56 protein-coding genes and 5 tRNA genes (2 of these 61 cut by a window edge) are annotated in these 54,623 nt (G+C 69.8%); 44 read left to right on the top strand and 17 right to left on the bottom strand.

The window, feature by feature from the left end:
• Nucleotides 1–546, top strand: partial view of an ATP-binding cassette domain-containing protein gene (locus J8G10_RS03455; RefSeq protein ID WP_251439295.1) — the 3' portion only. It extends 252 nt beyond the left edge of the window; only the last 546 of its 798 coding nucleotides appear in the window; the start codon falls outside the window, past its left edge; it ends in the stop codon at nucleotides 544–546.
• Between the two features lie 11 nt (nucleotides 547–557).
• Entirely contained in the window at nucleotides 558–1,781 is a 1,224-nt protein-coding gene (locus J8G10_RS03450) for an amidohydrolase family protein (RefSeq protein ID WP_251439293.1), read from the top strand.
• Here the strand turns inward: J8G10_RS03450 and J8G10_RS03445 are convergent.
• On the bottom strand, nucleotides 1,760–2,491 hold the full coding sequence (locus tag J8G10_RS03445; protein ID WP_251439291.1) for a response regulator: 732 nt from the start codon (nucleotides 2,489–2,491) through the stop codon (nucleotides 1,760–1,762). The two genes, J8G10_RS03450 and J8G10_RS03445, sit on opposite strands and share 22 nt — an antisense overlap.
• Nucleotides 2,488–4,107 carry a sensor histidine kinase gene (locus tag J8G10_RS03440; RefSeq protein ID WP_251439387.1) on the bottom strand — a complete coding sequence of 540 codons (1,620 nt, stop codon included), beginning with the start codon at nucleotides 4,105–4,107 and terminating at the stop codon, nucleotides 2,488–2,490. Before J8G10_RS03440 ends, J8G10_RS03445 begins: the two co-directional genes overlap by 4 nt.
• 188 nt (nucleotides 4,108–4,295) lie before the next feature.
• On the opposite strand from J8G10_RS03440, the gene J8G10_RS03435 reads away from it, so the two are divergent.
• The 3 genes from J8G10_RS03435 to J8G10_RS03425 all read left to right on the top strand — a co-directional run bounded on the left by J8G10_RS03435 (nucleotide 4,296) and on the right by J8G10_RS03425 (nucleotide 7,234).
• Nucleotides 4,296–5,153 (top strand): ABC transporter ATP-binding protein, encoded by an 858-nt coding sequence (locus J8G10_RS03435; RefSeq protein WP_251439289.1) that lies wholly within the window; start codon nucleotides 4,296–4,298, stop codon nucleotides 5,151–5,153.
• A complete protein-coding gene (locus tag J8G10_RS03430) occupies nucleotides 5,150–6,064 on the top strand; it encodes an ABC transporter permease (RefSeq protein ID WP_251439288.1) in 915 nt (304 codons plus the stop codon). The genes J8G10_RS03435 and J8G10_RS03430 overlap by 4 nt, the downstream gene beginning before the upstream one ends.
• A 69-nt stretch (nucleotides 6,065–6,133) precedes the next feature.
• A complete protein-coding gene (locus J8G10_RS03425) occupies nucleotides 6,134–7,234 on the top strand; it encodes an ABC transporter substrate-binding protein (RefSeq protein WP_251439286.1) in 1,101 nt (366 codons plus the stop codon).
• 189 nt (nucleotides 7,235–7,423) lie between these two features.
• On the opposite strand, the gene J8G10_RS03420 is transcribed toward J8G10_RS03425, so the two are convergent.
• Nucleotides 7,424–8,767: an HNH endonuclease signature motif containing protein gene (locus J8G10_RS03420; RefSeq protein WP_251439284.1), complete on the bottom strand. Its 1,344-nt coding sequence runs from the start codon at nucleotides 8,765–8,767 to the stop codon at nucleotides 7,424–7,426.
• Nucleotides 8,768–8,987: 220 nt separating this feature from the next.
• On the opposite strand from J8G10_RS03420, the gene J8G10_RS03415 reads away from it, so the two are divergent.
• The 6 genes from J8G10_RS03415 (at nucleotide 8,988) to J8G10_RS03390 (ending at nucleotide 13,634) form a co-directional block, all read left to right on the top strand.
• Nucleotides 8,988–10,061: a metallophosphoesterase gene (locus J8G10_RS03415; protein ID WP_251439282.1), complete on the top strand. Its 1,074-nt coding sequence runs from the start codon at nucleotides 8,988–8,990 to the stop codon at nucleotides 10,059–10,061.
• Between the two features lie 124 nt (nucleotides 10,062–10,185).
• Nucleotides 10,186–10,812 (top strand): dihydrofolate reductase family protein, encoded by a 627-nt coding sequence (locus J8G10_RS03410; protein WP_251439280.1) that lies wholly within the window; start codon nucleotides 10,186–10,188, stop codon nucleotides 10,810–10,812.
• Nucleotides 10,809–11,723 (top strand): NAD(P)-dependent oxidoreductase, encoded by a 915-nt coding sequence (locus tag J8G10_RS03405; RefSeq protein ID WP_251439278.1) that lies wholly within the window; start codon nucleotides 10,809–10,811, stop codon nucleotides 11,721–11,723. Before J8G10_RS03410 ends, J8G10_RS03405 begins: the two co-directional genes overlap by 4 nt.
• A 49-nt stretch (nucleotides 11,724–11,772) precedes the next feature.
• A complete protein-coding gene (locus J8G10_RS03400) occupies nucleotides 11,773–12,375 on the top strand; it encodes a TetR/AcrR family transcriptional regulator (RefSeq protein WP_251439276.1) in 603 nt (200 codons plus the stop codon).
• Nucleotides 12,372–12,794, top strand: coding sequence for a hypothetical protein (locus J8G10_RS03395; protein ID WP_251439274.1), 423 nt, complete (start codon nucleotides 12,372–12,374; stop codon nucleotides 12,792–12,794). The genes J8G10_RS03400 and J8G10_RS03395 overlap by 4 nt, the downstream gene beginning before the upstream one ends.
• Nucleotides 12,795–12,800: 6 nt before the next feature.
• Complete coding sequence (locus J8G10_RS03390) at nucleotides 12,801–13,634, top strand: AraC family transcriptional regulator (protein WP_251439272.1); 834 nt, start codon at nucleotides 12,801–12,803, stop codon at nucleotides 13,632–13,634.
• A 57-nt stretch (nucleotides 13,635–13,691) separates the two neighbouring features.
• Here J8G10_RS03390 and J8G10_RS03385 read toward each other — a convergent pair whose 3' ends face one another.
• Nucleotides 13,692–15,062: an MFS transporter gene (locus tag J8G10_RS03385; protein WP_251439270.1), complete on the bottom strand. Its 1,371-nt coding sequence runs from the start codon at nucleotides 15,060–15,062 to the stop codon at nucleotides 13,692–13,694.
• Nucleotides 15,063–15,292: 230 nt separating this feature from the next.
• Between J8G10_RS03385 and J8G10_RS03380 the strand changes: the two genes are divergently transcribed.
• From J8G10_RS03380 to J8G10_RS03365, 4 genes are all read left to right on the top strand, one after another.
• Nucleotides 15,293–15,607, top strand: coding sequence for a hypothetical protein (locus tag J8G10_RS03380; RefSeq protein WP_251439268.1), 315 nt, complete (start codon nucleotides 15,293–15,295; stop codon nucleotides 15,605–15,607).
• Between the two features lie 260 nt (nucleotides 15,608–15,867).
• A complete protein-coding gene (locus tag J8G10_RS03375) occupies nucleotides 15,868–16,530 on the top strand; it encodes a response regulator transcription factor (protein WP_251439266.1) in 663 nt (220 codons plus the stop codon).
• On the top strand, nucleotides 16,527–16,817 hold the full coding sequence (locus J8G10_RS03370; RefSeq protein WP_251439264.1) for a hypothetical protein: 291 nt from the start codon (nucleotides 16,527–16,529) through the stop codon (nucleotides 16,815–16,817). The genes J8G10_RS03375 and J8G10_RS03370 overlap by 4 nt, the downstream gene beginning before the upstream one ends.
• 8 nt (nucleotides 16,818–16,825) lie before the next feature.
• Nucleotides 16,826–17,152: a hypothetical protein gene (locus J8G10_RS03365; RefSeq protein WP_251439263.1), complete on the top strand. Its 327-nt coding sequence runs from the start codon at nucleotides 16,826–16,828 to the stop codon at nucleotides 17,150–17,152.
• A 36-nt stretch (nucleotides 17,153–17,188) separates the two neighbouring features.
• On the opposite strand, the gene J8G10_RS03360 is transcribed toward J8G10_RS03365, so the two are convergent.
• On the bottom strand, nucleotides 17,189–18,649 hold the full coding sequence (locus J8G10_RS03360) for a cytosine permease (RefSeq protein ID WP_374208749.1): 1,461 nt from the start codon (nucleotides 18,647–18,649) through the stop codon (nucleotides 17,189–17,191).
• Nucleotides 18,650–18,912: 263 nt separating this feature from the next.
• Here J8G10_RS03360 and hutC point away from each other — a divergent pair, with 263 nt between their 5' ends.
• Nucleotides 18,913–19,692 carry a histidine utilization repressor gene (gene hutC, locus J8G10_RS03355; RefSeq protein ID WP_251439262.1) on the top strand — a complete coding sequence of 260 codons (780 nt, stop codon included), beginning with the start codon at nucleotides 18,913–18,915 and terminating at the stop codon, nucleotides 19,690–19,692.
• Here hutC and J8G10_RS03350 read toward each other — a convergent pair.
• Entirely contained in the window at nucleotides 19,601–20,554 is a 954-nt protein-coding gene (locus J8G10_RS03350) for an EamA family transporter (RefSeq protein WP_251439261.1), read from the bottom strand. The genes hutC and J8G10_RS03350 overlap by 92 nt on opposite strands.
• Nucleotides 20,555–20,593: 39 nt before the next feature.
• On the opposite strand from J8G10_RS03350, the gene J8G10_RS03345 reads away from it, so the two are divergent.
• The 3 genes from J8G10_RS03345 (at nucleotide 20,594) to J8G10_RS03335 (ending at nucleotide 22,898) form a co-directional block, all read left to right on the top strand.
• A complete protein-coding gene (locus tag J8G10_RS03345) occupies nucleotides 20,594–21,097 on the top strand; it encodes a MarR family transcriptional regulator (RefSeq protein ID WP_251439260.1) in 504 nt (167 codons plus the stop codon).
• 106 nt (nucleotides 21,098–21,203) lie between these two features.
• Entirely contained in the window at nucleotides 21,204–21,869 is a 666-nt protein-coding gene (gene merB, locus J8G10_RS03340) for an organomercurial lyase (protein WP_251439259.1), read from the top strand.
• Between the two features lie 186 nt (nucleotides 21,870–22,055).
• Nucleotides 22,056–22,898, top strand: a complete 843-nt coding sequence (locus J8G10_RS03335; protein ID WP_251439258.1) for a DUF4062 domain-containing protein — start codon at nucleotides 22,056–22,058, stop codon at nucleotides 22,896–22,898.
• Nucleotides 22,899–22,946: 48 nt separating this feature from the next.
• Here the strand turns inward: J8G10_RS03335 and J8G10_RS03330 are convergent, their stop codons facing one another.
• Both J8G10_RS03330 and J8G10_RS03325 read right to left on the bottom strand, forming a co-directional pair.
• On the bottom strand, nucleotides 22,947–23,474 hold the full coding sequence (locus J8G10_RS03330; protein WP_251439257.1) for a HEPN domain-containing protein: 528 nt from the start codon (nucleotides 23,472–23,474) through the stop codon (nucleotides 22,947–22,949).
• The gene (locus J8G10_RS03325; protein WP_251439254.1) at nucleotides 23,467–24,588 is read right to left on the bottom strand and encodes a DUF262 domain-containing protein; all 1,122 of its coding nucleotides are present in this window, start codon (nucleotides 24,586–24,588) and stop codon (nucleotides 23,467–23,469) included. Before J8G10_RS03325 ends, J8G10_RS03330 begins: the two co-directional genes overlap by 8 nt.
• A 136-nt stretch (nucleotides 24,589–24,724) precedes the next feature.
• Here J8G10_RS03325 and J8G10_RS03320 point away from each other — a divergent pair, with 136 nt between their 5' ends.
• Both J8G10_RS03320 and J8G10_RS03315 read left to right on the top strand, forming a co-directional pair.
• On the top strand, nucleotides 24,725–26,449 hold the full coding sequence (locus tag J8G10_RS03320) for an Eco57I restriction-modification methylase domain-containing protein (protein WP_251439252.1): 1,725 nt from the start codon (nucleotides 24,725–24,727) through the stop codon (nucleotides 26,447–26,449).
• A complete protein-coding gene (locus tag J8G10_RS03315) occupies nucleotides 26,446–27,513 on the top strand; it encodes a BsuBI/PstI family type II restriction endonuclease (RefSeq protein ID WP_251439251.1) in 1,068 nt (355 codons plus the stop codon). The genes J8G10_RS03320 and J8G10_RS03315 overlap by 4 nt, the downstream gene beginning before the upstream one ends.
• 187 nt (nucleotides 27,514–27,700) lie before the next feature.
• Here the strand turns inward: J8G10_RS03315 and J8G10_RS03310 are convergent, their stop codons facing one another.
• From J8G10_RS03310 to J8G10_RS03295, 4 genes are all read right to left on the bottom strand, one after another.
• Entirely contained in the window at nucleotides 27,701–28,237 is a 537-nt protein-coding gene (locus J8G10_RS03310) for a DUF1643 domain-containing protein (RefSeq protein WP_251439385.1), read from the bottom strand.
• Nucleotides 28,238–28,437: 200 nt separating this feature from the next.
• Nucleotides 28,438–28,510 (bottom strand) — tRNA-Phe (locus J8G10_RS03305).
• 78 nt (nucleotides 28,511–28,588) lie between these two features.
• Nucleotides 28,589–28,662: transfer RNA gene (locus J8G10_RS03300), tRNA-Asp, on the bottom strand.
• Between the two features lie 27 nt (nucleotides 28,663–28,689).
• Nucleotides 28,690–28,762 (bottom strand) — tRNA-Glu (locus tag J8G10_RS03295).
• Between the two features lie 257 nt (nucleotides 28,763–29,019).
• Between J8G10_RS03295 and J8G10_RS03290 the strand changes: the two genes are divergently transcribed.
• Nucleotides 29,020–30,111 carry a M23 family metallopeptidase gene (locus J8G10_RS03290; RefSeq protein ID WP_251439250.1) on the top strand — a complete coding sequence of 364 codons (1,092 nt, stop codon included), beginning with the start codon at nucleotides 29,020–29,022 and terminating at the stop codon, nucleotides 30,109–30,111.
• Nucleotides 30,112–30,198: 87 nt separating this feature from the next.
• Here J8G10_RS03290 and ppa read toward each other — a convergent pair whose 3' ends face one another.
• Nucleotides 30,199–30,690 (bottom strand): inorganic diphosphatase, encoded by a 492-nt coding sequence (gene ppa, locus J8G10_RS03285; protein ID WP_251439249.1) that lies wholly within the window; start codon nucleotides 30,688–30,690, stop codon nucleotides 30,199–30,201.
• 85 nt (nucleotides 30,691–30,775) lie between these two features.
• On the opposite strand from ppa, the gene tilS reads away from it, so the two are divergent.
• Nucleotides 30,776–31,765, top strand: a complete 990-nt coding sequence (gene tilS, locus J8G10_RS03280) for a tRNA lysidine(34) synthetase TilS (protein WP_374208748.1) — start codon at nucleotides 30,776–30,778, stop codon at nucleotides 31,763–31,765.
• A gap of 133 nt (nucleotides 31,766–31,898) precedes the next feature.
• On the opposite strand, the gene J8G10_RS19330 is transcribed toward tilS, so the two are convergent.
• On the bottom strand, nucleotides 31,899–32,498 hold the full coding sequence (locus J8G10_RS19330) for a DUF937 domain-containing protein (RefSeq protein ID WP_285813941.1): 600 nt from the start codon (nucleotides 32,496–32,498) through the stop codon (nucleotides 31,899–31,901).
• Nucleotides 32,499–32,618: 120 nt separating this feature from the next.
• Between J8G10_RS19330 and hpt the strand changes: the two genes are divergently transcribed.
• The 11 genes from hpt (at nucleotide 32,619) to lysS (ending at nucleotide 43,473) form a co-directional block, all read left to right on the top strand.
• Complete coding sequence (gene hpt / locus J8G10_RS03265; protein WP_251439247.1) at nucleotides 32,619–33,170, top strand: hypoxanthine phosphoribosyltransferase; 552 nt, start codon at nucleotides 32,619–32,621, stop codon at nucleotides 33,168–33,170.
• Between the two features lie 126 nt (nucleotides 33,171–33,296).
• Nucleotides 33,297–35,297, top strand: a complete 2,001-nt coding sequence (gene ftsH / locus J8G10_RS03260) for an ATP-dependent zinc metalloprotease FtsH (protein ID WP_251439246.1) — start codon at nucleotides 33,297–33,299, stop codon at nucleotides 35,295–35,297.
• A 3-nt stretch (nucleotides 35,298–35,300) separates the two neighbouring features.
• Nucleotides 35,301–35,912 carry a GTP cyclohydrolase I gene (gene folE, locus J8G10_RS03255; RefSeq protein ID WP_251439244.1) on the top strand — a complete coding sequence of 204 codons (612 nt, stop codon included), beginning with the start codon at nucleotides 35,301–35,303 and terminating at the stop codon, nucleotides 35,910–35,912.
• Nucleotides 35,909–36,700, top strand: coding sequence for a dihydropteroate synthase (gene folP, locus J8G10_RS03250; protein ID WP_251439243.1), 792 nt, complete (start codon nucleotides 35,909–35,911; stop codon nucleotides 36,698–36,700). Before folE ends, folP begins: the two co-directional genes overlap by 4 nt.
• Nucleotides 36,701–36,993: 293 nt before the next feature.
• Entirely contained in the window at nucleotides 36,994–37,395 is a 402-nt protein-coding gene (gene folB, locus J8G10_RS03245) for a dihydroneopterin aldolase (RefSeq protein ID WP_251439241.1), read from the top strand.
• On the top strand, nucleotides 37,392–37,949 hold the full coding sequence (folK, locus tag J8G10_RS03240) for a 2-amino-4-hydroxy-6-hydroxymethyldihydropteridine diphosphokinase (RefSeq protein WP_251439239.1): 558 nt from the start codon (nucleotides 37,392–37,394) through the stop codon (nucleotides 37,947–37,949). The genes folB and folK overlap by 4 nt, the downstream gene beginning before the upstream one ends.
• Nucleotides 37,946–38,458 (top strand): DUF3180 domain-containing protein, encoded by a 513-nt coding sequence (locus J8G10_RS03235; RefSeq protein WP_251439237.1) that lies wholly within the window; start codon nucleotides 37,946–37,948, stop codon nucleotides 38,456–38,458. The genes folK and J8G10_RS03235 overlap by 4 nt, the downstream gene beginning before the upstream one ends.
• Before the next feature lie 61 nt (nucleotides 38,459–38,519).
• Nucleotides 38,520–39,077: a PH domain-containing protein gene (locus tag J8G10_RS03230; protein WP_374208753.1), complete on the top strand. Its 558-nt coding sequence runs from the start codon at nucleotides 38,520–38,522 to the stop codon at nucleotides 39,075–39,077.
• Nucleotides 39,074–41,026: a PH domain-containing protein gene (locus J8G10_RS03225; protein ID WP_251439233.1), complete on the top strand. Its 1,953-nt coding sequence runs from the start codon at nucleotides 39,074–39,076 to the stop codon at nucleotides 41,024–41,026. The genes J8G10_RS03230 and J8G10_RS03225 overlap by 4 nt, the downstream gene beginning before the upstream one ends.
• Entirely contained in the window at nucleotides 41,023–41,709 is a 687-nt protein-coding gene (locus J8G10_RS03220; RefSeq protein WP_251439231.1) for a Rossmann-like and DUF2520 domain-containing protein, read from the top strand. Before J8G10_RS03225 ends, J8G10_RS03220 begins: the two co-directional genes overlap by 4 nt.
• A gap of 228 nt (nucleotides 41,710–41,937) precedes the next feature.
• Complete coding sequence (lysS, locus tag J8G10_RS03215) at nucleotides 41,938–43,473, top strand: lysine--tRNA ligase (protein ID WP_251439229.1); 1,536 nt, start codon at nucleotides 41,938–41,940, stop codon at nucleotides 43,471–43,473.
• A 47-nt stretch (nucleotides 43,474–43,520) separates the two neighbouring features.
• Here lysS and J8G10_RS03210 read toward each other — a convergent pair whose 3' ends face one another.
• Entirely contained in the window at nucleotides 43,521–44,654 is a 1,134-nt protein-coding gene (locus J8G10_RS03210) for a DUF4192 family protein (RefSeq protein WP_251439227.1), read from the bottom strand.
• 284 nt (nucleotides 44,655–44,938) lie between these two features.
• On the opposite strand from J8G10_RS03210, the gene J8G10_RS03205 reads away from it, so the two are divergent.
• The 3 genes from J8G10_RS03205 to J8G10_RS03195 all read left to right on the top strand — a co-directional run bounded on the left by J8G10_RS03205 (nucleotide 44,939) and on the right by J8G10_RS03195 (nucleotide 47,527).
• Complete coding sequence (locus J8G10_RS03205; RefSeq protein WP_251439226.1) at nucleotides 44,939–45,115, top strand: hypothetical protein; 177 nt, start codon at nucleotides 44,939–44,941, stop codon at nucleotides 45,113–45,115.
• A gap of 146 nt (nucleotides 45,116–45,261) precedes the next feature.
• On the top strand, nucleotides 45,262–46,722 hold the full coding sequence (cls, locus tag J8G10_RS03200; RefSeq protein ID WP_251439225.1) for a cardiolipin synthase: 1,461 nt from the start codon (nucleotides 45,262–45,264) through the stop codon (nucleotides 46,720–46,722).
• 97 nt (nucleotides 46,723–46,819) lie between these two features.
• Nucleotides 46,820–47,527, top strand: a complete 708-nt coding sequence (locus tag J8G10_RS03195; protein ID WP_251439224.1) for a hypothetical protein — start codon at nucleotides 46,820–46,822, stop codon at nucleotides 47,525–47,527.
• Between the two features lie 30 nt (nucleotides 47,528–47,557).
• Here J8G10_RS03195 and J8G10_RS03190 read toward each other — a convergent pair whose 3' ends face one another.
• Nucleotides 47,558–48,553 carry a diacylglycerol kinase family protein gene (locus J8G10_RS03190; RefSeq protein ID WP_251439223.1) on the bottom strand — a complete coding sequence of 332 codons (996 nt, stop codon included), beginning with the start codon at nucleotides 48,551–48,553 and terminating at the stop codon, nucleotides 47,558–47,560.
• A 59-nt stretch (nucleotides 48,554–48,612) separates the two neighbouring features.
• Between J8G10_RS03190 and serS the strand changes: the two genes are divergently transcribed.
• From serS to J8G10_RS03165, 5 genes are all read left to right on the top strand, one after another.
• Complete coding sequence (gene serS / locus J8G10_RS03185) at nucleotides 48,613–49,944, top strand: serine--tRNA ligase (RefSeq protein ID WP_251439222.1); 1,332 nt, start codon at nucleotides 48,613–48,615, stop codon at nucleotides 49,942–49,944.
• The gene (locus J8G10_RS03180) at nucleotides 49,941–50,792 is read left to right on the top strand and encodes an HAD family hydrolase (RefSeq protein WP_251439221.1); all 852 of its coding nucleotides are present in this window, start codon (nucleotides 49,941–49,943) and stop codon (nucleotides 50,790–50,792) included. The genes serS and J8G10_RS03180 overlap by 4 nt, the downstream gene beginning before the upstream one ends.
• 176 nt (nucleotides 50,793–50,968) lie before the next feature.
• Nucleotides 50,969–51,053: transfer RNA gene (locus J8G10_RS03175), tRNA-Ser, on the top strand.
• A 101-nt stretch (nucleotides 51,054–51,154) separates the two neighbouring features.
• Nucleotides 51,155–52,381 (top strand): LCP family protein, encoded by a 1,227-nt coding sequence (locus tag J8G10_RS03170; protein WP_251439220.1) that lies wholly within the window; start codon nucleotides 51,155–51,157, stop codon nucleotides 52,379–52,381.
• Between the two features lie 249 nt (nucleotides 52,382–52,630).
• Nucleotides 52,631–52,722, top strand: a tRNA-Ser gene (locus tag J8G10_RS03165).
• Nucleotides 52,723–52,884: 162 nt separating this feature from the next.
• Here J8G10_RS03165 and J8G10_RS03160 read toward each other — a convergent pair.
• Nucleotides 52,885–53,268 (bottom strand): MmcQ/YjbR family DNA-binding protein, encoded by a 384-nt coding sequence (locus tag J8G10_RS03160; RefSeq protein ID WP_251439218.1) that lies wholly within the window; start codon nucleotides 53,266–53,268, stop codon nucleotides 52,885–52,887.
• A 184-nt stretch (nucleotides 53,269–53,452) separates the two neighbouring features.
• On the opposite strand from J8G10_RS03160, the gene J8G10_RS03155 reads away from it, so the two are divergent.
• A complete protein-coding gene (locus J8G10_RS03155; RefSeq protein ID WP_251439216.1) occupies nucleotides 53,453–54,277 on the top strand; it encodes a sugar phosphate isomerase/epimerase in 825 nt (274 codons plus the stop codon).
• Nucleotides 54,274–54,623, top strand: partial view of a Gfo/Idh/MocA family protein gene (locus J8G10_RS03150; RefSeq protein ID WP_251439214.1) — the 5' end (the start) only. It continues 775 nt past the right edge of the window; 350 of the gene's 1,125 nt are visible here — the first part of the coding sequence; its start codon is at nucleotides 54,274–54,276; its stop codon lies beyond the right edge, outside the window. The genes J8G10_RS03155 and J8G10_RS03150 overlap by 4 nt, the downstream gene beginning before the upstream one ends.

Here is a 54,623-nt window from a genome sequence, read left to right as displayed (position 1 = left end):
ACCCGGATCCCGCCGCGCCGCCGCCGCGAGTTCGGCGGACGCATGCAGATGGTGTTCCAGGATCCGTACTCGGCGCTGGATCCGCGGATGACCGTGCATGAGATCGTGGCCGAGCCGCTGCGGATCACGGGGCAGTACGACCGCCGAGCGATCGACGAGCTGCTGGACCGGGTGGGCGTGAGCGCCGAGATGGCGGCGCGCCGACCGGGGGAGTTCTCCGGCGGGCAGCGGCAGCGCGTCGGCATCGCCCGCGCGCTCGCGCTCAACCCGAAGGTGCTCGTGCTCGACGAGCCGGTGTCGGCCCTCGACGTCTCGATCCAGGCGCAGATCCTCAACCTGCTCGACGACCTGCAGAAGGACCTCGGGCTCTCGTATCTGTTCGTCTCCCACGACCTGTCCGTCATCCGTCACGTGGCCGACGACGTCGTCGTCATGCAGGCCGGCCGTTTCGTCGAGGAGGGAACGATCGAGCAGGTCTTCGACCACCCGGAGCATCCGTATACGAGGACCCTGCTCGACTCCATCCCGCACGTCGATTTCGTCTGAGAGGATCCGCGATGCCGCTGAGGAACGATCCCGGATCCGCCCCGTCCCCCGCCACCGTGGTGCTGCGCGACGCGGCGATCCTCGACGTCGAAACCGGTGAGGTGTCCGCCCCGCGCACGATCGTCGCGCATGCGGGGGACATCGTCGAGATCTCCACGTCGACGCGCACCGTCGCCGGGGCCGAGGAGTTCTCCGTCGCCGGGACCACGGTGCTGCCCGGCCTGATCGACGCCCACGCCCACGTGACGCAGGCGTCGGGCGACTTCGCCGAGATCCTCTCGTGGACACCGGCCTATCACGCCGCCCGCACCGCTCGCGAGCTGCACCGCATGCTGCTGCGCGGCTTCACCACGGTGCGCGACATGGGCGGCGCCGACACCGGTCTGCGCCGAGCGGTCGAGGAGCGCCTGATCACGGGGCCGATGCTCAAGGTCGGCGGTCCGATCTTCGCGCCCACCGGCGGGCACGCCCTCACCCGGGTCGTCGACGGCGAGGTCGAGGTGCGGCGCGCGCTGCGCGCCGAGCTCAGGGACGGTGCCGACCACATCAAGCTGACGCTCTCGGGCGGGGTGATCTCCCGGATGCGGATCGATTCGCTCGGCTTCTCCGAGGCCGAGATCGTGGCCGCGGTGGACGAGGCGCACCTCGCCCACCGCTACGTCGGCGCCCATGTCTATTCGGCCGAGGCGGTGGCGCGGGCGCTGCGGCTCGGCGTGCGCACGATCGAGCACGGCAACTTCCTCGACGAGGAGTGCCTCGCGCTCTTCCTCGAGCGCGGTGCGTTCTACGTGCCGACGCTCGCCACCTTCTGGGCGATCGTCGAAGGGCACACCGGCCGGCATCTCGATCCGGACGCACGCGCCGCGGTGGTCGAGGTCTTCGAACGCGGGCTGGAGTCGCTCGCCCTCGCCGACCGGGCCGGGGTGAGGATCGGTTACGGCACGGACCTGCACGGGGAGGGCCTGGCGTTCCAGCTCGAGGAGTTCAGGATCCGGGGGCGGGTGCAGGATCCGCTCTCCGTGATCCGTGCGGCGACCGTCGTGGGCGCCGAGATCATCGGCGAGGAAGGCAGGGTCGGCATCGTCCGGGAAGGCGCCCGCGCCGACCTGATCGCGCTGGACGGCGACCCGTCGCAGGACCTGTCCCTGCTGTCCTCGGGCACCGCGCTGCGCCTCGTCCTGACGGACGGACAGCCGATCCGCCTCGACGGCTCTCAGCGCCGTCGCACGACGTAGCGGTGCTCGGGGCGGCCCGTGCTGCCGTAGCGCAGCTCCAGGCGCACCAGGCCGGACTGCTCGAGCTGCGTGAGCGCGCGCTGGGCGGTCGTGCGGCTGATGCCGATCGTCGACGCGATCTCCTGCGCCGATGCATCGCTGTGCCTCGCGGTCACCGCGTCCAGCACGGCCTGCAGGGTCGGCGCCAGCCGGCGCCCCTCGTCGGGTGCGGGAGCGGGGGCGGGGCCGGGGCGCAGCAGATCGAAGATCCGGTTCACATCGTCCTGGGTGGCCGCATCGCCGAGCGCTGCGATCCGCTCCTGCGCGTTCCGGTACGCGGTCAGCCTCTCGGCGAGCTCCGCGAACCCGAACGGCTTCACGAGGTAGTGCAGGGCGCCGAGCTGCACCGCGCGGCGCACGGTCGCCAGGTCGTTCGCGGCCGAGATCACGATCACCGCGGGCCCGGTCCCCGTTCCCGCCCCTGAGCCGGTCGAAGGATCCGGATCCGCGAGCAGTCGCCGCACGACCTCGAGGCCGTCCCCATCCGGCAGATAGACGTCCATGAGCACCAGATCCGGGCGCAGGTCCCTCGCCTGTCGCAGCGCCTCGGCGGCGGACCCGGCCCGGCCCACCACGCGGAAGCCGGGCACGGCCTCCACGAAGCCGACGTGCACGCTCGCGACGCGGAAGTCGTCGTCCACCACGAGAACCGTGGACTCGGCGGAGCTCATCGCAGTCCTCCCGATGCTGGGGCGAGGTCGGCGTGCGAGGGACGGGGGAGCGTCACGGTGAACGCGGCGCCGCCGTCGCGCGCCACCGACACCGTGCCGCCCAGGCGTGAAGCGGTCGTGTGCACGAGCGACAGCCCCAGCCCGCCGTGCCGGGCAAGAGACCCGCGCTTGGTCGTGTATCCGCTCTCGAAGATCCGCGGCACGGATCCGTCCGGCACCCCGGGACCGTTGTCGGCGACCCGCACGGTCAGCGTCTCGGGCGTCTCGACGATCGCGACGGTCACGCGGCGCGGGGCGGGGGAGTCGGCGAGGGCGTCGAACGCGTTGTCGATGAGGTTGCCGAGGATCGTGACGAGCGCCTGCAGCAGTTCGGGCGCGGGGCCGAGCTCGGTCTCGGGCGAGATCGCCAGCTCGATGCCGCGCTCGTTCGCCTCGGCGGCCTTGCCCAGCAGCAGGCCGACGATCATCGGAGCGCCGACGTGCGTGCGCAGCGTGCGATCCAGATCCGCCGCGGTGCCCCTGATCTCGTTCAGGTACTGCAGCGCCTCCTCCGGGCGGCCGAGTTCGAGCAGGCCCGCGACCGCGTGCATGCGGTTCGAGAACTCGTGCTGCTGCGCCCGGATCGACTCGGCGAAACTGCGCTCGCCGTCGAGCTCCCGGCTGAGCCCGGTCACCTCGGTGCGGTCCTGCAGGGTGAGCACGGCGCCGTGCGGTCTCCCGGCGAGCATCACCGGCATCCGGTTGAGCACGAGCACGCCGGAGTCGGTGACCGCGATCGCGTCCTTCGCCTCGGTCGTGCCGGTGAGCGCGTCGCGGATCGGGCTCGCTGCGAGCACGTCGTCGAGGCGCCGGCCGCGCGCCCCCTCGGGGAGGCGCAGCAGGCGCTGCGCCTCGTCGTTGACCACGGTGATGCGCCCCGCCGGGTCGATCGCGATCACGCCCTCGCGGATCCCGTGCAGAGTCGCCTCGCGCTCCTGCAGCAGCCGGGCGATCTCGTCGAGCTCGAGCCCGAACGTGCGCCGCTTCAGCAGCGCCGCCAGTCCGAAGGACACGGCGGTGCCGATCGCGAAGGCCAGCACGATCCAGGTCGCGTAGATCGGCAGCTGGCCGAGGAGCTCGGCGGCCACGCTCGACTCCCTGATCCCCACCGACACCTCTCCGATGACGGTGCGGCCCGAGCCGGCGAAGACGGGGACGCGGGCGTTCGCGGTCGTGCCGGTCGACCCCGAGTCGGTGCGCAGATGCACCTGACCGTCGCGGGCGATGACGTCCTCCGAGACCTTCCGGCCGACGAGGGCGGGGTTCGGGTGCGAGTGCCGCACCCGGTCCATGTCGATGACCACGACGTACGCGGCGCCGGTGCGTCGTTCGGTCGCCGTGGCGAGCCGCTGCACATCGCCGTCGCAGGATGCGGCGTCGCCCGCGAGGCAGCTCTGCACGGTGGGCATCTCCGCGAAGGTCTGCGCGATGTCGGCCGCGCGCTCCTGGTAGTCGCTGGTGAGATTCGCGCGGGCGGTGATGGCGAAGAGGACGAAGCCGATCAGCAGCGAGGCGCTGAGGATCGCGACCTGAGCCAGCAGGATCAGGCTCGACAGTCGGCGGATCCGTCGTCGCATCACCTCCGGATTCTCTCATCGCCGGTCATGTCCCGGGCCTGCGCAGAACGCCCAAAAGGTGCGGCAACGCCCGAAACCTCGGGCAATGCGCGCAAGCGCGACAGTGCCGGGGCCGGGCGGCGAGCATCGATCCATCGCCCGGCGCCGTCGCCGCGGCGAGCAGACACGGACAGAGAGGTCTTCCTGCCATGAGCGATACACGTTCCCCGGGTGCCGGCCGCGCCCCCGATGCCGGCGGACCCGCCGCGGGCATCGAGATCGTCGGCCTCACCAAGCGCTTCCTCACTCCGAAGGGGCAGACGTTCACCGCGATCCGCGACGTGACGCTGAGCGTCGAGCCCGGACAGTTCTGCGCGATCGTCGGACCGACCGGCTGCGGGAAGTCGACCACGCTCGCCCAGGTCTCTGGCCTCGAGAAGCCCTCGGCCGGATCCGTGAGCGTCGGCGGCCGCATCGTCGACGGCATCACCCAGGGCGTCAGCTACATGTTCCAGGCCGACTCGCTCTTCCCCTGGAAGACCGTGCTGAACAACGTCATGGTCGGGCCGGTGCTCACCGGCACGCCGAAGAAGGAGGCGGCGGCGCTCGCCCTCGACTGGCTGCGGCGCGTCGGCCTCTCCGGCTTCGAGGATCGCTACCCGCACCAGCTCTCCGGCGGCATGCGCAAGCGCGTCGCCATGGCCGCCGCCCTCATCAACCGGCCCCGGATCCTGCTCATGGACGAGCCGTTCGGCGCGCTCGACGTGCAGACCAAGGCGATCATGCAGACCGAGCTGCTGCAGCTCTGGGAAGAGCTGCGGCCCTCGGTGCTGTTCATCACGCACGACCTCGACGAGGCCGTCGCGCTCGCCGACCGGGTCGTCATCATGACGTCGAGCCCCGGCACCGTGAAGGACGTGTTCGAGATCGATCTGCCCCGCCCGCGCGGCGACGTGCAGCAGATCCGGCACGAGGGGCGCTTCCTCGAGCTGCAGGGGCAGATCTGGGAGTCGCTGCGCGAAGAGGTCGACCGCGCCTACGCGCAGACCGCGGCGGTGGCGGCATGACCGCCGCGACCGTCCGGGTGCCGTCCGCGGATGCCACCGGACGCCCGTACGCGACGCCGGTGAACGCCTCGGAGCAGAGCGAGGCCGAGCTGCAGGCCGCGGGCCGGCGCGCCCGCCGCCGTCACACCGCCTGGGTGTGGGTCGGCCGGATCGGGCTCGCCGTGGTCGTCATCGGCGGGTGGCAGCTGTTCACCGCGATGGGCTGGGTGGACAAGTTCTTCTTCGGCCAGCCCACCCTCGTCTGGGAGAGCCTCGTGCACCTGTTCACGCAGGGCACCGCGTTCGGATCCATCTGGGAGAACCTCTGGGTGACGGTGCAGGAGGCGCTGCTCGGCTTCGCGGTCGGCACGCTCGCCGGGATGGTCGTCGGGATCCTGCTCGGCAGCAACCGGTATCTGGCGGAGGTGTGCGGCCCGTACATCAAGATCGTCAACGCGATCCCCCGCATCGTGCTCGGCTCGATCTTCATCGTCGCGTTCGGTCTCGGGATGCCGGCGAAGGTGCTCCTCGCCGCGGTGCTGGTGTTCTTCGCCGTCTTCTTCAACGCCTTCCAGGGCGTGCGGGAGGTGGATCCGAACCTCGTGTCGAACGTGCGGGTGCTGGGCGCCTCGCCGCTGCAGGTCGCGCGGCACGTCACCATCCCGTCGGCGATGACCTGGATCATCGCGAGCCTGCACACGGCCTTCGGCTTCGCCATCATCGGCGCTCTCGTCGCCGAGGTGCTCGGCGCTCAGCGCGGCATCGGTCTCATCATCAGCCAGGCGCAGGGGTCCTTCGACCCGAACACCGTGTTCGCCTGCATGGTCATCATCGCGGCGTTCACGCTCGTCGCCGAGTACCTGATCTCGCTGCTCGAGAAGCGGGTGCTGCGCTGGCGCCCCCCGGCGCGCTCCGAGGCGTCCTCGATCTGAACTCCCTCCCTCGCAATCCCTCCCCACCAGGAACGCCGGCCCGATCGGCGCAACGAAAGGAAAACCCACATGAACAAGCGCGGCATCGTCGCCGTCGCGGCGGCCGGAGCACTGGCGCTCGGCCTCGCAGCCTGCAGCGGCGGAGCGTCCGGATCTTCCGGATCCAGCACCGCCGGAGCGAATGGCTCCTCGCCCGAGACCGTGAAGATCATGGTCGGCGGCATCGACAAGCAGATCTATCTGCCCTACAAGCTGGCCGACCAGCTCGGCTTCTACAAGAAGTTCGGGGTGAACGTCGAGCTCTCCACCGAGCAGAACGGCGGCGTCGGCGCGGAGGACGCGATGATCTCGGGCCAGGTCGACTTCGCGGGAGCGTGGTACAACCACACCATCGAGCTGCAGCCCAAGGGCAAGGAGGTCATCGACGTCGTACAGCTGAGCGGTGCGCCGGGCGAGCGCCTCATGTGCACCGCCAAGAGCGGCGTGAAGAGCCCCTCCGACATCAAGGGCAAGAACATGGGCGTCACGGATCTCGGATCCGGCACCGACAAGCTCACCCAGTTCATCGCGCACAAGGGCGGGCTGTCCACGAGCGACTACCAGACGGTCGCCGTGCACGCCGGTGCGACGGCGATCGCGGCCCTCACGCAGGGCTCCGCGGACTGCGCGATGACCACGCAGCCGACCGTGACCGCGCTCACCACGCAGAAGGTCGCCGACACCGTCGTCGACCTGGCCACCACCGAGGGCGCGCAGAAGGCGCTCGGCGGCGCATGGCCAGCCGCGGGCCTGCTCGGCCGCAGCGACTGGGTGAACAAGCACAAGGACGCCACGCAGCGCGTCGTGAACGCCCTGGTCGCCACGATGCACTGGATCGACGAGCACTCCGCAGGCGACATCGCGAACAAGCTGCCCGCCGAGTACGTGAACAACTCCACCATCACCAAGGACCAGTACATCGCCGGTCTCACGACCGACAAGGGCCAGTTCCTGCCCGACGGGATCATGCCCGCCGGCGGTCCCAAGACGGTGCTGGACATGGAGAAGCAGCTGGGCCTGGACACGTCCAAGGTCGACCTGAGCAAGACGTTCACGAACGACTACGCGCAGAAGGCCAACGCGGACGCCGGCACGAAGGTGACGACCAAGGCGGCCGGATCCGACGGCTGAGCGGATCCGCTCCCGCCTCTCGGCGGTCGAAGATGCCGGGTGCTCCCCACGGGGCGCCCGGCATCCTCGCGCCGGGCCTCGACCACACGCCCGCCTTCCGACGGCTTGATCCGGCCCCGCTCCCGGCACGATGGCATCATGCCCGCCGGCGGCCCCCGCACGATGCGGGACTCACGCCGTGCCCGCGGGTCAGGCGAGGATCTCGGAGCGGGCTCTCCCGCCGAGCCGGGGCGTGCGCAGCGGGTCCGTCGACGGGGGCGGAAGGAACCACACCTTCGCTCTCACGCCGGCGCCTTCGATGCGGATGTCCCAGCCGTTGTCGTGGATCAGGTGATGGCACGTCTCGCAGAGCAGCACCCCGTTCTCAAGGTCGGTGCCGCCGTGGTCGCGAGCCCACCACTCGATGTGATGTGCTTTCGTCATTCCGGGCGGCAGCCCGCAGAACGCGCATCCGCCGTCCCGCTCGGCGAGGGCGGTGCGCTGGGCCGCCGTGAAGAACCGCTGCTTGCGGCCCCAGTCGAGCACCTCGCCCTTCGAGCCGCAGACCCAGGGGATGACGCCGCCGCCCGCAGCCATGCGCCGCACGGTCGTGGCGCTCACGGGCTGGTCGATGCCGTCGATGAGACCGTGGCCGGTGCCGTTCATGAGATCGTCGAGTCCGATCCGCACGACGACCGTGGCGCCGTGGAGGGAAGCGGTGCTTTCGCAGGTCAGGGCGTGCTCGGCGAGGTGCACGAGGGCGTCGGCCTGGATCGCGGCGACGCTGCGTCGGTCGGCCTCGGGGGCGGAGCGATCGCGTCCGTCGCGCTTCGCGGCGAACTCCGCCGACACGAAGCCCTGGATGGCGGCCTTGACCGGGGCGCCGCGCGCGGGGTCCAGCGTCGCGCTGATGTGGAGCATCCCCTCGCGCTCGAACATCGACAGCGACGCCCTGGCCCGCAGTTCGTCCTCGCGCGGCGCGACCCCATCCGGGTCGAGGTGCGCCTCGAGTCGCGTGATCATCCGTCGGACGTCGTCGTGCGAAAGCCCGGGTGCGCGCTCCGTGAGCACCCGTTCGGCCTCGGCGGTGCGGGTCTCGTCGACGGTGAGCCGGGTCCTCTCCAGGAACACGATGATCGCGCTCGCGGCCGCCGCGCTCAGCCGCCCTTCGCGCATCGCGGCCTGCACCAGCGGGAACCGCGAGGGGCGGGGTTCGCCGAGGAGGTTCGTCCGCGGCGCGATCGCCTCGCCGACTTTGACGAGCCGCGCCGCTTCGCCCGTGGAGGCCCCGGTCGTGGTGGCGATCAACTGTGACGCGGTGCGGAAGCCCTGCTGCTTGGCGAGCGACTGCGGGCCGAGCTCGGGGCGGGACTCGTAGGAGATCCGGCTGCCGACGTCGGACTGCAGCCCCTCGGAGATGCGCTTCACGAGGCCCAGCGCCTCGGTGACGGCGAGCAGCTGGGGGCGCGAGAGGTCGGCGGAGGTCGGAGCGGCACCCCACGCCTGCTGGAGGCGTCGGGTCGCCTCCCGCAGGGGATCGAGTGTGCTGCTCATCCCACGATTCTATCGATTCGTCGAAGATAGCTTCGAAGTTATCCACAGGTGGCGATCGTCGTCCGAGCCCGCGGATCCGGCCCAGTGCGCACACTCGGCGCGGGGATTCCGCCCGGGAGGCGGTCCGAAGCGGCGACGTCGTCTCCTGTTCACCTCTCGTTCGGCCGGCTTTGCTGGCCTCGGGATCCGACAGGCGTTTCCGCGACAGCAAAGGACCCCCATGATCTCTCGACGTTCGCTCATCACCTCGACGGCCACGGCCGGCGCCCTCCTCGCCGCGAACGCCGCCTTCACCGCGGTGCCGGCCGCCGCGGTGGTCCCCGCGGGCAACGGCAAGGGCAACAACGGCAACGGGAAGGGCAACGGCGGCCCGAACGGCCGCATCACCTCCTTCACCGTCATCAGCGACATCCAGGGCGACCTGAACGACTTCGCCCGGGCCCTGCAGGACATCGCGGAGATCAACCCGGGCAGCGCCGGGATGGCGATCGCCGGCGACATCACGCCCCGCGGCTACGACTTCGAGTACGCGCAGGTGAGCAAGGTGCTCGACGCCAACCCGAAGCCGTCGACGCTGGCCTGGGCGATCGGCAACCACGAGTTCTACGTGCCCAAGTACTCCGACCCGAACACGCTCGCCCAGGCGACCTGGCCGAACGGCGCGACCGAGGACTCCCTGTTCAAGAGCTTCTACACCTTCGCCGGTCGCAACACGATCTACAACGAGCAGCTGTTCGGAGACGTGCCGGTGCTCATGATCGGCACGGAGAAGTACATGCACTACCACGACGCCACTCTCTGGGACGAGGTCTGGATGAGTGATGCCCAGTTCGCCTGGCTCGAGGACCGCCTGTGGTACTGGCGCGGACGCAACCGTCCGGTCATGGTGATCAGCCACCACCCGCTGCCGAACACGGTGTCCGGCTCGCGGAACAAGCTCTACATGTCGGACTACCTGCAGACCGACCGGCTGCTGGGGCTGCTGGGTCGTCACCCCGACGTCTTCCTGTTCACCGGTCACACGCACTGGGATCTGAACCTGTCGGACTGGTACGCCCGGCGCGTCGTCCCTGGCACCGGCAACCTCGACGGCTTCAACGTCATCAACACGGGCGCGATCCAGACGGGCTGGACCGACAACGGCGCCGGCGGCGAGAGCGTCGTCCCGGGCGACTTCAACCAGGGTCTGCAGGTCGAGGTCGGATTCGACCGCGTGACGATCAAGGCGCGCGACTTCGGCCGGAAGCAGTGGATCAAGCAGATCCAGATCCCGCTCTCCGGCCAGTGGTCCTGACGCGGGGGTGAGGCGCCCGGGCGACTCCCTCGGATCGCTCGGGTGCTCCTGATGCGCGTTCTGTTCAATCCCGGAGCCGCGACCATCCGTACCGTCGGAGTCATCCACGAGCGGAGGTTCGGTCATGAGCAAGGTCATCTGCGGTCTGTCGGTCTCGGTCGACGGGTTCATCACGGGGCGGGATCCGCGACCGGGGCACGGGCTCGGCGACGGCGGTGTGCTGTTCGACTGGTACGGCAGCGGAGACGTGCCGAGCAGGGTGTTCGCCGGCTTCCGGCTGTCGGCGCCGAGCGTGCGAGTGTTCGACGAGCTGGCGTCGCGTGTCGGCGCGAGCCTGGCGGGGCACACCACCTACGCCGATTCCGACGACTTCGCCGGAGGAGCACCGCACCCCACTGCTCCGCTCGTGGTGCTGTCGCACGAGTCGTTCCCGCCGGCGAACGAGCGTCAGACGATCGTCAGCACGGGCCTCGCCGATGCGGTCGAGGAAGCCAGGCGCCTGGCCGACGGCAAGGATGTGGGGCTCATGGGCGGCGTCCTGGTCACCGAAGCGCTCAAAGCCGGGCTGGTCGACGAGCTCATCCTGCACCAGGTGCCTGTGCTGCTGGGTTCCGGACGCCGCTTCTTCCACGAACTTCCGCGGCACATCGCACTGCGGATCCACGATGTGGTGTCCGCGCCCGACGTCACGCACCTGCACTACCTCGTCGAGAACGCCGGACGCACCATGACGCAGGAGGACGCGCGATGATCCTCGTCACCGGAGGCCTCGGCATGATCGGCGCGCACACCGCGGCCGCGCTCGTCGACCGCGGCGAGGAGGTGGTGGTCACGGCGCATCGGCGCACGGACGTGCCCGCGTTCCTCGTCGACCGTGTCGCCATCGAGACCGTGGACGTGGCCGACCGTGAAGCGTTCCTCGCGCTCGGCGACCGGCACGACATCGGCGGCATCGTGCACCTGGCCGGCAGCATCCCCGAAGCGGATCCGATCCCGTACTTCCGGCGTGACTCCGCGGGGCTGTTCACCGCACTCGAGGCCGCGCGGACCTGGGGGGTCGACCGATTCGCCGTGGCGGGCAGCATCAGTTCCTACGAGGGGCGCGACGAGCGGCCGTGGACCGAGGATCTCGCCCTGCCGCTCGCGGTGCCACCGCACCCGATCGCCGCCTTCAAGAAGGCGGTCGAGCCGCTGACGCTGTCGGCGCTCGCCGGCACCGCCGTGCAGCCGGTGCTGCTGCGGATCGGCAGCACCTGGGGTCCGTTGATGGATCCGGAGTCTCCGTTCAACCCCGTGCCGGGGACCGTGAGCGCCGTGCTGCGTGGGGAGCGCCCTCGCCCGCTGCCGGCCCGCGGCGGCGACTTCGGCTACGCGCCGGACTCCGGTCGCGCGATCGCCCTGCTCATGACCGCGCCTGTGCTCGCGCATCTCGCGTACAACGTGTCGAGCGGGGTGCCGTTCACCGCGGCTCAGCTCATCGACGCGCTCGACGCCGCGCTGCCCGGATCCGGGATCGCGCTGACGCCGGACGCGGACCCGGCTGGCGAGGGGCCGTACCTCGACATCGCGCGACTGCGGGCGGAGACGGGGTTCGCTCCGGCGTTCGACGTGGCCGGCGCCGTGGCGCACTACGTGGATTGGCGTCGCGAGAACCCGCGGTAGTGCTCCGGAGGGGCTTGCCATATTTACTCAGTTAAGTAATTATGAGGACATGACTCCGACGCGCAGCTATCGCACGACCCAGGAGCGCCGCACCGAGATCGTCGAGGCGACGGTCCGGGTGCTCGCGGAGCAGGGCTTCGCGAGTGCATCCTTCGCCCGGATCCGCGAGACGGCAGGGCTCAGCAGCACGCGCATGATCTCGTACCACTTCGCCGACAAGGCGGCGCTCATGGCCGCGCTCGTCGAGCACGTGGTCCAGCGGGCCGCGCTCGTCATGGTCCCCGCCATGGAGGCCGAACCGACGTGGGCGGGCAAGCTCACGGCGTACCTGAGGGCCAATCTGCGCTTCCTCGCCGACAACCGGCTCTCGGCCCGCGCCGTGATCGAGGTCATCCGCAACGCCCCTCGCGCCGACAACGATCTGCGCGAGGACACCTCGGCGCTGCTGCTCTCCGTGCTCCTGACGCACGGGCAGGCGGCGGGCGAGTTCCGCGCCTTCGACCCCCTTGTGGTGGCGCGCTCGATCCGCGCGACCATCGACGCGTTCGCCATGACCATGCCGTCGGACGAGGCCGCCACCGCGACGGCGATCGAGGAGATCGTCGCCCTGTACCAGAGGGCCACCCGCCCGGAAGAAGGAGTCCGATCATGACCCTGTCCATCGACCGTCGCACGGCGGTGCGCCCGGCGCTCGACGCCGTGCGCCGGCTGTGGTGGCTGTGCGCCGCGGTGTCGCTGATCGCGCTGGCCGCCGCCGCGGTTCTCGCCGTCGTCGACCCCGCCGAGGTGAACTGGGTCGTGTGGCTGCGCGGCTCAGTCGTCGCGGTGGCGAGCCTCGTGTTCGTCGTGGTGACGAGAGCGGTGGCGCGCGGGAGCCGTCGCGCCTTCACGAGGATGCGATGGATCTCGATCCTCGCGCCGATCGGCATCGGCCTGATCATCGTCTCGCCGGATTCGGGCTATCCGCTCTGGATGAAGATCGAGCAGGGACTCATCGGGGTCCTCATCGTCGTGATCGCGGTGCTGTTGAACAGCCGGGAGATGCGGGCCGCCTTCCCCAAGGAGAGCTGAGGCGAGATGGCCGACACGTACCGCGAGCGGCAGCCGAGTGCGGCGCTGGCCGGCATGGTGCGCACGGTCTGGGTGCAGCGCTTCGGTGACGAGCCCGTCATCCACCGTCACCTGCCCACCGGCGGCATGGAGATCCATGTGGTGGTGGGAGGGGGCGCGCGGGTGTTCGGCCCGCTCACCCGGCATCGACTCGAGGCCATCCCGTCGCGCACTACGATCCTCGGGGTGCGCTTCCGTCCGGGTGGCGCGCCGCCGCTGCCGATGCCGTTCGAGGAGCTGGTCGACCGGAGCGTGCCTCTCGTGGAGGTCTGGGGAGGCCTCGCGGAGCGCCTTCTCGACGACGTCGCAGCGGTCGGCGCCGCCGAGCGCGGGATCGGACTGCTCGAGGCGTTCCTGATGCAGCGATTCCGGGTGGGGAGGGCGGCCGATCCCCTGCTGCGCGCCGCAGTCGAAGCGCTCATGCCCTGGCGTCCCGTCGAGGTCGGCGCGGTCGCCGCGGACGTGGGGCTGTCGGAGAGTCAACTGCGGCGGCGCTCGCTGAGCGCGGTCGGACTCAGCCCCAAGGTGCTGCAGCGCACGCTGCGATTCCAGGGATTCCTCGCCCTCGCTCAGGCCGGCGCGACTTCCCGTGCGCGGGTCGGCGCCGACGGGATCGCGGGGCTGGCCGTGGATGCAGGGTATGCGGACCAGGCGCACCTGAGCCGCGAGTGCCTGCGCCTGACCGGCCAGACGCCCAAGGAACTCCTGCACGGCGACGTCGAGCGCTGCGCCTGCGGGCACGATCATTCCGCGTCGTACCGCCCGTTCCTCGCGGGGCGGACCCGTGCGCCGGGAATCTGAGTTCCGAAGGGCGGGGCTGTCGCCGCCGCAGCGTCGACAGCCCCGCCGGCTGTTTCGTCAGCGCTGCCGGACGGCGTCCTCCGCGGAAGAGGAGGTGGGGGCCAGGCGCGACCGGTCCTCCGCGTCGAGCGCGCGCAGATCCGCCCCCTTCGTCTCGCGGGCCGCGGCCACGGCGATGAGCGTGATCGCGCAGGCGATCGCCACGTAGATCGCGACCGGGACGCTCGAGCCGTACTGTGCGAGCAGGCTGGTCGCGATGATCGGGGCCAGCGAACCGGCGAAGATCGACGTGACCTGGTAGCCGAGGCTGACGCCCGAGTACCGCATCCGCGTCGGGAACATCTCCGCCATGATCGCGGGCTGCCCCGCGTACATCGCCGCGTGGAAGACGAGGCCGAGGGCGATGGCCGCCCAGATGACGACGGGGTTGCCGGTGTTCATCATCGGGAAGGCGAAGAAGCCCCACGCGGCGCCGAGGATCGCGCCGACCGCGTAGACGGGCTTGCGGCCCCAGCGGTCGGACAGTCGTCCGAACAGCGGGATCACGAGGAAGTGCACCACGTGGGCGCCGGCGAGGACGAGCAGCGTCGCCGACGTCGCCTCCTTGACGGACTGGGTGAGGTACACGATCGAGAAGGTGACGACCACGTAGTAGAGGATGTTCTCCGCGACGCGCAGGCCCATCGCGACGAGCACGCCGCGCGGGTAGCGGTGCACGACCTCGAGCGGACCGAAGCTCTTCGAGGCCTCCTGCTCCTGCGCCTGCTTCATCTCCAGGAAGATCGGCGCCTCGGTGACCTTGGTGCGGATGTACCAGCCGATGAGCACGATCACGGCGGACAGCCAGAACGCGATCCGCCAGCCCCACCCCAGGAACGCGTCCTGCGGCAGCGTCGCGGACAGGGCGAAGAGCACGAGCGTGGCGAGCAGGTTGCCGACCGGGACGGCCGCCTGCGGCCAGCTCGCCCAGAATCCGCGCCGCTCGCGGGGGCTGTGCTCGGCGACGAGCAGCACGGCGCCGCCCCATTCCCCGCCGATCGCGAAGCCCTGGGCGAAGCGGAGCAGCACCAGCAGGACCGGCGCGAGATATCCGACCTGGGTGAATCCGGGCAGGCAGCCGATGAGGAAGGTCGCGGCGCCGATGATCAGGATGCTGGCCTGCAGGAGCTTCTTGCGCCCGTACCTGTCGCCGAGGTGCCCGAACACGAGCCCCCCGAGCGGGCGGGCGATGAAGCCGATCGCGTAGGTGACGAAGGCGGCGATGATGCCGCTGAACGGGTCGTCCGAGGGCGGGAAGAAGACGGCGCCGAGCACGAGCGTCGACGCCGACGCGTAGAGGAAGAACTCGTACCACTCGACGACCGTGCCCGCCATCGAGGCGGCCACGACTCGGCGCAGGCCGGAGGGGGATGCTGTGTCGTACGCCATGTGTGCTCCTTTGCACGTCCTGTTCGGCTGTCGACTCCCCAGCCTGAACGGAACACCGCACTGCGGCAATGACCATTTGCGGCGAACGCGATGTGCGAAAACGCACAGCGCACGCTGTGCGGAGACGAGGCGCCCGCGCACGACGGAGATGCGATATCACCCTTCGGGGTGAAGACACCGCGCCGCCCGCTCGGTACCGTGAAGGCGGGGGAGCGGACGGAGGCGGACGCATGGACGGGCTTCAGGACGGCGCGGAGTCGCGCCGGGACGCATCGGCGGGGCCGCGCCGGATCGCGCGTCCGCGAGCGGAGTTCGTCCGCGCGGGCGGGCGGCCGTGGAGCGAGATGACGATCCGCGACCTCATCATCGAGCTCGGCAGGGTGGAGGACGCGCTCGGGAGCCGGGCGACGGCGGACGACCGCGATGGCCCGCGCCGGTACCTGACCCGTCGGGAGGCGCTGATCCTCGAGGAACTGCATCGACGGAGGTCTCCGGATCCGTCTCCGGTCGTCTCCGGAGAGAGCGCGGCCGCGGCATCCGCGTGACCCGGCGGGCCGCGTGATTTCACCCCTAGGGGTGAAGACGGCAGTCCCGCCCGCTGGTTAGCGTGGGGAGCGGAGCAAGGGCGCGTCGGCGTCGCACGCGGCGCAGGGCGCCGGCGACGCATCGCCCGACGACGGAAACGTCTGCCGTGCGAGCAGATGACGACAGGGAAGGGGTTGCGCGAATCATGACCTCTCCCGTGCCCGTGGTCCCTACACTTCTCGCAGGATCGCCGGTCCCCCCGGCCGATGGAGGAGTTCCGATGCTGCGAGTCGCCCTGGTGAATGACTACGAGGTGGTCGTGCGCGGCCTGGCCGCGATGCTGCGCGCCTATCGCGACGTGATCCAGGTCGTGGAGCTGGACCTGAACAAGCCCGTCACCCAGCAGGTCGACGTCGCCCTCTACGACACCTTCGCGTCCACGCAGGGCGACCGCTCCGACGTGCACGACCTGGCGGCGAATCCGCGGGTCGGACGCGTGGTCGTCTATTCCTGGGTCCTCGACGAGGGGCTGATCCGCGGCGCGATCGAGAACGGCGCGGGCGGATACGTGTCCAAGGGCATCCCCGCGCGGCAGCTCGTCACCGCTCTGCAGGAGATCTGCGCCGGTGGTTCTCAGGTGTGGGTCGACACCCAGGGCAAGCCGGCCGTCACCGCCGGGGACTGGCCAGGCCGCGAGGAGGGCCTCACGGTGCGGGAGGCCGAGGTCCTCGCCCTGATCACGCAGGGCCTGTCGAACGCCGAGATCGCGGATCGCACGCATCTGTCGGTCAACTCGGTCAAGACCTACATCCGCTCCGCCTATCGCCGCATCGGCGTGCGCTCGCGCACGGAGGCCGTGCTCTGGGGCGTCGAGCACGGATTCCGGCCCGACCGGCTCCGGGTGCGCGGCCCGCAGCTCCCCGAAGACGGAAGCGGCACATGACGCCGGAGGAGCGCTTCGAACTGCGGCAGGTCGCCGTCAACGAGTGGAGCATCAGCGACCACAGCTACGACGCGCACGACGAGCGCTGCGTGGTCGCGTGCATCTGGTGGGTCGCGCTCGACGAGTGCGAGGTCAATTGGATGGTCGATCTCGGACTCCCCACCCGATACCCGAGCCCGGCGAACGTCATCGAAGACCTTCGCCTGCTGGTGCCGCGCCGCACCAAGCCCATCCCGATCGCCCATTTCGCGCCGCCGACGACGCGGCCGACCCCAGATCCCGGATAGGCGGACCCATGGGAACCATCTACTACGGCGGATCCGAATCCCCGATCCATATCGAGGACCGCGTGCTCGCCCACCTGAAAGTCGTGATCACGACGAAGCTGCGCCGTGGCGAGAGCCTCACCGTGTCCTGGGCGCATCCCGGCGATCAGTCCCCGGGACGCAGCTCGATCTGGCTCAACCCGGCGGTCCCGCTGAGGTTCGTCTTCGAGGAGGCGGAGGGGCCGGAGCTGGACAGGAGGATCCTCACGGAGCTGGCGGACGCCGCGAACTCGGCCGGGGGGATCCGCCTGAGCGCCGAGGACGTCGGGCCGCGCACCTGCTCCCCGCGGTCCTGAGGCGCGGCAGCACGCCCGTCCCTGAGGCGGCGAACCTCACGGCCGCGGGTGCTCGTCGATGCGGAGGTCCTCCATCTGCGCGTCCGTCGGATAGATCATGTGCGCCGGCGGGCGGTTCGTGCGCTTGCCGACGACGTAGTACAGCACCGAGGTCACCGCGAGTCCCACGAGCCAGGAGATGTCGGCACCGCCGAGCAGTTCCGTGATCGGTCCCGTGTAGAGCGTCTGCGCGAGGAACGGGATCTGCACGACGACCCCGGCTGCATAGACCGCCAGGGCGGGCCAGTTCCACGCCCCGTAGCGTCCCTTCGCGTCGTACAGCGCCGGGATGTCGATCCGTTCCTTCGAGATCAGGTAGTAGTCGACGAGGTTGATCGCCGACCACGGGATGAACACCATCAGCAGGAGCAGCACGAAGTTGCGGAAGAAGGCGAGGAACTCGGCACTGGCGGCCAGGGCGACGATCATCGACAGCAGGATGAACCCGACGATGTACAGCGCGCGGGCGAGGGTGGAGATGCGGGTCCGGCCGCGGAAGGCGGTCACCGTGGTCAGCGTGGACATGAATCCGCCGTACGCGTTCAGGGTGTTGACCGCGAGCTTTCCGCAGACGATCACCAGGTACAGCACGATCGCGATCGCGGCCGGGCCGGCGAGCTCGCCGATGAATCCGACCTGGTTGCCGAGGAACGCGTCGCCCGCGACGGCGGCGACGAGGGCGCCGAGGGTCATCGACCACTGCGAGCCGATCACGCTGCCGGTGAACGTCGCCCAGAACGTGGTGGACTCGCTGGTCGAACGCGGCAGGTACCGGGAGTAGTCGGCGACGTACGGTCCGAACGTGAGCTGCCAGCCGGCGCCGAGCGAGATCGCGAGCAGGAACGTCGCCCATTCGAAGGGCTTGAGGTTGACGTGCGCGGCGACGTCGTAGGTGAGGAACAGGCGGATCAGCAGGTAGGTGAACCCGATGATGCCCGCGACGGTCGCGATGCGGCCGACGACGTGGATGAGGCGGTACCCGAAGATCGCGACGATCGCGGTGAGCACTCCGAAGACGATGATCCCGACGGCGGGGGCGTCCACGCCGAGGATGAGGTTGATCGCCTGTCCGGTGAGCACGGTGCCGGTGGCCGCGAACCCGAGGTACATCAGGATCACGAGGACCAGGGGGACGGCGGCGCCGCGGACGCCGAACTGGGCCCGGCTGGAGATCATCTGGGGCAGGCCCATCCGCGGTCCCTGCGCCGCGTGCAGCGCCATCACGACGCCGCCGGCGAGGTTGCCGATCAGCAGCCCGATGATGGCCCAGAGCGCGTCGGCGCCGAAGACCACGGCGAGGGCGCCGTCGACGATCGCGGTGATCTGCATGTTCGCGCCGAACCACAGGGTGAACTGGCTGCGCGGCGAACCGTGCCGCTCGGCGTCCGGCACGACGTCGATCGTGCGCGTCTCGACGGCGAGCATCTGCGTGGTCGGGGTGGGTTCGTTCTCGCTCACGGGAAGGGGATCCTCTCGGGTTTCGTCGGGGCGGGTCGACGATGACCGCGCCGGGTGCTTCTCAGGGATGGTGCTCGGGCCGGCCGCCCGGGGGCGGCAGACGGGGCCGGAGGCGAGAAGACCGTCTCTCCTTCGGGACCGTAGTTGTATAGTGCGGTATATACAGGTCTCTGTCAAGAGGTGGACGCGCGAACCCGCCAGTAGAATCCGGGGGAGCAGCAGCTCGTCCCCGGAGGAGAAGCGACAGACGAAGGAGGTCTCCCGTGCCGCAGGTCGATATCCAGGATCTCGTCGGCGCCTACGCGGCCTCCGTCGGAGACGGCGCACCCGCGTATGAGCGGATCAAGCGCGCGATCCGGAGTCGCATCGAGGTCGGCGAGTGGCAGGAGGGGGATCAGCTCCCGTCCGAGAGCCAGCTCGTCGCCGCTCTCGGCCTGTCCCGGATGACCATCAACCGCGCGCTGCGCGAGCTGGCCGCCGACGGCGTGATCTTCCGCAACATGGGCGTCGGCAGCTTCGTGGCCTCGGTGAAGGCCACCTCGCCGCTGTTCGACGTGATGAACATCGCCGAGGAGGTGCAGGGCCGGGGCCACCGGCACAGCACCAGGGTCGTCCTGCTGGAGCGGGAGGCGAACCCCGTCGCGCGGCACCTCTCCGAGGACTTCTCGGGCGAGTACGTCTTCCACTCCGTCATCGTTCACTACGAGGACGATGTCCCCATCCAGCTCGAGGACCGCATCGTCGGACCGCTGCTCGCCCCCGACTACCTGGAGCAGGACTTCGCCAGGATCACGCCCAACGACTATCTGTCCCGCGTCGCTCCGATGACGCGCGGCGAGCACATCGTCGAGGCGGTCCTCCCGACGGTGGAGGAGAGCGACCTGCTCGAGCTCGGGCCGATGGAGCCGTGCCTGCAGATCCGGCGCCGGACCTGGTCCGCCGGAGGGCTGGTCAGCATCGCCCGTCTCGTGCAGCCCGGATCCCGGAGCCGCCTCGAAGGATCCTTCGGGCGGGATCGTCCGACCCGCGTCGTCCGCGGCTGACGCTCCGTCGCGCCGTGACCCCGTCGAGCACGAGGGGTGCGGCGATGCCGAGCAGGACCAGCGCGAGACCCGCGAGCTGTCGTCCCGCCAGGATCTCCCCTGCCACGAGTACGCCGAGGAGCACGCCCGTGACCGGGTTGAGCAGGCCGATGAGGCCGACCGTGCCGGAGGGCAGGTGCTTCAGGGCGGCGAACCACGCGACGTTGGCGAGGGCGGTCGCGACCAGGGTGAGGTAGCCGTAGGCTGCGAGCCCCGCACCGTCGACCACCGGGGGCGGTCCCTCGACGAGCACCGCGAACGGGATGAGCGCGAGACCGCCGAACACGAGCTGCCAGGCCGTGGAGGGGAGGATCCCGACCTCGCCGTTCCAGCGCTTGGCGAGGATGAATCCGATCGAGGACATGGCCATCGCGGCGATGGAGGCGATCACGCCCCGCGGGTCGACCGAGGTCGTGGTGCCGAGCAGCATGAGCGCGACGCCGCCGATGCCGACGAGCGCGCCGAGCAGCCGCAGGATCCCCGGGCGCTCGCGCAGGATCGCCCATGCCGCGAGGGCGATCGCGACCGATGAGGTCGCCATGATCGTCGCGGCGATGCTTGTCGGCAGCAGCTGCGCCGCGGCGTAGACGAGCACGAAGAACGCGCCGACGTTGAGGGTGCCGAGCACTGCGGACTTCCACCACCAGGAGCCCCGGGGAAGCCGGCGGACCAGTGCCAGCAGCACGAGTCCGGCGGGCAGGGCGCGGATGGCCGCTCCCCAGACCGGGGCGTCCGGCAGCCACTCGCGGGTCACGAAGTAGGTGCTCCCCCAGGCGATCGGCGCGATCGTCGCGATGAGGAGCCATCTCCGATTAGTTTCCATGGAAGACACTATAGCTTCCTCGGAAGATATAGTGAAGAGGTGACGGACATCGACGATCAGGTGGCGCGGATCCAGCAGGCGTGGCGACGGGAGCGGCCCGACCTCGACGTGACCCCGATCGGCACGATCGGGCGCCTGCACCGCCTGGCCCTGGCGCTGACCGAGGAGCTGGTCGCGGTCTACCGCGCGCACGGACTCTCGGAGGGCGACTTCGATGTGCTCGCCGCCCTGCGCCGCACTGGTGACCCGTTCGAGGCGAGCCCCAGCGACCTCGCCGCATCGACGATGGTGACGAGCGGCGGCATGTCCAAGCGGCTCGACCGACTCGAAGGCGCGGGGCTGGTGACCCGCCGGGTCGGATCCGGCGACGCGCGGGGCAGGGTCGTGGCGCTCACGGAGGCCGGTCGGCGGCTGATCGACGACGCCTTCGCGGACCATGTCGCGAACGAGCAGCGGCTGCTGGCGATGGTGCCGGCGGCCGAGCGCCGGGCGCTGGAGGCGACGCTCGCAGGCTGGCTCGCGCACTTCGAGGGGTCGGTCTGAGGCGCATCCTCGGGAAGCGGCGCATACTGTGAAGAGTTCCCCGCAGGCCCGTGGCCCCGCGGCCGTGGCCCGGTGTCGATGCGGGGCTTCGAAAGGGGGTTCGTCGATGGAGGTCGATCTCGAAGGACTGCGGGTCCGGCTGTACCGGCAGCTGGTCGACGAGGGGCGTGTCGCGACGAGCGCGCAGATCGCGGCGGAGGAGGGGCTCACCCCTGCGGAGGCGGCGGACGCCTTCCGGGGCCTCGCGGCGAACCGGCACATCGTGCTGGACGAGAGCGGCGACATCGTGCTCGCCCATCCATTCGCGACGCGCGACTTCGGCTTCTCCGTGAAGAGCGACCGGGTGCTGTGGTGGGGCGGGTGCGCCTGGGACTCGTTCGCGATCCCGCACCTCGTGCCCGGCGCCTCCCCCGTCCTCGTGGCCACGACCTGCCCGAACTGTGGGACCGCGCACGCCTGGAACGTCTCGTCCGCGGAACCCCCGGCGGGGGATCAGGTGGCGCACTTCCTCGTGCCGATCGCGCACGTGTGGGACGACGTCGTGCACGCCTGCGAGAACCAGAGGATCTTCTGCGACGAGCGCTGCGTCGAGGAGTGGCTGCGCACGAACGCCCTCCACCCGGGGGTGGTCTTCGACCTCGAGACGCTGTGGCGCCTCGCCTCCGACTGGTACTCCGGCCGGCTCGACCGCGGCTACCGCCGCCGCGAGCCCGTCGAAGCGGCGGAGTACTTCCGCGGCGCCGGCCTGACCGGCCCGTTCTGGGGGAGCTGAGGGGCGACGCCGCGCTGGATCGGGTGAGCTTTCGATTTTCAGTTGGATACGCCGGGGTAGCGGGTGCTCGTTGGGCGCCGTTTGCCGCGTGATTTCGCGGAAGCTGTCATCGTTGGTCGCGGCTGGTTCGGGGTGGGTTCAGCGGAGGTACCGGCACAGAACCGGCACGACGATAGTCTTCAGATCGTGACGAGTATTGCGACGGTCGTATACGTGATGATCGCATCTCCCTCAGACGTGTCCGAAGCGCGGGACGCGGTATACGCCGCACTTGGCAGGTGGAATGAGGCAAATACCGCATCGAGGGGAGTTGTGCTTGTTCCGTTGCGCTGGGAGACAGGGACTGTCCCCGTCCTGGGTGATCATCCACAGGCAATCATCAATCGACAACTCCTGAAGCGTTCTGATGTTGTGATTGCGTTGTTCGGAAGCCGATTGGGTGCTGCGACAGGATCTGCCCTTTCGGGAACGGCGGAAGAGATCGAACTTGCCGTGGCAGGAGGAAAGCCCGTTCACCTCTACTTCTCGACGGCGCCACACCCGAACGACGTAGATCCCCTGCAGTTGGTTGCTCTGGCTGACTTCCGTCGGGACCTCGAGGGACGCGGCCTGTATGGCACTTTTGGCAGCGCGATAGAGCTCACAGCCCACGTGTGGCAAGCGCTTGAGCACGATATCTCGCAACTGGATCCGGTTGCGGTTGACCGCGCTGGAACTGCTCGAGTGGACCTCCTGGTCCAACAGGGATCAGAGCGGACGTCCGAATCGGATGCCCGGGGCCGCCTCCGGACGAGAAACCACAAGTGGATCGACATCATCAATCGAGGGGATGCCGACGCAGAGGGCCTCGAAGTTGAGCCCGCCGTCGACGGTGTCTTTCTTGGTGGTTCCGAGCGTCCTCGAACGTTGCACGCCGGACAGTCGCAGCGCTTCCCCTACGAGTTGTCCCTTGCAGCATCGGATGCTCTGCGGGTCAGGGTGTCGTGGGAAGAAGATGGCCAACGAGTCACGCGGGAGTTTGATGCGTAGCCACGTTGAGGCAAACGTCTTGCACAGCTATCGCGGCGATTGGCTGCGTCATGGCGTTGCCGACACCGGTGAATAGAAGTCGCGACTGGGGTCAAACCGTCGTATGAGCCAGCCGCCGACCTCTTCGGCAGTAGTAGCCCATCGAAGGGCATCGTTTCGGCCCACCGAGTCCCCGTCGCCGTGAGCGATCTTGTTTCTAGCGTGAACGAGCGCTCCGAGGTCCGATCGGCGATTCCGAAGCGACGTATCGTCGTCAAGGAAATTGGCCAGTTCAATGGCCCAGTCTCGATGGAACGACTGAACGAAGTCGATCAGTTGTTGAGGCCTAACACCTAGCCCGACGCGGAGCCCTGTTCGCACGCGGCTCTTTATCACGTCGAGAGCGACGCGGTCGACAAAGAGGTCGGCAACGTCGTCCCGCACGGCCTCGACGTATCCTGCGGCACGAACGGCGGTGTATCGTGCGAGTGCAACCTGTAGTTCACTGGCCTTAGGGTCCAGATTCTGAAGCGTTTCCGTCAGGTCGTGAAGGTCCTGCTTCCGACTTCGCACGGTCGGTGGCGGCCAGTTAGTCACGAGTGAAGGCTCTCGTTGCCTTGTCGATTCGGGACAGCACGAATTCCTTATCGGCTGTGGATCGCGTTGTCGCAGTCACGAATTCCGGGTCTCCGTCTAGTACCGCGATCGCGGTGGACAAGTCGGCAGTGAGAGCGTCAGCGGCGATAGCTCGCATCACACCGACGAAGATCGCCTCAGTCCGCGCGACGTTGATCTGGGTCGCGCCTTGGGTGCGGAGCACCTCGGGGCCGAGTGGCAGTAGAGCGGATGCAGCGTCTGCGAAGAACTGACTAGCGGCGATGATCGACGGGCTCAGTTGGCGGACATCGCTGGCGTACTTGTTGAGGAAAGTCTTGAGCGGGCGAGCGTACTCGTCAGACCTCTCAAAAAGCGCAAGGATTCGGAGCGTGAGCTCTTGATCGCGAAGTCGCGCGCTTCTTCCACCGTAGAGGTTGCGCCACGCGTCATTCGAGTTGAGCTTTTCCAGGAGTTCGATGATCGGGCCGGCAGACAGGGCGACTCTGATCTCGTGCGCCGTCAATTGAGTTCCGCCGGCATTGAGCCGTTCAAAGATCTGATAGATGGCGTCGTTCATCTCGGCAGATCCGTCTGTTGTTACGATCGTCGCGTGAAGATAGGAATCATCCAGCCGGAATTGCAATGAATCGCCGAGCGTCTTGTATGTGAGGCCCTTGAACTGTTCACTGACATTTCGTAGGGCGAATTCCTTCTTCGCGTGGATTCCGGCGTAGAACTTCTGCAGTGTCAGAAGTCGTTGCTGCCCGTCGAGCACCAGAAGCCGGTTGTTAGCGGTCTGCTTCACGAGGAAGATGCCCGGAACGGGGAAGCCAAGCAGCAGCGATTCTACGAATCGGTCCATCTGCGCTTTCGTCCAGACGAAGCCCCGTTGGAATCCGTCGGTGTCGATCCTGGCGTCGTCGGTGCCGTACGTCGGAACGAGCATCGACCCACGTTCAAGGCGCAACACCAGCCCAGCCACATCGAAGGACTGAGTGGAGAACGTCACCGCCGTCCGGGACTCGTCCGCTGCCGTGATGTCCTCAAGCTCCTCATTGGTGAGGACGCGGTCCAACAGATCTGGCGCGGGCGACTCGAGTGCTGCGTCTGTCATGCTCAAACCATAGCGGGCGCACTGACGGCCCTTGGGTGCAGATGCCTCATTCCCGTGAGCACACCTAAGCCGGGCGTAGACGCACATCGCCGGGTGCCTGCGGCCCCTGTCGGTAGCGCGAGATATCCTTCTTGTCATGACCTTGGGCCAAGCGTTGGATGCTGCCAGCAACGCGCGTCTGCTCGGCTCGCGGGGTTCTCGGTCCGAGCTGGGAGCGGACCATCCGGGCCTTGACATCACGCCAACCGCAGCCGCCGTCCTTGCCGCGATCCCCGCATGGTGGAGCGCCCGAGCCTCGGCGGTCGGGCTGGATGGCGAGTGGCTTGATGTTAGTGTCGCAGTCGCTACTTCGCCCATCTACGATGTTGAGCCGCCGGTCCTCGAGCGCGAGTGGGGGCCGATGACAGCCGAGCAGGTCGGTATGGCGTACGTGAGCGCCCTCAGCCCGGCGACACGCGCGCGCCACGGACGGTACTACACGCCTGGCGTTCTGGCGGAACAGCTGTGGGATTCTGCAAGACACGCAATGGGGTGGTCGCGTGCCCCGAAAGCACTGCCTGGGCTAGTCCGGGATCCTGCCGTTGGAGGTGGCGCGTTGCTGCTTCCACCGCTGAGAGAGCACGTTGCTGCGCTCGGTGACCTGGATCCGCAGCTTGTCATCAACTCCGTCGCCAGCGTCATCGAGGGAATCGATACTGACCCGGCTGCAGTCTGGGTTGCGAACGTTGTTCTCGCTTCAGAACTGTTGCCGCTGCTAGCGCGTGTCCCGAGCCACCGACGTAAGCCGCTGCCTGCGCTAGTCCGCACGGGTGACGGTCTTTCGGCTGAACTCGCACGTGCCGCGGTCATTCTGATGAACCCGCCTTATGGCCGCGTCCGGTTGTCACACGCGGATCGTGCGCGCTTCGGACCTGTCGTATACGGACACGCCAACCTCTATTCGATGTTCATGGCGGCAGCTGTCGAGAAGCTGGATGACAAAGGTGTGCTCGGTGCGATTGTTCCGACTTCGTTTATGTCCGGTCGGTACTTTGAGCCCCTTCGTCGAATCCTCACAGATCACGTGACGCTGGCGGGTGCCACGTTTGTGGAGGATCGCTCCGGGGTATTTACGAGCGTGCTACAAGAGACCTGCGTGGTTGCTTTCACGCGGCGTAAGGTGCGCAAGGTAAAGATCGAATCGCTCGGTTCGGATTGCTCATATGTTGCGACGGTCGGCCCGCCAACTACCAGCAATCCGTGGATTCTTCCGCGTCGCTCGGACCTCGCAGTCGCTGCCGCCGTTGCAGCGAGTCTCCCGCAGACGCTGAGGGGAGCCGGGTGGCGTGTACGGACCGGTCCTCTCGTGTGGAACAGGCACAAGGAGGATCTTCATGCGCGACCGGCTACGGGGCGCTATCGGGTGCTCTGGGCCGCTGACATTAAGACTGGGTCGATCAAGTACGACAAGGCTCGGAACGACAAGCGCTACGTCGCTCTCCCAGAGACGTCGGTGCTGATCCAGCGAGAGCGCTGCATCCTTGTGCAGCGGACGTCCGCGCCTGAGCAAGACAGTCGAATCGTCGCAGCACCGCTGACTGAGGCTGATCTCGCCGGAGGCGCGGTCGTGATTGAGAACCATGTGAACGCGTTGGTTCCGGAGGAAGCGAGTGCCGTTTCTGATCGTGTCGTTCTCGCGTTGTTGCGCAGTCGAGCAGTAGACAAGGTCGCGCGTTGCATTTCAGGGTCGGTCGCGCTGTCTGCGTACGAGCTTGAGTCACTGCCCTTGCCCTCTGATGAGACGCTCGCGAAGTGGGCCTCGCTTGACGACAATGCGCTGGATGTTGCGATCGCTGCTGTTTACGCCAAGATCGAATCATGATCGCCCTGTTGCCGGCGGACGAGTGCGTCGCGCGTCTGAACGTCATATTTCCTCGAGCTGTTTTTGACTCAGTGATGTCGAGTCCCCTCGCCGGCCAGGCAGTGGCTGCGCTCCTCTATGTCGATGCCGTTGCCATCGGAACAGTTGATTTCTGGGCTCGTCCGTCGATGGTGATGTGGTTCTCCGGCGACACCATGGCTCGCTCTGAGGTCGATGAACGCCGAGAATGGCGGTCGGCGGCTGTGCGTGGCCGACGGGCTGTAGAGAGCGTTCTCGAGTCTTGGCACGTTCCGCTGACCGCAAGCTATGCAGACAACTCTCGAGAGACTCTCCGAGACGAAACATTCCGGCTGTGGCGTGAGGCCGGTGCCATCCGTGAGCGTGCCGGGGTGCCCAAGAATTCGAGTAAAGGGAGGTGGGCGCTTGAGCCCCACTTCGCTGCGCTCTTTGACCCTAGTCTCGATGAGAGCGCACTTGAAGCTGCAGCTGCGAACTGGCAAAAGGAGCATCTGTCCCCTGGCGCAAAGGTAAAGCTTCAGTTCGAGCGCAGCCAATCCCAGGCAGATCACGGTGTCGCGGTTGAACTACCTGGCGGCGCCGGGACAAGGCGACTTGAAGCTGGAGTCGCTTCGTTGATTCTCAAGACGGTCATCGAGAAATGGGCGCCCCTCCGACTCGCGCATCCATTTGTCGTCACGATCAGTGAACCGGGCGACAAGATCTACATGGCAGACGAGAAGCTGCTCGGACAACTCGGGCTGCAGATCAACGTGTCCGCGCTCTTGCCGGACGCGATCATCGCGGACATCAGGGACGACGGGGCAGTGCAATTCTGGTTTGTGGAAGCTGTGAACACTGATGGGGAGATCCACGAAGCTCGGCGCGCAGACCTGATCAAGTGGGCAACGAGCCACGGGATTCAGGAGGGGTACTGTTCGTTCTTGACCGCTTTCAAGTCACGCAACGATGCTGCGGCACGCAAGAGGTTGAAGTCCCTGGCAAGCGACACCTATGCGTTCTTTGCAGACGAGCCAGATCACGAGCTCGCTTGGTATCGCGTGTAGATATTCGTGCGTCTGCGGGTGAGGTGCTCGGGCTGAGGAGCGCCCGGACCGCAGCGGAGCGAGGACCGGACGCACCGCAGGCTCGGGCCCCTCACCCGTGCCGGCCGCTAGGCCGGCCTTGAAGGAGTAAAGAAAGTTCTCACAGTTTGGTTGGGCGTGGACCAGCAGATCCGGAACGAGCGGTGGTCTACTCGAGGCGTCGAAGGTACTCGTCCATGTCGAAGCGCTGGAGCGGGGTCCCGCCTTTCACGTACAAAGGGTGTCGAGGGTGCATCTGCCGAGTGGGTGCGCCGAGAGAGACCCAATCGCACCTCGCCGCGGCAGAGATCATCACAAGATCCGCAAGCAGTGACTTCAGGTAGGGCCTCTTGGCGATCAGGTTGCCCCAGGCGGCGAGGAGTGTCAGTGGACGTCCGGCGAGCAGCGCGGCGATGTGGCGCTCGTTCTCTGATTTCAGATCTGCGCGGTGCTCCCGATCCATGTCGTTCGGGTCCGTGGCTATCTGCGGGTAGATGTTGAGCATCGTCCAGCTGTCGTAGCCGTTGGCTGCCGCGAAGCTCATCAGTCGCTTCACCGTGGGATCTGGGGCACCCGGAACGGCGGTGCTCGGGTTGATGCCGAAGCAGACAAGCGGGTTCTGACCCCGCGTGCCAAGAACGAAACGCGCCGAGTTGTCGGAGGAGGAGGCTTCTGCAGGGTGCTGGTCGCATGAAGCTACCGGCACAAGACCGGCACAAGCCGCGTGGGCGGTGCGTTTCGTCTCGCTGCGCTCGCTCAACGGCCGGGAGCGGCGGAGGCTCGAAGACTGGCCTGAACGCCACAGGGGAGCGCCTCAGAAACCGTCCCTCACCGGAGAAAAGCGGAAACCCCCGCGATGTAGAAGCTACGCGAGGGTTCCTGGGGTGATTGTAACGATCACCCGTGTGGCTCCGACCGGCATCGATCCGGTGACCTTTCGATTTTCAGTCGAACGCTCTACCAACTGAGCTACAGAGCCGCACAGGACGGAAGGTGGAAGCTTCTGACCTGCGTCCTAGACGAAAGGCCTTTCCGAAGAAAGGCCCGTCGCTTGGAGCGACCCTGACGGGACTTGAACCCGCGACCTCCGCCGTGACAGGGCGGCACGCTAACCAACTGCGCTACAGGGCCAGAACTATGAAATTGTATCGGAAAGAGTGACCCCAACGGGATTCGAACCCGTGCTACCGCCGTGAAAGGGCGGCGTCCTAGGCCACTAAACGATGGGGCCGGAGGCGAACCTCTGGGGTTCCCTTGCCGACGCTCAAGCATAAGGGGTTTGTGCGGCAAAACGCCAATCGAGGGCGCGTCCCGCTGGATCCCGGGCGTGTCCAGGGGGAGGATGAAGGGTGGTCCCGTTCCGAACCCGGGGACATGACCAGCACGCGAAGATCCGAAGAATTCCCGATCCCGAGCCGGATCCGCAGTGTTGCGCGCGGGGCCGATGTTGCTAGTGTGACATGAGTGAAACCGGCGAAAGGGAGCCGCGTGAACCATCCGAACAGCAGAGACGTCCGCCGTGACCCGGGCCGGACGTCCGTCGTTCCGCGCCCCGGTGCCGTGCCTCGTGCGCGACGGGGCGGGATCGCTCTGAGCATCGCCACCGTCGGCGCGCTGATCCTCGGCCTCTTCCTCGGCGCCCCCGCGGCGTACGCCGACGACTACCCCAGCTGGGATGACGTCCAGGCGGCCAAGGCGAACGAGGACGCGGCCGCGAACGAGGTGACGCGCATCCAGGGGCTCATCGCCTCCCTCACGCAGAACGTCGCGACGACGAAGGCCGCCGCGGAAGCCGCCGGCACCGAGGCGTTCGCCGCCCAGCAGGCGGCGAACGCGCAGGCGCGCCGCACCGATGACCTGCAGGCGCAGGCGGACTCGCAGAAGAAGGCCGCCGACGACGCGGCGAGCAAGGCGGGTCAGATCGCGGCGCAGCTCTCCCGCGACGGCGGCGACACCACCGCACTGCAGGACACCACCGCCAAGACGGTCGCCGGCTACCAGGCGGGCGAGGCCGCGCGCGCCGCTGCGGAGGCGGCGGCGGAGGCGCAGCGTCAGGCCGCTGCCGAGGCCGCGCGTCAGGCCGCGAACAACGGCGGTGGTGGCGGCGGCGGAGGCGGTGGCGACTCCGGCGGCGGATCCTGGACCGGCAGCGGCGGATGGGTGCGCCCGTTCGGCGGCTACCAGTCGTCCGGCTACGGCCCGCGCGTGCCCGACTGCGATGCCTGGGGATGCTCGTCCAGCTTCCATGAGGGCGTCGACCTCGCCGACGGCAGCTGCGGTTCGCCGATCTACGCGGCCCACTCCGGCACCGTGACGATGGCGTGGTACTACGGCGGCTACGGCAACTACATCCGCATCGAGAACAACGACGGCACGGGCATCGGCACCGGCTACGGTCACATCGAGTACGGCGGGTTCAACGTCTCTCCCGGTCAGTGGGTCAACGCCGGCCAGGTGATCGCCTACGCGGGCAACACCGGCGGATCCTTCGGGTGCCACCTGCACTTCGAGGTCTACCAGGACGACTACCCGATCAACCCGATCAACTTCATGGAGAACCGCGGCGTGTACATGGGCTGATCCGCCGGATCCTCATGCAGAAGACCCCCGGCCGCGGAAGCGGACCGGGGGTCTTCTGCATGACGGCCGCGGTGCGCGGCCGACGGCTCAGTGGCCGTCGTTCTTGAAGCGCTCGATCGCCTCGTCGAGGATGCGCTGCGCCTCGGCGGCATCGCCCCATGCGTCGACCCTGACCCACTTGTTGGGCTCGAGGTCCTTGTAGTGCTCGAAGAAGTGCGCGATCTCCTTCTTCGTGTATTCGGCCAGGTCGTCGACGTCCTGGATGTGCGACCAGCGCGGGTCCTTGCTCAGCACGGCCACGAGCTTGTCGTCGCCGCCGGCCTCGTCGCTCATCTTGAGCACGGCGACCGGGCGCACGTTCACGACGACACCGGGGAAGATCGCCTGGTCGAGCAGGACCAGCACGTCCAGCGGATCGCCGTCCTCGCCGAGGGTGTTGTCGAAGTAGCCGTAGTCGGCGGGGTAGCCGAAGGTCGTGTAGAGCACGCGGTCGAGGTGCACTCGTCCGGTCTCGTGGTCGACCTCGTACTTCACGCGGCTGCCGCGCGGGATCTCGATGACGGCGTCGTGTGCGCCCATGCGTGTGCTCCTCAGAAAAGACGGTTGGATGCCGCGCACCAGCCTACTTCGCGCAAATCCCCTTTCGCGTGGCTACCGTGGGAAGGTGCCGTCACTGAACCCCGCCGTCGCCGAGATCCGCCGAGCCGTGCGCACAGCGCTCGGCGCCCTGCCCGTGCCGCCGGCCTCCGTCGTGGTCGCGCTCTCCGGGGGCGCCGACTCCCTCGCCCTCGCCGCGGCGACCGCGTTCGAGGCGCGCGCCGCGGGGAGCGCCGTGCTCAGCGTCACCGTGGACCACGGCCTGCAGGAGGGCTCCGCCCGGATCGCCGCCGATGCCGCGGCCGCTGCGACGAGGCTCGGCATCGGGGCCCGGGTGCGACGCGTCGATGTGGTCGCCACGGGGGAGGGCCCCGAGGCCGATGCCCGTGCGGCGCGCTACGCCGCGCTGCGCGAGGTCGCCCGGGCCGAGGGGGCGCCGGTGCTGCTGGGGCACACGCTCGACGACCAGGCCGAGACGGTGCTGCTGGGCCTCGCCCGCGGATCCGGGTCCGGCAGTCTGCAGGGCATGGCGCCGGTGCGCACCGACGACGACGGCACGACCTGGATCCGCCCGCTGCTGGCGGTGCGCCGCGAGACGACCCGGGCCGCCTGCGCCGCCGAAGGGCTCGTGCCGTGGGACGATCCGCACAACGTCGATCCCCGCTATGCGCGCGTGCGGGTGCGCGAACGGGTGCTGCCCGTGCTCGAGGCCGAGCTCGGTCCGGGCATCGCCGAGGCGCTCGCCCGCACGGCGGAGCAGCTGCGCGAGGACGCGGAGGCGTTCGACGAGATGATCCACGAGACGATCGAGGACATCGTCGAGCATGCCGAGGCCGGCATCTCGGTGAGCGCCCCGGCGCTGTCCGCGAATCCGGCGGCCCTGCGCAACCGCATCATCCGACTCGTGGTGCAGAGCGAGTTCGGCGTCGGCCTCACCCGCACCCAGACCGTCGAGGTGGCGCGGCTCGTCACCGACTGGTCGGGGCAGGGCCCCATCGACCTTCCGGGCTGCACGGCCGCACGCGTCGGCGGCAGGATCGTCTTCGCGGCCCGCTGACCGGCGGGCGGGAGTCGCCCGGCCTGAGCTGAGCCCCGGGGAGGATCCGGGCCCACGGCCGGATCCGACCCGGGACAGCAGGAACGCGGCCCCCGAAGGAGCCGCGTTCCCGGACCGACGTGCGCCGGCCTCGTTACTTCTTGCCGCCGAGCAGACCGCCGATCAGGCCGCCGATGTCGATGCCGCCGCCACCGCTCGAGCCGGATCCGCCGCCTCCGAGCAGGCCGCCGAGGCCGCCCAGGATGTCGCCGAGGCCGCCGCCGGTGCCGGCCGCCTGGCCCTGCTGCTGGCCGCCGCCGAGCAGGCCTCCGAGGATGTCGCCGAGGCCTCCGCCTCCGCCCGTGGAGCCCTTCTGGCCGTTGGCGATGAGCCCCATGACGATCGGCGCGAGGATCGGCAGCAGCTTGCCGAAGTCGATGCCGGCCGTCTTCTGGTCGCTCGTCAGCGTCTGCGCGACCTGATCGGCGTTGCCGCCGAACACGTGCGACACGATCTTCTCGCCGTCCGCCTCGTCGACGTCGTCGAGCGACGACGCACCGGAGAACCCGTCGTGCTTGGCGAGGGCCGCCTCGATCGCCGCGGATCCCTCGGGGGACTCGGCGTTCTTGGCGAGGCCGCCGATCAGGGCAGCGCCGCCTTCCTGCACCGCCTGCCGGGCGACGTCCTCGCTGACGCCGAGCTTCTGTGCGATGTCGCCGATCGGAACCTGCTTGAGGATCTCGTCGATGTCCATGGGACTCCTTCCGTCCGCGGCGGAGGCTCGGTTCCCCCAAGCGCCACCCCGCCTCATCGCTCACAGTAGCGCTCCGGAGGTTGCCGCGGGAGAACGGATCCGGTCGCGTAAAATCGATCCATGCGCGCTGCGGACATGCCCGATGACCTGACCGAGATCCTCGTCACCGAGGAGGAGATCCGCGCCAAGCTCGACGAGCTCGCCGCGCGGGTCGCCGAGGACTACGCGGGCAAGGATCTGCTGCTGATCGGCGTGCTCAAGGGCGCGGTCATGGTCATGGCCGATTTCGCGCGGGCGCTGCCGTTCTCGGCGCCGATGGACTGGATGGCCGTGTCCAGCTACGGCGCGAGCACGAAGTCGAGCGGCGTCGTGCAGATCCGCAAGGATCTCGACACCGATCTGCACGGCAAGCACGTGCTCATCGTCGAGGACATCATCGACTCCGGTCTCACGCTGAGCTGGCTGCTGGAGAACTTCGCCTCCCGCGGCGCCGAGTCGATCGAGGTGCTCGCGCTGCTGCGCAAGCCCGAGGCCGCCAAGGTCCAGATCGACTGCAAGTACGTCGGCTTCGACATCCCGACGGAGTTCGTCGTCGGCTACGGGCTGGACTACGCGGAGCGCTACCGCAACCTGCGCGACGTCGCGGTGCTGGCCCCGCACGTGTACGCCTGACCGGGCGCGGCGCGGCGAGGAGCGGCGGCATCCGGAGCGGATCCCGCTGCAGCCCCCGGGTTCCCGGTACGCCGTGGGCGAATCCCCAGGAGGGGCCAAGGCCGGTCGCGCTACGCTGATCGGATCATGGATGTCAAGAAGATCACGCGCAATCCGCTCCTCTACGTGGGGCTGATCGGTCTGCTTCTGATCGGCGGGTTCATGCTGATCACCAACCTCGGATCCACTGCGCAGGTCTCGACCCAGGAGGGTCTCGACCTGCTCAAGGGCGGCACCGTCACCAAGGTGGTCAACACCGACGGCGACCAGCGCGTGGACATGACGCTCTCCAAGCCCTACAAGGGATCCGAGAACGTGCAGTTCTACTACGTCCAGGCGCGCGCCGCCGACGTGGTCACGGCGATCGATTCCGCCGCCCCCAAGGACGGCTTCAACGACACCGTGCCCCGGGCCAGCTGGTTCGACACGATCCTCTCGTTCCTCATCCCCGTGCTCCTGCTCGGCCTGCTCTTCTGGTGGCTGCTGTCGAGCGCCCAGGGCGGCAACAGCAAGATCATGCAGTTCGGCAAGTCGCGCGCGAAGCTCGTCAGCAAGGAGAACCCGACGGTCACCTTCGCCGACGTCGCGGGCGCCGACGAGGCCATCGAGGAGCTCCACGAGATCAAGGAGTTCCTGCAGGACCCGGGCAAGTTCCAGGCGATCGGCGCGCGGATCCCGAAGGGCGTGCTGCTGTACGGCCCTCCCGGAACCGGCAAGACCCTGCTCGCCCGTGCGGTCGCCGGCGAGGCGGGCGCCCCGTTCTACTCGATCTCCGGATCCGACTTCGTCGAGATGTTCGTCGGCGTGGGCGCCTCGCGCGTGCGCGACCTGTTCACGCAGGCGAAGGAGAACGCCCCCGCGATCATCTTCATCGACGAGATCGACGCCGTCGGCCGGCACCGCGGTGCGGGCCTCGGCGGCGGCAACGACGAGCGCGAGCAGACGCTCAACCAGATGCTCGTCGAGATGGACGGTTTCGACCCGAACGCGAACGTCATCGTGATCGCGGCGACCAACCGTCCCGACATCCTCGACCCCGCGCTCCTGCGCCCGGGCCGGTTCGACCGGCAGATCGGCGTGGACGCCCCCGACCTCAAGGGCCGCCAGCACATCCTCGAGGTGCACGCGAAGGGCAAGCCGCTCGCCAACGGCGTCGACCTCGAGGTCGTCGCCCGCAAGACTCCCGGTTTCACCGGCGCAGACCTGGCCAACGTGCTCAACGAGGCGGCTCTGCTGACCGCGCGCTCCAACGCGCAGCTCATCGACAACCGGGCCCTCGACGAGGCGATCGACCGCGTCATCGCCGGACCGCAGCGCCGCACCCGCGTGATGAAGGACAAGGAGAAGCTCATCACGGCGTACCACGAGGGCGGTCACGCGCTCGCGGCGGCGGCGATGAACTACACCGACCCGGTCACCAAGATCACGATCCTGCCGCGCGGCAAGGCTCTCGGCTACACGATGGTGCTGCCGCTGGACGACAAGTACTCGGTCACCCGCAACGAGCTTCAGGACCAGCTGACCTACGCGATGGGCGGTCGCGTCGCCGAGGAGATCGTGTTCCACGACCCCACCACCGGCGCCTCGAACGACATCGAGAAGGCGACCTCGATCGCCCGCAAGATGGTGCTCGAATACGGCATGACCACCCAGCTCGGCCCGGTCAAGCTCGGTTCGGAGGGCGGCGAGCCCTTCGCCGGCCGCGACATGGGCCGCGGTCGCGAGTACTCCGAGACCATCGCCGAGCGGGTCGACACGCAGGTGCGCGCGCTCATCGAGCAGGCCCACAACGAGGCGTACGAGGTGCTCAGCGCCAACCGCGACATCCTCGACCGGCTCGCCCGCGAGCTGCTCGAGAAGGAGACGCTGGACCACAACCAGATCGCGGACATCTTCACCGAAGTGCGCAAGCTCCCGGAGCGCCCGCAGTGGCTGTCGAGCGAAGACCGCCCGGTCTCGCTGCTGCCCCCGATCGAGATGCCGCAGCGCGGCGTCGAGACCGGTGTCGCGGCCAACGAGGCGGCTCCGGCCGCCCCGGCGCGCAAGCCGGCCGCGGGCGGCGGGAAGCCGCGCCCCGCGACGGCCTGAGCGATGACCGTCGACCGGGAGCGCGTCGCCGCACTCACCCGTGAACTCCTGCTCGCGATCGGCGAGGATCCGGAGCGCCCGGGCCTGAAGCAGACGCCGCAGCGGATGGCCGACCTCTACGCGGAGTTCTTCGCCGGCGTCGGCGAGGACCCCGGAGCCCCGCTCGCGCACACGATCAGCGTCTCGCACGGCCCCGCGCCGGACACGCTGCCCTCGGGCGCCGTGCTGCTGCGGGGGATCCGGTTCCGCTCGGTGTGCGAGCACCATCTGCTGCCGTTCGCGGGGCACGCGCACATCGCGTACCTGCCGGGGGAGCAGGTCGTCGGCCTCGGCGCCCTGGTGAAGGTCGTGGAGATCCTCGCGTCCCGCCCGCAGGTGCAGGAGCGGCTCGGAGAGCAGGTCGCCGACGCGATCGCCGCGCACCTCGACGCGCGGGGGGTGCTCGTGGTCATGGACGCGGTGCACGGCTGCGTGACCATGCGCGGCGCGCGGCAGACCGAGGCGTCCACGCTGACCATCGCGGCGCGCGGCGCCTATGCGGATCCGGTCGCGCGCGCCGAGCTCATCGCGCTGATCGGCGCGGGCCCCTCGACGGGCTCGGGGACCGCGGCGTGACCGCGGTCTGGGGGATCGTCAACGCCACGCCCGATTCGTTCAGCGACGGCGGGCGGTACTCCGACGCGGAGAGCGCCGTCGCGCACGGACTGCTGCTGCGCGCGCAGGGCGCCGACGTGCTCGACATCGGCGGGGAGTCGACCCGCCCCGGAGCCGAGCGGGTGTCCGTCGCCGAGGAGCAGCGCCGCGTGCTGCCGGTCATCGAGCGTCTCGCCGCGGAGGGGATCCCGGTGAGCGTCGACACCCTCAACGCATCCACGGCGCTCGCGGCCGTGCAGGCCGGGGCGCGGATCGTGAACGACGTGTCGGGCGGCCTCGCGGATCCGGAGATGCTCGCCGCGGTCGCCGAATCGGGCGCCGACATCGCGCTCGGGCACTGGCGCGGGCCGTCCTCGGACATGTACGCCCGTGCGGAGTACGGGCGCGTCGGACGCGAGGTGGCCGGCGAGCTGCGCGAGCGCGTGGCCGCCGCGGCCGCTGCGGGGATCGCCCCGTCGCGGATCATCGTGGATCCCGGTGTCGGCTTCGCCAAGACGACCGGGCAGAACTGGGACCTGCTGCGCGAGCTCTCCGACGTCGTTGCCCTCGGGCCGCGCGTGCTCGTGGGAACGTCGCGCAAGCGCTTCCTCGCCGACGCCCTCGGCGCCGATGCCGACGAGGCGCGCAAGGACCTGGCGACCGCCGTGACGAGCGTGCTCGCCGCGCGGGCGGGGGCGTGGGCCGTGCGGGTGCACGACGTCGCCGCGACGCGCGACGCCCTCGCCGTGCTCGGCGCCTGGGACGGCTGAGGCCGCGCCGCGACGGGCGCCGCGCCGGACGGGCGCCGCGCCGCGCCGGGCGCCGCGCCGGACGGGCGCCGGGCACCGGTCTCGCCGGGTGGCGGGCCGTTGTGCAGGGAGGCCGAGCCGTTGTGCAGGGTGCCGGGCGGCCGTCGCCGAGAGGTGGGCCGGAATTCCGCGGCGGATGGGGCGACGGGATGTGACCCTGCGGGCGGTGGCCCTGCAGAACGCCGGGGGTCCCTGCACAACGGCCGCGGTTGTGGACAGCGGCGTTGACGCGGCCTCCGCCGTAGGCTGGGGGCATGGAATTCCTCGACGGCATCACGCTCACCGGACTGACCGTGTTCGGCCGGCACGGCGTCTACGAGCACGAGCGCGAGAACGGCCAGGACTTCGTGGTGGATCTGCGCCTGCACCTCGCGCTGCGCGCCGCCGCCGCGAGCGACGACGTGGCGGACACCGTGCACTACGGCGAGCTCGCGGAGCGCGTCGCGGCGATCGTCGCCGGAGAGCCGGTCAACCTGCTGGAGACCCTCGCGGTGCGGATCGCCGACGCCGTGCTGGAGGACAAGCGCGTGAAGATCGTCGAGGTCACCGTGCACAAGCCGCAGGCGCCGATCCCGCTGACGTTCGGGGACGTGTCGATCACCGTGCAGCGCGTGCAGCACGGACACGAGCAGCGGCCCGTGACGGGGGCGGCATGACACCCCCGAGCCGCCCGATCCCGCCCGTTCCGCGCGGGCGACGGCTGCCCGCACTCGATCCTCGTCCGGAGGACGAGCCGGTCGAGGCGGTCGTCGCGCTCGGCTCGAACCTCGGAGACACCGCCGCCACGATCGACGATGCCGTGCGCGCGATCCGCCGGCTGCCCCTCGTCGACGAGGTGCGCGTCTCGCGGACCTTCACGACGGTCGCGCTGCGTCCGGACGGCCCGGATCCGGATGCCCCGGAGTTCGCCAATGCCGTCGCCATCGTCACCACCCGTCTCGCGCCGCAGGTGCTGCTCGGCATGCTGCACGCGATCGAGGAGGAGCACGGGCGCGTCCGGGCCGAGCGCTGGGGCGACCGCACCCTCGACCTCGACCTCATCGCGTACGGCGACATGCGCAGCGACGATCCCCACCTGCTCCTGCCGCATCCGCGTGCCTTCGAGCGCGCCTTCGTGCTGGAGCCGTGGCTCGAGGTGGATCCGGATGCGGTGCTGCCGGGCCGCGGCCCGGTAGCCGACCTACTGGCCGGACTCGAGGACGGCGCATGAGGCGCATCTCCCCGGTGCTGCTGCTCGTGCTGGCGCTCGCCGGCGCAGCGGCGGGATTCCTCGTCGACCACGCGCTGACGACGGCGGGTCGGGCGACGTTCACGCCGTCGATCGTGCTGCCGATCTTCCTCGTGCTGCTGGCGGCCGCCGTGCTCGCCCTCGCCTGGCCGATCCGGCGCAGCACCCGCACCGCCGCGCGAGCCAGGGTCGACCCCTTCCGCGCCGTGCGGATCGCGATGCTGGCCCGCGCGTCGAGCCTGGTGGGCGCGGTCATCACCGGATTCGGCATCGGGCTCGGCGCCTATCTGCTCTCCCGACCGATCGCACCGCCGCTAGGCTCGATCATCGCGACCGCTCTCGCGGCGCTCGTGCTCACGGTCGCCGCGGTGATCGCCGAGAGCTTCTGCCTGCTGCCCGGAGATGGGCCCCCCGACCCCGACGGCCAGAACGGGCCGCGCCTGGAGGACGACGATGACGATTCCCGAGCCGCCGCAGACCCCGGGCACTGATCCCGTCGCGCCGCCGACCAGGGCGCAGGCGCGCGCCCGGTCCGCGAGCAACGCTCCCGCTGTGCACTCCGCACCCGCCTCGGCGCCCGCGCTCGATGAGGGGACCTATCCGGCGCTACGCACTCCGACGGGTCGTGGAGCGCTGGCGCTCGACGGATCCTGGCACCAGATCTCGCCCAAGTACGTGATCGCCGAAGTGCTGCTGCGGCTGATCCTGCTCGTCGTGATCGCGGTCGGCGCGTATGCGGCGACGACCCTTCTCGCTCAGCCGTGGCCGTGGGCCTGGACGGTCGCCGGTGTGATCGCGGTCTGGGTCGTGGTCGAGCTCGTGATCCTGCCGCGGCAGGCCAGGGCCATCGGGTACATGCTGCGCGCCGACGACATCGTGTTCCGGCGCGGGATCCTCTGGCAGCGGATGATCGCGGTTCCCTACGGCCGGATGCAGCTCGTCGACATCACCCGGGGCCCGGTCGACCGGGCCTTCGGGATCGCCAAGCTCAAGCTCGTCACCGCCGCGGCGACCACCGGCGTGGAGATCCCCGGGATGACGGAGGACGCCGCGGAGGCCCTGCGCGACACGCTCATCGACGTCGCCGAGATGCGCCGGACGGGCCTGTGAGCACGCCGCAGCAACCGCAGGGGCCGTTCGGCGCCCCGCCGATCACCTCGCAGGCCCCGGCGCAGGCGCGTCCTGCCGCGACGACGCTCGCCGACGGCGAGTGGCATCGGATGCATCCGCTCACCCCGCTCATGAAGGGCGGGCTGGTGCTGGTGATCGTGCTCGGGTATCTGATCGCGAACCTGCGGGAGCGGATCCTGGAGTGGTTCATCTCGCTGGTCACCCCCGCGCACGTCCCCGCGTTCGGCGGGGATCCCGTCGACTGGGTGGTCGACAACAACCTCGTGATCGTGGTGCTGCTGGGGGTCGTCGGGCTCGCCGTGCTGCTGGTGGCGCTGTTCTGGCTGATGTGGCGCTTCCACCAGTTCCGCATCACCGACGCGCACGTCGAGGTGCGCAAGGGCGTGATCTTCCGCTCGCATCGGCGTGCCCCGCTCGATCGCGTGCAGGGCGTGAACCTCACCCGGCCGTTCCCCGCACGCCTCATCGGGCTCGCGAAGCTCGAGGTCGACGGCGCCGGCAACGACGCGAACGTGCCCCTGGAGTACCTGTCGACGGCGAAGGCGGAGTCGGTGCGCGCCGACATCCTCCGCCTCGCCTCGGGAGCGCGTCACGCACGCGAGGCGACGCGGGGCGCCGCCGACCCCGCCGCGGCCCGCACGATGCGCGCCCAGCTCGCCGCCTCGATGGACGCCGGGGTCACGGGGCTCATCGCGGGCGTCGATCTCGACGACATCGCGCCGGAGCATGTGCTGCGGATCCCCGCCGGGCGTCTCGTGGGATCGCACATCCTCTCCGGCCTGGTCTGGCTGGCCCTGTTCGGAGCGATCTTCGTGTGCGCCATGATCGGCACGCTCCCGGCGGTGCTGTCCGAGGTCGGTCCGGCGGGTGGAGCGATCGCTGCGGGCATCGCGCTCGCGATGGGCATCCCCCTGCTGCTCGCGGCCGTCGCGGTCACCTGGAGCAGGATCGCGCGAGCGCTGCGCTACTCCATCGCGCCGACCCCCGACGGTGTGCGGATCACGTTCGGCCTGTTCACGACGGTGACCGAGACGATCCCGCCGGGACGAATCTTCGCCGTCGAGGTGATGCAGCCCCTGCTGTGGCGCCCGTTCGGCTGGTGGTCGGTGCGGATCAACCGGATGAGCGGCAAGACCGCCTCCCAGCAGCAGTCCAGCCAGGCGCAGCAGTTCAACATCGTGCTGCCGGTCGGTGTCCGCGCCGATGTCGAGCGGGTGCTGGGGCTGATCCTTCCCGACGTGCCCGCCGACGTGCTGCCGCTGATCTGGGAGCAGGGCGTGCTCGGCCCCGTCGCCGGCGACCCGTACGCCACGATCCCGCCGCGGGCGTGGTGGCGTCGGCCGCTGTCCTGGCGCCGGCACGGTGCGGCGCTCACCGACTTCGCCCTGCTGCTGCGACGGGGGCGGATCTGGCGTCAGCTGGCCGTCTTCCCCCTCGCGCGCCTGCAGGGATTCTCCCTGCACCAGGGGCCGATCGATCGCGTCCAGCGCGTCGCGAAGGCTCAGGCGCACTCCGCCCTCGGCCCGGTGCGCGGCGGTGTGTCCGGTCTCGACGCCGAGGTGCTGCTCGGCATGCTGAACACCCTGTCGACTTCGGCCGCGAGGGCCGCCGCCGAAGACCGCGCGCACCGCTGGGCGGAGGAGCGCGAGGCGGTCCCCGGCGCGGTTCCCGGGGTCCTGGTTCCCGGCGCGATCCCCGCATTCTCCCTGCCTGGCGCGGACCCTGGTCCCGGCGCACCCTCCCCGAGCCCCCTGGCGCCGGTCCCCGGCGCGCACCCCGCGGTCCCGCTGACCGACGGGGACCCTGCTACCGGTGCACCCTCCCCGAGTCCCTTGGCGCCAGTCCCCGGCGTGCACCCCGCGGTCCCCCCGACCGACGGGCACGGCCTGCCGGACGCACTCGGCGGTACGGCGGAGAGCACGTCATGACCCGCGCGGGGCGCCTCACCATCGGCATCATCGGGGCGGGCCACGTGGGACCGGTGATCGGCGCTGCGCTCGCCGGCGTCGGTCATGCCGTCGTCGGCATCACGGCGGGATCCGATCCCGACCGCGCGGCCGCCGTGCTCCCCGGGGTCGCGGTGATGGCGGCTCCCGAGGTCGTCGCCGCGGCGCAGCTCGTGGTGCTCGCGGTGCCGCACGACCAGCTGCCCGGTCTGGTCGCGGGTCTCGCCGAGGTCGGCGCCTGGCAGCCGGGGCAGCTCGTGCTGCACACGGATCCCGCCTTCGGCACGGACGTCCTGGAACCCGCGGTGCGCAGCGGGGCCATTCCGCTCGCCGTGCATCCGGCCATCTCGTTCACCGGAACGACGCTCGACCTGCGACAGCTGAACGCGTCGTATGCGGCGGTGACCGCGCCCGCGATGGTGCTGCCGATCGCGCAGGCGCTCGCCGTCGAGCTGGGCTGCGAGCCCGTGGTGATCGATGAGGCGGACCGGCCGGCGTACGCCGAGGCGATCGCCACGGCGTCCGAGTTCGCGCGCTCGATCGTGGGTCAGGCGACGGGCATCCTGCGCGGCATCGGCGTGGAGAATCCCGGCGGCTACCTGTCCGCGCTCGTCTCGTCGACCTTCGACCGGGCCCTGCGCGAGGCGTCGACCGGCCTCTCCTGACCGCGAGACCGAACCTGCGTCGCGAGACCGAGCGACTTTCCCTGGGTCTCGCGACGCGGTTTCGGTCTCGCGGCGGTCGCGGCTCGGGAGGGAGCCAGTCGCGCGGCGAGTGCAGGGAGGGAGGGAGCCGGGGGCAGGGCGGGAGGGAGCCGGTCGCGCGGCGGGCGCGCAGCGGGACCCGAGGCGGGCGCCGGTAGACTTGACGCCGACTTCCGAGGAGCCCCACCCATGACTGACGCGCCGGCGCCGACCCCCGATAGCAGCGACCCCGCGGCAGGCGCCGCGGAGGACACCTTCGAGCAGCGGGCGGTGCGTCTGGCCAAGCGCGAGCGGCTGATCGCCGACCGCGCGGATGCCGCCGGGGGTGCGTTCCCCGTGGCCGTGCCGGTCACGCACACGATCCCCCAGCTGCGCGCCGAGTACGGCGAGCTCGAGCCGGGCGCCGAGACGGGCGTGCTCGTCGGCGTGGCCGGCCGCGTGGTGTTCAGCCGCAACACGGGCAAGCTCTGCTTCGCCTCGCTGCAGGCCGGCGACGGATCCCGGATCCAGGCGATGATCTCGCTCGCCAACGTGGGGGAGGAGTCGCTCGCGCGCTGGAAGGAGCTCGTCGACCTCGGCGACCACGTGTTCGTGCACGGCGAGGTGATCTCGAGCCGCCGCGGCGAGCTGTCGATCATGGCCGATGACTGGGCGATCGCGTCGAAGGCGATCCTGCCGCTGCCCAACGCCTACGGCGAGCTCAGCGAGGAGGGCCGCGTGCGCAGCCGCTTCCTCGACCTCATCCTGCGCGATCAGGCCCGCAGCACCGTGCGCGCCCGTGCGGCGGTCAACGCGAGCCTGCGCCAGACGTTCACGGGCCACGGCTTCCTCGAGGTGGAGACCCCGATGCTGCAGGTGCAGCACGGCGGTGCCTCCGCGCGCCCGTTCATCACGCACTCGAACGCCTTCGACACCGAGCTCTATCTGCGCATCGCACCGGAGCTGTACCTGAAGCGCGCCGTCGTCGGCGGCATCGAGCGGGTGTACGAGATCAACCGCAACTTCCGCAACGAGGGCGCCGACTCCACCCACAGCCCCGAGTTCGCGATGCTCGAGGCCTACCAGGCCTACTCCGACTACAACGGCATCGCCGACCTCACCCAGGAGCTGATCCAGAACGCCGCGATCGCGGTGGCCGGATCCACCCTGGTCACCTGGGCGGACGGCACCGAGTACGACCTCGGCGGCCAGTGGGACCGCATCTCGATGTACGACTCCCTCTCCGAGGCGGCGGGGCGCACGTTCACCCCGTCCGACCCGGTCGCCGAGCTCGTCGCGTTCGCCGAGGCGAACGGCGTCGAGGTGCCGCCGCATGCGACCCACGGCAAGCTCATCGAAGAGCTCTGGGAGCACTACGTCAAGGGCGGGCTGGAGCGGCCGACCTTCGTCATGGACTTCCCCGTCGACACCTCCCCGCTCGTGCGCGAGCACCGCTCGATCCCGGGCGTCGTGGAGAAGTGGGATCTGTACGTGCGCGGCTTCGAGCTGGCCACGGGATACTCCGAGCTCATCGACCCGGTCATCCAGCGCGAGCGCTTCGTCGAGCAGGCCAAGCTCGCGGCCGGCGGCGACCTCGAGGCCATGCGCGTGGACGAGGAGTTCCTGCGCGCCCTCGAGCACGGCATGCCGCCCACGGGCGGAATGGGCATGGGGATCGACCGCCTGCTCATGGCGGTCACCGGACTCGGGATCCGCGAGACGATCCTGTTCCCGCTCGTGAAGTGACCCCCTCCCGTCTCTGAGGTGACGCGATCCGTCGCGGCTCCCGCCCGTCAGGGAACCGCGACGCCGAACGCCCAGTCCGGCAGCATGCCGGACTCCACCAGGGTGCGCAGCAGCCGCGCGAAGCTGAGGTCGGGATCGGCCTCCTGCGCCTGGTCCAGGTAGCGCGCGGCGTGCGTCGAGCGTCCGAGCGCCCAGGAGAGCCAGGCCGCGGCCGCGAGCGGCCCGCCTCGGGCCTGCCGCGGCGCGAGCGCGATCGTGCGGCGCAGGAGCGCGAGCGCCACGCCCAGCCGGTCGGGGTCGGGGCGCGGGCCGAGCCCGATCAGGATGCCCCCGACATCGGCCGGCACCTCTTTCCCGGTCGCGCTGTGGTCGAGCTGCGCGGCCAGTGCCCGGTCGCCCTGATCGATGCTGCTCGCCCACTGGACGAGGGCGACGTCGCGCAGGATGGGACGGTTGAGCACCCACACGAGCGCCGCGGTCGCGAACGGCGACGCCGTCTCGGGCGCGTCGAGCACCTCGTCGAGGAACGACGGCAGGTCGTCGAGCAGGAGAGCGGTCTCGTGCGCGCGCGGGTCGATGCGGACGGCCCCGGTCGGAGCGCTGCGGTTCGGCCCGGCGGGGCCCAGCACGCGTTCCAGGGCGAGCAGGGCCCGTCCCACGTACTCCGCCGCGAACAGGCCGGGTCGGGGGAGCTCCATGCCGCTGAACTGGTCCGGCGCGGGACCGGCGAACCCGGGCACGAGCGGCGGAGCGGGCAGGTCGGACAGCGGATGCGGCGGAGCCTCCCGGTCCCGGTAGTCCGACCAGGACTCGGCGCCGACGTGCAGCGCCTCGATGATGTGCAGTCCGGCCGCCTGCCCGTGCCGGAGGAGCGCCTCGACCAGGGCGGACGCGGGCCGTGCGTCGCCGGTCGCCGCATCCTCCGCGTCGGCGTAGACCGCGACCACGAGACCGTCCGCTCCGGCGACGCGGAGCACGAGCCTCATCGCGGCCGAGGCGAACACCTCCGGCGACGGCCGCGTCGGGTCCGCCGCGTCCGGAAGGTCGAAGCGGAGCGCGCCCGCGGTGCGCGAGCGGCGGAAGGGCAGCAGCACCACGGAGTCGCGCGGGGTGAAGCCGGTGAGCACGGGGATGGCGGCGAGCAGCTCGGGGGCGCCTGCGGCATGGACGATCGTTGTCATGGATCCAGGATCGGCACCGGGCAGGATCCGATTCCGCGCCAGGAACGGAACGGGGGATAACTCGTCGAAGATCCCGATTGTGCGGACCGGAGGGTCGTCCCGGCGTGCGGCGATCCGCTCCGGCGACGCACGGGGAGGGGACGCACGGGAGGGGACTCGCGGGCGATCCGCTCCCGCGACGCGGGGGAGGGCCCGCGGGCGGATCCGCTCCCGCGACGCGGGGGAGGGCGTGCGGGCGATCCGCTCCCAGCCGGCGCACCAGCCCTCGCAGGTAGGATCGAAGCATGGACGATTTCTGGGTGGCCGCCGCGTGGTCGGTGATTCCCACCATCGTCGTCTGCGTCGTGTTCTGGTTCGTGCTGCGCGGGATCCTGCGCTTCGACCGCACCGAGCGGCAGACCCACGCGCGCATCGAGGCCGAGGAGCGCGCCGCACGGGGCCTTCCTCCCCGCTCCTCCTGACGCGCTGACGCCGCGGCCGCACCCCGTGGAGGCGTGCGCGTCCGGTCCGCTGCGGAGCGATCCGCCTCCCCGGGGTTGTCCGTCGCAGCCGCTACTGTGGGACGAAGTCGCCGATCGGCGGCGCACCCCGGCTCAGGAGTACGTGCATGACGCCCGATGCGTGGCCCTGGTGGATCGTCGCCTTCGGTGTCGCGGTCGACATCACGATCCGCGTGATCGCGATCATCGTCGTGCCCCGCAACCGCCGTCCCACCGCCGCGACCGCCTGGCTCCTCGCGATCTACTTCATCCCCTACATCGGCGTGCTGCTGTTCCTGCTGATCGGGAACCCGCGGCTGCCGCGCGCGCGGCGCAAGAAGCAGGAGCTCATCAACGAGACCATCGCCGAGGTCACCAAGGACCTGCATCTCGGCACGCCTCGGCCCGGTACGCCCGAGTGGCTGAGGTCGCTCATCGGAATGAACCAGCGCCTCGGCGCGCTGCCGCTCTCCGGCGACAACGGCGCGCATCTCATCTCCGACTATCAGGCCTCGCTCGACGCCATGGCCGACGCGATCCGGAGCGCGCAGCAATACGTCCACGTGGAGTTCTACATCCTGCAGTCGGACGCCGCGACCGACAACTTCTTCCGCGCGATGGAGGAGACGGCCGCCCGCGGGGTGCCCGTGCGCGTGCTCCTGGACCACTGGGCCAACCGGTGGAAGCCGCGCTACAAGCAGACCATCCGCCGGCTGGACGCGATGGGCGCCGACTGGCATCTGATGCTGCCGGTGCAGCCGCTCAAGGGACGCACTCAGCGGCCCGACCTGCGCAACCATCGCAAGCTCCTCGTCGTGGACAGCGAGGTCGCCTTCCTGGGGTCGCAGAACGTCACCGACTCGACCTACAACCTGCCCAAGAACATCAAGCGCGGGCTGCACTGGGTCGACCTCATGGTGCGCGTCGACGGACCGGTCGTCGCGAGCGTGAACGCCGTGTTCCTGTCCGACTGGTACAGCGAGACCGACGACGTGCCGGAGTCGGTCGACTTCGTCGCGACGCACAACGGCTCCGGCGATCTGGACTGCCAGATCGTGCCGTCCGGTCCCGGATTCGAGGCCGAGAACAACCTGCGCCTGTTCCTCGGGCTGCTCTACGCCGCCAAGCGCAAGATCATGATCGTCAGCCCCTACTTCGTACCGGACGAGGCGCTGCTGCTCGCGGTGTCCACCGCCTGCGACCGGGGCCTCCAGGTCGAGCTGTTCGTCTCCGAGGAGGGCGACCAGGCGGTCGTCTACCACGCGCAGCGCAGCTACTACGAGGCGCTGCTGCGGGCCGGTGTGCGGATCTGGATGTACCGCAAGCCGTACATCCTGCACACCAAGAGCCTGACGGTCGACGACGATGTCGCGGTCATCGGATCCAGCAACATGGACATGCGCTCCTTCGGCCTCAACCTGGAGATCTCGATGCTCGTGCGCGGCGAGGAGTTCGTCCAGGAGGTGCGCGCGGTGGAGGATCGCTACCGGGAGCTGAGCCGAGAGCTCACCCTCGAGGAGTGGCTGCAGCAGCCGCTGCGCTCCACGGTGCTGGACAACCTCGCCCGCCTCACATCGTCGCTGCAGTAGCCCTCGGATCCGCGGGCCGGTCGCCGATCGCCTCCGTGCACGAGCCGTTGCACGCAGGGGCATGGCCCGCACACGTCCGCCTGGATAGCATGTGGCCATGAGGATCCGCACCGGCCTGACCATCGCGGCGCTCGCCGCGTCGCTGACGATCGCACTGTCGGGCTGTGCGCAGCTCGAACCGGTGGGCAGCCCGATCCCCACCGCTGAGCCGACGTCGGCTCCGGAGCCGTCCACGGACCCCGCGGCCGCGTGGCTGGACGGCGGCCGCGGCATCGGCCTGGTCACGTTCGGGTCCTCGTCGCTCGCGTGCACGCCGGTCGCCGAGGACGTCACCGCCGACGGACAGGCCATCACCGTGACCCTCGCGGAGCCGGATGCGAAAGCGGTCTGCACCGCCGACTTCACCGCGCGCGGAACCTACATCGCCGTCCCCGAGTCCGTGGATCCCAAGGCGGACGTCACGGTGTCGTTCCGGGGGACCGGGTTCCAGGGGCTCGTGCCGCTCAGCGGCGGCGGGGCGCTCAGCCCGGTCGCCGACGGCAAGCCCACTGCCGGCTGGTTCTCGTCGACCGGGATCCTGCTGCTGACCTGGGGTTCGTCGACCTGTCGTCCGGTCGTGTCCGATCTCGCCGAGGAGGCGTCCGGCGCGACCGTGACCTTCGCCTCCGATGCCAAGCAGGCCTGCACGATGGACTTCGTCCCGCGCGTCACCGTCCTCGAGGTGAAGGCGCCGGCCGATCCTTCCTCCTACACGCTGACGCTCAAGGGCGGGGGCCTGGACGGGGAGGTGCCGGTCGCGGGCTGAACGCCCGCGTCCTTCCGGACGGCGGCCCGGTCAGGCCGGGCTGATCACGTGCCCGGCGGGCACCGCGACCAGCAGCGCTCCCGGGTCGATGCGGCAGCGGATCCGCACGGCCTCCCCGAACTCGTCGCCATCCAGCTCGACGGGCGCGGGATCGGTGGTCGCGGCCTCGGCATCGCGCCCGCGGAGGTAGCGGATCGAGTTGCCGGACCCGGTGAGCTCGATGACCCGCCGGCCCGCCTTGCTGCGCCGCAGCACGGAGTTCTGCCACCACACGGTGCGCCACACCGCGATCCAGCCGAACGGGCCCCGCGCCTGGATCACCGCGACGTCGAGATCGCCGTCGGTGATCGACGCGTCCGGGATGAGCGCGATGCCCGCGGGCAGCGCGCCGCAGTTGGCGAAGAGCATGCTGTGCACCTTGACCGAGTGCAGCCTGAGGTCCTCGACCGCGTACATGATGCGGAAGGGCCTCGCCCCGGGCAGGGAGCGCGCCGCGCCGTCGACGTAGGCGACCCAGCCCACCGACTTCTTCAGCCCCGGCCGGGTGTTCGCGATCATGTGGGCGTCGAGGCCGATGCCGGCGAGCACGACGAACCCGTGCTCCTGCACGTCTCCGTCCTGCCGGGTCAGCTCTGCCCAGCCGATGTCGACCGGATGCCGGTCGCCGTGGAAGACGGCATCGATGGCCGCGGCGGGGGCGTCCAGCGCAAGGCCCAGGTTGCGGGCGAGCAGGTTGCCGGTGCCGCTGGGCACGATCGCCAGGGGCACCCCGGTTCCCGACATCGCCTCCGAGACGGCGCGCACGGTGCCGTCGCCGCCGGCCACGAGCACGGCCGCGACCCCGCGGTCGAGTGCGATCCGGGTCGCGCGCTGACCCGGATCCTCGACCGAGGTCTCGATGATGACGGGCTCGTCCCAGCCGGCCTGGGCCGACAGCGATCGCAGCAGCCCGACCAGCCGCGGGGCGTCGGCCTTCACCGGGTTGACGACGAGTGCGGCGCGCGGGCGTCCGGCCTCGTCAGTCATGCGCTCAGCCTAGTCCGCGGCCCAGGAGGCACCGTCCTGCGACGCCCTAGACTTGAACGGTGATCGACCTCGCCCTTCTCCGCGACGAGCCAGAGCTCGTCCGTCAGTCCCAGGCCGCGCGCGGCAACGCGCCCGAGACCGTCGATGCGGCGATCGAGGCCGACCGATCGCGCCGCGCCGCGCTCGCGGCGTTCGAGGAGCTGCGCGCCGAGCAGAACGCGTTCGGCAAGCAGGTCGCGAAGGCGCCGAAGGAGGAGAAGGTCGCCCTGGTCGCGCAGGCGAAGGATCTCGCCGAGCGCGTGAAGCAGGCGCAGGCCGCGTCGAACGAGGCCGCCGAGGTCGCCGCCGACGCGCTCGCCGCGATCGAGAACGTGGTGATCGACGGGGTGCCCGCCGGAGGCGAGGAGGACTTCGTCGAGCTGCGTTGTGTGGGGGAGACCCCGACCTTCGACTTCGAGCCCCGCGATCACCTCGCGATCGGCGAACTGCTCGGCGCGATCGACATGGAGCGCGGCGCGAAGGTCTCCGGCGCCCGGTTCTACTTCCTCACCGGGATCGGCGCGCGCCTCGAGATCGCGCTCATGAACCTCGCCCTCGACAAGGCGCTCTCCGCCGGGTTCACCCCCATGATCGTGCCGACCCTCGTCCGGCCCGAGATCATGCAGGGAACCGGATTCCTCGGCAACCACGCCGACGAGGTCTACCACCTCGACAAGGACGACGACCTGTACCTCGTCGGCACGAGCGAGGTGGCCCTGGCCGGCTATCACTCCGGCGAGATCGTGGACCTCACCCGCGGCGCCCTGCGCTACGCGGGCTGGTCCACCTGCTACCGCCGCGAGGCCGGGTCCTACGGCAAGGACACCCGCGGCATCATCCGCGTGCACCAGTTCAACAAGCTCGAGATGTTCGTCTACACGACCCCGGAGGACGCCGAGGCCGAGCACCTGCGCCTCGTCGCGCTGCAGGAGGAGATGCTCACCGCGCTCGGGCTGTCCTACCGGGTGATCGACGTCGCCGCCGGGGATCTCGGATCCAGCGCCGCGCGCAAGTACGACATCGAGGCGTGGGTGCCGACCCAGGGTGCGTTCCGCGAGCTCACCTCCACCTCGAACTGCACCACGTACCAGGCGCGCCGGCTCGACATCCGGCACCGCCCCGCCGCCCCGGCGGGCTCGAGCGAGGGCGGCGCGAAGACGCAGCACGTGGCGACCCTGAACGGCACGCTCGCCACCACGCGCTGGATCGTCGCGATCCTCGAGACGCACCAGCAGGAGGACGGATCCGTGCGGGTGCCGGAGGTGCTCCGGCCCTATCTCGGCGGGCTCGAGGTGCTGCGGCCCCTCGGCGCCCCTTCGGCGGGCTCGGGGACCGAGGGCGCGGACGCATGACCTCGCCCTGGCTCATCGCCCTCGACATCGACGGCACCATCCTGCTGCAGGACGAGACGATGAGCCCCGGCGTCGTCGACACGGTGGCTCGCGCGCGCGACGCCGGCCACGAGGTCATGCTCGCCACCGGGCGCAGCTGGATGGCGACGCATCGCTTCCTGGACGCCCTCGACATCCGGCCCGAGTACGTCGTGTGCTCGAACGGCGCGGTCACGATGCGCCGCAAGGACGACGTGACCCCCGGCCCTGCCTCCGAGGGCTACGAGCGCTGGAACGTGGAGACGTTCGACCCCACCGCGGTGCTGGAGCTGCTGCACGACCGCCTGCCCGACGCGCGGTACATGGTGGAGCTGGGATCCGGTCAGCGTCTGTACACGGCGGAGCTCGACGACTGGACGCTCGACGGCGGCCGCGAGGTGCTGTTCGACGAGCTCGGCGTCGAGGAGGTGTCGCGCGTCGTCGTGGTCTCGCCCGGCCACGACGAGGACGACTTCCACCGGCTGGTGCAGGATGCGGGGCTCAACGAGGTGTCGTACGCCATCGGCTGGACCGCGTGGCTCGACATCGCCCCGCGCGGCGTCGACAAGGGCACGGCGCTCGCCCGCGTGCAGGACGCGCGAAACGATGCGGGCGACCATGTCTTCGTCGCCGGGGACGGCCGCAACGACCTCGGGATGTTCTCCTGGGCGCGCGGCCTCGGCGGCCGGGCCGTGGCCATGGGGCAGGCTCCGGACGAGGTCAGGGCGGCGGCGGGCGAGGTCACCGGAGACGTCGAGGATGGCGGCCTCGCAGCCGCGATCGAGCGCATCGTGCTCGCGGTCCCCGCGGCGGGCGCCCGGAGGGTTTGAGCGCGGTGCGCCCCACTGGCGGTGCGCCCCACTGGCGGTGCGTCCTTCCGACGGCTGACCTGGGCCTCCGTTCAGGGGCTGTCCAGGCGTTCCGGGCACAATGGGGATGCGCTCATCAGGCGCCGCCCGGTTCTCCGTTAGACTCGACCCCTGTTCGGCATGCGAAGGCATGCCGAGGAGAGTTGTCCGAGCGGCCGAAGGACCTGGTCTTGAAAACCAGTGGGCAGCAATGTCCCGTGGGTTCGAATCCCACACTCTCCGCTGAGTGAGCGCAGGGTGGCGCGGGTCACCCGCAGATCCGTGAAAGGCACCGAGTGAGCGCGACGTCCCGAACCCGACGCCCCGTCGCCGGACACGGCCAGTTGAGCCGACCGAGCGCCTGGGGTCAGCTCCTGAAGATCCTCGGCATCGCGATGTCGGTCGTGCTCGTCTCGGGCCTCGGGGTCGCCGCCTACATCGGCTACGACCTGACCCACACCTACACCGCGAAGGCGGTGACGCTGGACGGCGAGAAGTCGGTGCCGCCGGATCTCGGGGCGATCAAGGGCGGCGTGAACATGCTGCTGGTCGGCAGCGACGCCTGCGAGGACGACTTCAAGGCCGAGTTCGGCGACCGATGCTCGGATCCCGAGAACGCCGGCGAGCGGAATGACACGAACCTGCTGCTGCACATCTCGGACAACCCGCGCCGTGTGACCGTCATCACCTTCCCCCGCGACCTCATGGTCCCGATCCCGTCCTGCGTCGACTCGGACGGGAACGACACCAGCCCCGCGTCGAAGCAGGCGATCAACACGACCCTCGAGCTCGGCGGCCCGAAGAACGGTCTGGCGTGCGTCGCCCGCACGGTCAGCAAGGTGTCCGGACTGGACATCCAGTTCGCGGCCAAGATCACCTGGGGCGGCGTGATGAAGGTCACCGACGCGATCGGCGGCGTCGACGTCTGCATCGCGAACGGCATGTCCGACCCCGACACCGGGTTGAACCTCGAGGCCGGCACGCACACGCTGCAGGGCTACTGGGCACTGCAGTTCCTGCGCACCCGCCACGGCGTCGGCGACGGAAGCGACCTCGGCCGCGGCAGCAACCAGCAGGTGTACATGTCGTCGCTCGCACGGAAGATGATGTCGGCCGAGGTGCTCACCAACCCCGGCACGCTGCTGAAGCTCGCGAACACGGTGATGTCGAACGTCACGCCCAGCACGAGCCTGACGAGCCCGACGCTGCTGGTGCAGATCGCGCTGGCGATGAAGGACGTCCCGCTCGACCAGATCAACTTCGTGAACTATCCGGTGTTCGCGGATCCGGACGACCCCAACAAGGTCGTGCCCGACTACGACAGCGCCGACAAGCTCTGGGCCGCGCTCGCCGCGAACGAGCAGATCCAGGTGACGGGGCAGCGCAACGACGCGGTCGTCTCTGCGACGCCGACGCCGACGGACCCCGCGACGACGGACCCGGCGACGACCGACCCGAACGCGACGCCGACCCCCGGCGCCACGGCGGGCCCGGTCCAGCTTCCGGAGAACATCGCCGGTCAGTCGGCCGCGCAGCAGACCTGCTCGAACGGCAACGGCTACTCGGGCTGATCCCGCCCTGCGCCCGCTCGGGGAGCCCGCTGGCCGGGCGCCCCGGGGAGTGTCGTGCCCGGTGACGTGACGATCTGCGCACCGTGTGACGATCGGCACACGTGCTGACGGGGATCCGTGTGCTGATCGTCACATCGCGTGCTGATCGTCACACGGTGCCCCTTCCTGAGGTCGCCCGCCCGCGCTCGGTTCGCGCCACCCCTGCGGACCCGTTAGGATGGTCCCTGGTGTTCGGCCCGCCGGACATCTGGAGACGTCGCATAGTCAGGCCTAGTGCACCACCCTGCTAAGGTGGAGTCCTCGCAAGGGGACCGAGGGTTCAAATCCCTCCGTCTCCGCCATGAAACCCCCGGATCTTCCCGGGGGTTTTGTCGTTGATCTGCGCCACGTCGGCCGTGCCGATCGGCGAGAAACCCGCAGGGCCGCTCGCCCGACGGCATTCGAGTCGGTGCTGGAGCGGAGAGACGCGGGATCCGTCGTATCGCGGAACGGACGCCGGCGATCTACCTGTCGTCGAACTCGCGGCGCAGATACCGGGGCGCCTGCACGCGCCAAGCCTCGGTCACGAGCTCGGCGAGATGATCGTCGTCGATCTCCCGCATCCGGAACGCGATCTTCGGTTCGCCCCACCGTGTCGTTCGGCCGAGGAACACGTCTGGCGCCATTTCGCGCAACGCGAGCGCATCGAGCTCGTCGGCGACCTTCACGCCGACCACGAGCTCGGAGGCGATGACCTCACGGAGGTCCTCCGAGATGCTCGGCCACGGAGAGCATTCCCATGCGAAGAGCTTGTTGCGGACGAACCAGGCGGCACCGCCGGTCGTCGTGCGCTCCTCGCTGCCGGGCAGAGGGGCGGCGACACGACGCAGATCATCGAGCGTGGCCATGCGTCGAGACTAGGCACCCCCTCGGACATGAACCGAATCGCCCGGGTCTCGTTCCGCTCGCGTGTGCGTGCGGCTCTCGGGGATCCGCTTCGAAAACCATTACCTCCACGTGGAGGTTTCTGCTACCCTGAGCGGACGGGCGAAGACCGCCCGCCCCGCAGAGAAGCAGACAAGGAAGGTCAACGTGGTCCTGCCAGAAGCATCGGTTCAGCTCTACACGCTCGCGGCGGAGTTCTCCGCCGACATGGGCGGATCCCTCGACAAGCTCGCCGCCATCGGGCTGCGCAACGTGGAGGCGTTCGACTTCGTGCGCCGGCCGGACGAGATCCGCGCCGCCCTCGACGCCTCCGGTCTCGCCTCGCCCACCGGGCACGCGCCGCTGCTTTCCGATGAGCTGTGGACGCCGGACGGATCCATTCCCACGCCGGCGCCGGAGATCGTCTTCGAGGCCGCCGCGAAGCTCGGCATGACCACGGTCATCGACCCGTTCGTGGCTCCGGAGCGCTGGTTCACGCTCGACGGGGTGACCGAGATCGCCGACCGGCTCAACGCCCTGGCCGACACCGCCGCCGGATTCGGCCTCGCCGTCGGCTACCACAACCACGCGCAGGAGTTCGTCGCCGACTTCGACGGACAGAGCGCCTACGAGCGCTTCGTCGCCCTCACCGACGAGCGCGTGGCGCTCGAGCTCGACCTGTACTGGGCCCTCGTCGGCGGACAGGACGTGCCTGGTCTCGTCTCGCGTCTGGGCGACCGTCTCGTCGCCGTGCACGTCAAGGACGGCGTCGCCCCCGAGGCCAACCCGTTCGCCCCGGGTGCCGGCGAGTTCGGCTCGGACAGCCTCGACCAGCGTCACGCGGGCACCGGCGACGTGCCGCTCGCCGACGCCCTGCGCGCGGCATCCGCCGTGCAGTACGCGATCATCGAGTACGACAACGCCCCTGGCGACGTCTTCGCCGACATCGCGGCGAGCTACGCGTTCCTCACCGAGGGCGGTTTCGCCCGATGAGCGCGGTCGGGATCGGCGTCATCGGCGTCGGCGTCATCAGCGACACCTACCTGGAGAACCTCGGGCGGTTCCCCGACACCGAGGTGCTCATCGTGGGCGACCTGCTGCTCGACCGGGCGCAGGCACAGGCCGAGAAGTACGGGGTGCCGGCGTTCGGATCCGCCGATGACGTCCTCGCGCATCCGGGCGTGGATCTGGTGATCAACCTCACCATCCCCGCCGTGCACATTGAGGTGTCGCGGGCGGCCATCGCCGCCGGCAAGCACGTCTGGACGGAGAAGCCGCTCGGTCTCGACCGCGAGGGCGCGGCCGAGCTGCTGCGCGAGGCCGCGGCCGCAGGGCTGCG

The sequence above is a fragment of the Microbacterium sp. USTB-Y genome, from assembly GCF_023703415.1.
GTDB lineage: Bacteria > Actinomycetota > Actinomycetes > Actinomycetales > Microbacteriaceae > Microbacterium.
Note: the sequence above shows the minus strand (reverse complement) of the source record. Positions and strands in the feature narration are given on the sequence as shown.

Excerpts from the sequence above, each read along its gene's own strand:
- J8G10_RS03450 (WP_251439293.1), top strand. The coding sequence starts at position 558 with ATGCCGCTGAGGAACGATCCCGGATCCGCCCCGTCCCCCGCCACCGTG.
- J8G10_RS03445 (WP_251439291.1), bottom strand. The coding sequence starts at position 2,491 with ATGAGCTCCGCCGAGTCCACGGTTCTCGTGGTGGACGACGACTTCCGC.
- J8G10_RS03440 (WP_251439387.1), bottom strand. The coding sequence starts at position 4,107 with ATGCGACGACGGATCCGCCGACTGTCGAGCCTGATCCTGCTGGCTCAG.
- J8G10_RS03435 (WP_251439289.1), top strand. The coding sequence starts at position 4,296 with ATGAGCGATACACGTTCCCCGGGTGCCGGCCGCGCCCCCGATGCCGGC.
- J8G10_RS03430 (WP_251439288.1), top strand. The coding sequence starts at position 5,150 with ATGACCGCCGCGACCGTCCGGGTGCCGTCCGCGGATGCCACCGGACGC.
- J8G10_RS03425 (WP_251439286.1), top strand. The coding sequence starts at position 6,134 with ATGAACAAGCGCGGCATCGTCGCCGTCGCGGCGGCCGGAGCACTGGCG.
- J8G10_RS03420 (WP_251439284.1), bottom strand. The coding sequence starts at position 8,767 with ATGAGCAGCACACTCGATCCCCTGCGGGAGGCGACCCGACGCCTCCAG.
- J8G10_RS03415 (WP_251439282.1), top strand. The coding sequence starts at position 8,988 with ATGATCTCTCGACGTTCGCTCATCACCTCGACGGCCACGGCCGGCGCC.
- J8G10_RS03410 (WP_251439280.1), top strand. The coding sequence starts at position 10,186 with ATGAGCAAGGTCATCTGCGGTCTGTCGGTCTCGGTCGACGGGTTCATC.
- J8G10_RS03405 (WP_251439278.1), top strand. The coding sequence starts at position 10,809 with ATGATCCTCGTCACCGGAGGCCTCGGCATGATCGGCGCGCACACCGCG.
- J8G10_RS03400 (WP_251439276.1), top strand. The coding sequence starts at position 11,773 with ATGACTCCGACGCGCAGCTATCGCACGACCCAGGAGCGCCGCACCGAG.
- J8G10_RS03395 (WP_251439274.1), top strand. The coding sequence starts at position 12,372 with ATGACCCTGTCCATCGACCGTCGCACGGCGGTGCGCCCGGCGCTCGAC.
- J8G10_RS03390 (WP_251439272.1), top strand. The coding sequence starts at position 12,801 with ATGGCCGACACGTACCGCGAGCGGCAGCCGAGTGCGGCGCTGGCCGGC.
- J8G10_RS03385 (WP_251439270.1), bottom strand. The coding sequence starts at position 15,062 with ATGGCGTACGACACAGCATCCCCCTCCGGCCTGCGCCGAGTCGTGGCC.
- J8G10_RS03380 (WP_251439268.1), top strand. The coding sequence starts at position 15,293 with ATGGACGGGCTTCAGGACGGCGCGGAGTCGCGCCGGGACGCATCGGCG.
- J8G10_RS03375 (WP_251439266.1), top strand. The coding sequence starts at position 15,868 with ATGCTGCGAGTCGCCCTGGTGAATGACTACGAGGTGGTCGTGCGCGGC.
- J8G10_RS03370 (WP_251439264.1), top strand. The coding sequence starts at position 16,527 with ATGACGCCGGAGGAGCGCTTCGAACTGCGGCAGGTCGCCGTCAACGAG.
- J8G10_RS03365 (WP_251439263.1), top strand. The coding sequence starts at position 16,826 with ATGGGAACCATCTACTACGGCGGATCCGAATCCCCGATCCATATCGAG.
- J8G10_RS03350 (WP_251439261.1), bottom strand. The coding sequence starts at position 20,554 with ATGGAAACTAATCGGAGATGGCTCCTCATCGCGACGATCGCGCCGATC.
- merB (WP_251439259.1), top strand. The coding sequence starts at position 21,204 with ATGGAGGTCGATCTCGAAGGACTGCGGGTCCGGCTGTACCGGCAGCTG.
- J8G10_RS03325 (WP_251439254.1), bottom strand. The coding sequence starts at position 24,588 with ATGACAGACGCAGCACTCGAGTCGCCCGCGCCAGATCTGTTGGACCGC.
- J8G10_RS03320 (WP_251439252.1), top strand. The coding sequence starts at position 24,725 with ATGACCTTGGGCCAAGCGTTGGATGCTGCCAGCAACGCGCGTCTGCTC.
- J8G10_RS03315 (WP_251439251.1), top strand. The coding sequence starts at position 26,446 with ATGATCGCCCTGTTGCCGGCGGACGAGTGCGTCGCGCGTCTGAACGTC.
- ppa (WP_251439249.1), bottom strand. The coding sequence starts at position 30,690 with ATGGGCGCACACGACGCCGTCATCGAGATCCCGCGCGGCAGCCGCGTG.
- J8G10_RS19330 (WP_285813941.1), bottom strand. The coding sequence starts at position 32,498 with ATGGACATCGACGAGATCCTCAAGCAGGTTCCGATCGGCGACATCGCA.
- hpt (WP_251439247.1), top strand. The coding sequence starts at position 32,619 with ATGCGCGCTGCGGACATGCCCGATGACCTGACCGAGATCCTCGTCACC.
- ftsH (WP_251439246.1), top strand. The coding sequence starts at position 33,297 with ATGGATGTCAAGAAGATCACGCGCAATCCGCTCCTCTACGTGGGGCTG.
- folE (WP_251439244.1), top strand. The coding sequence starts at position 35,301 with ATGACCGTCGACCGGGAGCGCGTCGCCGCACTCACCCGTGAACTCCTG.
- folB (WP_251439241.1), top strand. The coding sequence starts at position 36,994 with ATGGAATTCCTCGACGGCATCACGCTCACCGGACTGACCGTGTTCGGC.
- folK (WP_251439239.1), top strand. The coding sequence starts at position 37,392 with ATGACACCCCCGAGCCGCCCGATCCCGCCCGTTCCGCGCGGGCGACGG.
- J8G10_RS03235 (WP_251439237.1), top strand. The coding sequence starts at position 37,946 with ATGAGGCGCATCTCCCCGGTGCTGCTGCTCGTGCTGGCGCTCGCCGGC.
- J8G10_RS03220 (WP_251439231.1), top strand. The coding sequence starts at position 41,023 with ATGACCCGCGCGGGGCGCCTCACCATCGGCATCATCGGGGCGGGCCAC.
- lysS (WP_251439229.1), top strand. The coding sequence starts at position 41,938 with ATGACTGACGCGCCGGCGCCGACCCCCGATAGCAGCGACCCCGCGGCA.
- J8G10_RS03210 (WP_251439227.1), bottom strand. The coding sequence starts at position 44,654 with ATGACAACGATCGTCCATGCCGCAGGCGCCCCCGAGCTGCTCGCCGCC.
- J8G10_RS03205 (WP_251439226.1), top strand. The coding sequence starts at position 44,939 with ATGGACGATTTCTGGGTGGCCGCCGCGTGGTCGGTGATTCCCACCATC.
- cls (WP_251439225.1), top strand. The coding sequence starts at position 45,262 with ATGACGCCCGATGCGTGGCCCTGGTGGATCGTCGCCTTCGGTGTCGCG.
- J8G10_RS03195 (WP_251439224.1), top strand. The coding sequence starts at position 46,820 with ATGAGGATCCGCACCGGCCTGACCATCGCGGCGCTCGCCGCGTCGCTG.
- J8G10_RS03190 (WP_251439223.1), bottom strand. The coding sequence starts at position 48,553 with ATGACTGACGAGGCCGGACGCCCGCGCGCCGCACTCGTCGTCAACCCG.
- J8G10_RS03180 (WP_251439221.1), top strand. The coding sequence starts at position 49,941 with ATGACCTCGCCCTGGCTCATCGCCCTCGACATCGACGGCACCATCCTG.
- J8G10_RS03160 (WP_251439218.1), bottom strand. The coding sequence starts at position 53,268 with ATGGCCACGCTCGATGATCTGCGTCGTGTCGCCGCCCCTCTGCCCGGC.